Source organism: Thalassotalea atypica (assembly GCF_030295975.1).
GTDB lineage: Bacteria > Pseudomonadota > Gammaproteobacteria > Enterobacterales > Alteromonadaceae > Thalassotalea_F > Thalassotalea_F atypica.
In genome coordinates this window covers 2,306,859-2,364,529 of the sequence record NZ_AP027364.1, presented here as the reverse complement: position 1 = coordinate 2,364,529, position 57,671 = coordinate 2,306,859, and the positions used below count along the sequence as shown (strand labels likewise).

Annotated in this window: 47 protein-coding genes and 1 riboswitch (2 of these 48 cut by a window edge); of the genes, 24 read left to right on the top strand and 23 right to left on the bottom strand. The window is 40.0% G+C overall.

Annotated features, from left to right (window positions below):
* The 6 genes from QUE03_RS10900 to QUE03_RS10875 form a co-directional block, all read left to right on the top strand.
* On the top strand, nt 1-4,675 hold the 3' portion of the coding sequence (locus QUE03_RS10900; protein ID WP_286261342.1) for an NAD-glutamate dehydrogenase. It extends 170 nt beyond the left edge of the window; the window shows 4,675 of its 4,845 coding nt (coding positions 171-4,845); its start codon lies off the left edge, out of view; the stop codon is at nt 4,673-4,675.
* Nucleotides 4,676-4,749: 74 nt separating this feature from the next.
* Complete coding sequence (pyrD, locus tag QUE03_RS10895) at nt 4,750-5,772, top strand: quinone-dependent dihydroorotate dehydrogenase (RefSeq protein ID WP_286261340.1); 1,023 nt, start codon at nt 4,750-4,752, stop codon at nt 5,770-5,772.
* 697 nt (nt 5,773-6,469) lie between these two features.
* A complete protein-coding gene (locus tag QUE03_RS10890) occupies nt 6,470-7,000 on the top strand; it encodes a septation protein IspZ (protein WP_286261338.1) in 531 nt (176 codons plus the stop codon).
* 17 nt (nt 7,001-7,017) lie between these two features.
* Nucleotides 7,018-7,710, top strand: coding sequence for a DUF3667 domain-containing protein (locus tag QUE03_RS10885; RefSeq protein WP_286261333.1), 693 nt, complete (start codon nt 7,018-7,020; stop codon nt 7,708-7,710).
* A 555-nt stretch (nt 7,711-8,265) separates the two neighbouring features.
* On the top strand, nt 8,266-8,682 hold the full coding sequence (locus tag QUE03_RS10880; RefSeq protein WP_286261331.1) for an ester cyclase: 417 nt from the start codon (nt 8,266-8,268) through the stop codon (nt 8,680-8,682).
* 118 nt (nt 8,683-8,800) lie between these two features.
* On the top strand, nt 8,801-10,234 hold the full coding sequence (locus tag QUE03_RS10875) for a hypothetical protein (protein ID WP_286261328.1): 1,434 nt from the start codon (nt 8,801-8,803) through the stop codon (nt 10,232-10,234).
* 188 nt (nt 10,235-10,422) lie between these two features.
* On the opposite strand, the gene QUE03_RS10870 is transcribed toward QUE03_RS10875, so the two are convergent.
* The 4 genes from QUE03_RS10870 to QUE03_RS10855 form a co-directional block, all read right to left on the bottom strand.
* A complete protein-coding gene (locus QUE03_RS10870) occupies nt 10,423-11,220 on the bottom strand; it encodes a coiled-coil domain-containing protein (RefSeq protein ID WP_286261305.1) in 798 nt (265 codons plus the stop codon).
* A 210-nt stretch (nt 11,221-11,430) separates the two neighbouring features.
* Nucleotides 11,431-13,095, bottom strand: coding sequence for an asparagine synthase B (gene asnB / locus QUE03_RS10865; RefSeq protein ID WP_286261304.1), 1,665 nt, complete (start codon nt 13,093-13,095; stop codon nt 11,431-11,433).
* A gap of 373 nt (nt 13,096-13,468) precedes the next feature.
* The gene (locus tag QUE03_RS10860; protein ID WP_286261302.1) at nt 13,469-14,500 is read right to left on the bottom strand and encodes a M14 family metallopeptidase; all 1,032 of its coding nucleotides are present in this window, start codon (nt 14,498-14,500) and stop codon (nt 13,469-13,471) included.
* Nucleotides 14,491-15,966, bottom strand: a complete 1,476-nt coding sequence (locus tag QUE03_RS10855; RefSeq protein WP_286261300.1) for a glutamate-cysteine ligase family protein — start codon at nt 15,964-15,966, stop codon at nt 14,491-14,493. Before QUE03_RS10855 ends, QUE03_RS10860 begins: the two co-directional genes overlap by 10 nt.
* Nucleotides 15,967-16,557: 591 nt before the next feature.
* Here QUE03_RS10855 and QUE03_RS10850 point away from each other — a divergent pair.
* The gene (locus tag QUE03_RS10850; RefSeq protein WP_286261298.1) at nt 16,558-17,286 is read left to right on the top strand and encodes a class I SAM-dependent methyltransferase; all 729 of its coding nucleotides are present in this window, start codon (nt 16,558-16,560) and stop codon (nt 17,284-17,286) included.
* 85 nt (nt 17,287-17,371) lie between these two features.
* Entirely contained in the window at nt 17,372-18,076 is a 705-nt protein-coding gene (locus tag QUE03_RS10845) for an SIR2 family NAD-dependent protein deacylase (RefSeq protein WP_286261296.1), read from the top strand.
* Here QUE03_RS10845 and QUE03_RS10840 read toward each other — a convergent pair.
* The 4 genes from QUE03_RS10840 to QUE03_RS10825 all read right to left on the bottom strand — a co-directional run bounded on the left by QUE03_RS10840 (nt 18,050) and on the right by QUE03_RS10825 (nt 21,126).
* Nucleotides 18,050-18,499 carry a GNAT family N-acetyltransferase gene (locus QUE03_RS10840; RefSeq protein ID WP_286261294.1) on the bottom strand — a complete coding sequence of 150 codons (450 nt, stop codon included), beginning with the start codon at nt 18,497-18,499 and terminating at the stop codon, nt 18,050-18,052. The two genes, QUE03_RS10845 and QUE03_RS10840, sit on opposite strands and share 27 nt — an antisense overlap.
* A complete protein-coding gene (locus QUE03_RS10835; RefSeq protein ID WP_286261292.1) occupies nt 18,496-18,798 on the bottom strand; it encodes a putative signal transducing protein in 303 nt (100 codons plus the stop codon). Before QUE03_RS10835 ends, QUE03_RS10840 begins: the two co-directional genes overlap by 4 nt.
* A gap of 106 nt (nt 18,799-18,904) precedes the next feature.
* Nucleotides 18,905-19,402 (bottom strand): acetolactate synthase small subunit, encoded by a 498-nt coding sequence (gene ilvN / locus QUE03_RS10830; RefSeq protein ID WP_286261290.1) that lies wholly within the window; start codon nt 19,400-19,402, stop codon nt 18,905-18,907.
* A complete protein-coding gene (locus QUE03_RS10825; protein ID WP_286261288.1) occupies nt 19,402-21,126 on the bottom strand; it encodes an acetolactate synthase 3 large subunit in 1,725 nt (574 codons plus the stop codon). Before QUE03_RS10825 ends, ilvN begins: the two co-directional genes overlap by 1 nt.
* Nucleotides 21,127-21,659: 533 nt before the next feature.
* Between QUE03_RS10825 and QUE03_RS10820 the strand changes: the two genes are divergently transcribed.
* Together QUE03_RS10820 and QUE03_RS10815 are read left to right on the top strand one after the other, a co-directional pair.
* Nucleotides 21,660-22,223, top strand: a complete 564-nt coding sequence (locus QUE03_RS10820) for a DUF4136 domain-containing protein (RefSeq protein WP_286261286.1) — start codon at nt 21,660-21,662, stop codon at nt 22,221-22,223.
* Between the two features lie 161 nt (nt 22,224-22,384).
* Complete coding sequence (locus QUE03_RS10815; RefSeq protein WP_286261284.1) at nt 22,385-23,926, top strand: response regulator; 1,542 nt, start codon at nt 22,385-22,387, stop codon at nt 23,924-23,926.
* A 48-nt stretch (nt 23,927-23,974) separates the two neighbouring features.
* On the opposite strand, the gene QUE03_RS10810 is transcribed toward QUE03_RS10815, so the two are convergent.
* The 3 genes from QUE03_RS10810 to QUE03_RS10800 form a co-directional block, all read right to left on the bottom strand.
* The gene (locus tag QUE03_RS10810) at nt 23,975-25,756 is read right to left on the bottom strand and encodes a thiamine pyrophosphate-dependent enzyme (protein WP_286261282.1); all 1,782 of its coding nucleotides are present in this window, start codon (nt 25,754-25,756) and stop codon (nt 23,975-23,977) included.
* Between the two features lie 309 nt (nt 25,757-26,065).
* Nucleotides 26,066-26,674, bottom strand: coding sequence for a 5'-deoxynucleotidase (gene yfbR / locus QUE03_RS10805; protein ID WP_286261280.1), 609 nt, complete (start codon nt 26,672-26,674; stop codon nt 26,066-26,068).
* Between the two features lie 12 nt (nt 26,675-26,686).
* The gene (locus QUE03_RS10800) at nt 26,687-27,901 is read right to left on the bottom strand and encodes a pyridoxal phosphate-dependent aminotransferase (RefSeq protein ID WP_286261277.1); all 1,215 of its coding nucleotides are present in this window, start codon (nt 27,899-27,901) and stop codon (nt 26,687-26,689) included.
* 185 nt (nt 27,902-28,086) lie between these two features.
* Here QUE03_RS10800 and QUE03_RS10795 point away from each other — a divergent pair, with 185 nt between their 5' ends.
* Nucleotides 28,087-28,680 (top strand): hypothetical protein, encoded by a 594-nt coding sequence (locus QUE03_RS10795; RefSeq protein WP_286261274.1) that lies wholly within the window; start codon nt 28,087-28,089, stop codon nt 28,678-28,680.
* A gap of 178 nt (nt 28,681-28,858) precedes the next feature.
* A complete protein-coding gene (locus QUE03_RS10790) occupies nt 28,859-30,127 on the top strand; it encodes a YfiM family lipoprotein (protein ID WP_286261272.1) in 1,269 nt (422 codons plus the stop codon).
* An 82-nt stretch (nt 30,128-30,209) separates the two neighbouring features.
* Here the strand turns inward: QUE03_RS10790 and QUE03_RS10785 are convergent, their stop codons facing one another.
* From QUE03_RS10785 to QUE03_RS10775, 3 genes are all read right to left on the bottom strand, one after another.
* The gene (locus QUE03_RS10785; protein ID WP_286261270.1) at nt 30,210-31,919 is read right to left on the bottom strand and encodes a proline--tRNA ligase; all 1,710 of its coding nucleotides are present in this window, start codon (nt 31,917-31,919) and stop codon (nt 30,210-30,212) included.
* Nucleotides 31,920-32,098: 179 nt separating this feature from the next.
* Nucleotides 32,099-33,229: a Kelch repeat-containing protein gene (locus QUE03_RS10780; RefSeq protein WP_286261268.1), complete on the bottom strand. Its 1,131-nt coding sequence runs from the start codon at nt 33,227-33,229 to the stop codon at nt 32,099-32,101.
* A gap of 9 nt (nt 33,230-33,238) precedes the next feature.
* Complete coding sequence (locus tag QUE03_RS10775) at nt 33,239-34,222, bottom strand: ion channel (protein WP_286261266.1); 984 nt, start codon at nt 34,220-34,222, stop codon at nt 33,239-33,241.
* Between the two features lie 59 nt (nt 34,223-34,281).
* Between QUE03_RS10775 and QUE03_RS10770 the strand changes: the two genes are divergently transcribed.
* Nucleotides 34,282-34,767, top strand: coding sequence for a GNAT family N-acetyltransferase (locus tag QUE03_RS10770; protein ID WP_286261264.1), 486 nt, complete (start codon nt 34,282-34,284; stop codon nt 34,765-34,767).
* A gap of 153 nt (nt 34,768-34,920) precedes the next feature.
* Entirely contained in the window at nt 34,921-35,562 is a 642-nt protein-coding gene (locus QUE03_RS10765) for a chloramphenicol acetyltransferase (RefSeq protein WP_286261262.1), read from the top strand.
* 180 nt (nt 35,563-35,742) lie between these two features.
* Here QUE03_RS10765 and QUE03_RS10760 read toward each other — a convergent pair whose 3' ends face one another.
* Nucleotides 35,743-36,135, bottom strand: coding sequence for an RNA-binding S4 domain-containing protein (locus tag QUE03_RS10760; RefSeq protein WP_286261260.1), 393 nt, complete (start codon nt 36,133-36,135; stop codon nt 35,743-35,745).
* Between the two features lie 170 nt (nt 36,136-36,305).
* Nucleotides 36,306-36,387: riboswitch (cyclic di-GMP riboswitch) on the top strand.
* Nucleotides 36,388-36,457: 70 nt separating this feature from the next.
* On the opposite strand from QUE03_RS10760, the gene QUE03_RS10755 reads away from it, so the two are divergent.
* Entirely contained in the window at nt 36,458-36,802 is a 345-nt protein-coding gene (locus tag QUE03_RS10755; protein ID WP_286261257.1) for a DUF3718 domain-containing protein, read from the top strand.
* Between the two features lie 91 nt (nt 36,803-36,893).
* Here QUE03_RS10755 and QUE03_RS10750 read toward each other — a convergent pair whose 3' ends face one another.
* Nucleotides 36,894-37,328, bottom strand: coding sequence for a MarR family winged helix-turn-helix transcriptional regulator (locus QUE03_RS10750; RefSeq protein ID WP_286261255.1), 435 nt, complete (start codon nt 37,326-37,328; stop codon nt 36,894-36,896).
* Nucleotides 37,325-37,807: a glutathione peroxidase gene (locus QUE03_RS10745; RefSeq protein WP_286261254.1), complete on the bottom strand. Its 483-nt coding sequence runs from the start codon at nt 37,805-37,807 to the stop codon at nt 37,325-37,327. The genes QUE03_RS10750 and QUE03_RS10745 overlap by 4 nt, the downstream gene beginning before the upstream one ends.
* Nucleotides 37,808-37,941: 134 nt before the next feature.
* Between QUE03_RS10745 and QUE03_RS10740 the strand changes: the two genes are divergently transcribed.
* Together QUE03_RS10740 and QUE03_RS10735 are read left to right on the top strand one after the other, a co-directional pair.
* Nucleotides 37,942-38,805: an NAD(P)-dependent oxidoreductase gene (locus QUE03_RS10740; protein ID WP_286261252.1), complete on the top strand. Its 864-nt coding sequence runs from the start codon at nt 37,942-37,944 to the stop codon at nt 38,803-38,805.
* Between the two features lie 332 nt (nt 38,806-39,137).
* Nucleotides 39,138-40,016: a substrate-binding periplasmic protein gene (locus QUE03_RS10735; protein WP_286261248.1), complete on the top strand. Its 879-nt coding sequence runs from the start codon at nt 39,138-39,140 to the stop codon at nt 40,014-40,016.
* 64 nt (nt 40,017-40,080) lie between these two features.
* Here the strand turns inward: QUE03_RS10735 and sbcB are convergent, their stop codons facing one another.
* Together sbcB and QUE03_RS10725 are read right to left on the bottom strand one after the other, a co-directional pair.
* Nucleotides 40,081-41,523 carry an exodeoxyribonuclease I gene (gene sbcB / locus QUE03_RS10730; RefSeq protein ID WP_286261247.1) on the bottom strand — a complete coding sequence of 481 codons (1,443 nt, stop codon included), beginning with the start codon at nt 41,521-41,523 and terminating at the stop codon, nt 40,081-40,083.
* A 228-nt stretch (nt 41,524-41,751) separates the two neighbouring features.
* Nucleotides 41,752-42,672 carry a LysR family transcriptional regulator gene (locus QUE03_RS10725; RefSeq protein ID WP_286261246.1) on the bottom strand — a complete coding sequence of 307 codons (921 nt, stop codon included), beginning with the start codon at nt 42,670-42,672 and terminating at the stop codon, nt 41,752-41,754.
* Nucleotides 42,673-42,801: 129 nt separating this feature from the next.
* Between QUE03_RS10725 and aptA the strand changes: the two genes are divergently transcribed.
* The 5 genes from aptA to QUE03_RS10700 all read left to right on the top strand — a co-directional run bounded on the left by aptA (nt 42,802) and on the right by QUE03_RS10700 (nt 49,487).
* A complete protein-coding gene (gene aptA, locus QUE03_RS10720) occupies nt 42,802-44,148 on the top strand; it encodes an omega-aminotransferase AptA (RefSeq protein WP_286261244.1) in 1,347 nt (448 codons plus the stop codon).
* A gap of 60 nt (nt 44,149-44,208) precedes the next feature.
* Entirely contained in the window at nt 44,209-45,699 is a 1,491-nt protein-coding gene (locus QUE03_RS10715) for a CoA-acylating methylmalonate-semialdehyde dehydrogenase (protein ID WP_286261242.1), read from the top strand.
* Nucleotides 45,700-45,782: 83 nt separating this feature from the next.
* Nucleotides 45,783-46,478 carry a cupin domain-containing protein gene (locus tag QUE03_RS10710; RefSeq protein ID WP_286261240.1) on the top strand — a complete coding sequence of 232 codons (696 nt, stop codon included), beginning with the start codon at nt 45,783-45,785 and terminating at the stop codon, nt 46,476-46,478.
* Nucleotides 46,475-48,019 (top strand): aldehyde dehydrogenase family protein, encoded by a 1,545-nt coding sequence (locus tag QUE03_RS10705; RefSeq protein WP_286261239.1) that lies wholly within the window; start codon nt 46,475-46,477, stop codon nt 48,017-48,019. Before QUE03_RS10710 ends, QUE03_RS10705 begins: the two co-directional genes overlap by 4 nt.
* A 52-nt stretch (nt 48,020-48,071) precedes the next feature.
* Nucleotides 48,072-49,487 carry an NAD(P)/FAD-dependent oxidoreductase gene (locus tag QUE03_RS10700; protein ID WP_286261235.1) on the top strand — a complete coding sequence of 472 codons (1,416 nt, stop codon included), beginning with the start codon at nt 48,072-48,074 and terminating at the stop codon, nt 49,485-49,487.
* A 71-nt stretch (nt 49,488-49,558) separates the two neighbouring features.
* On the opposite strand, the gene QUE03_RS10695 is transcribed toward QUE03_RS10700, so the two are convergent.
* Genes QUE03_RS10695 through QUE03_RS10685 form a run of 3 tightly spaced genes read right to left on the bottom strand, consistent with a single transcriptional unit; the run spans nt 49,559 to nt 52,991 of the window.
* Entirely contained in the window at nt 49,559-50,785 is a 1,227-nt protein-coding gene (locus QUE03_RS10695) for a serine hydrolase domain-containing protein (protein ID WP_286261233.1), read from the bottom strand.
* Nucleotides 50,782-51,663 carry a hypothetical protein gene (locus tag QUE03_RS10690; protein WP_286261232.1) on the bottom strand — a complete coding sequence of 294 codons (882 nt, stop codon included), beginning with the start codon at nt 51,661-51,663 and terminating at the stop codon, nt 50,782-50,784. Before QUE03_RS10690 ends, QUE03_RS10695 begins: the two co-directional genes overlap by 4 nt.
* A gap of 35 nt (nt 51,664-51,698) precedes the next feature.
* Nucleotides 51,699-52,991: an NAD(P)/FAD-dependent oxidoreductase gene (locus QUE03_RS10685; protein WP_286261230.1), complete on the bottom strand. Its 1,293-nt coding sequence runs from the start codon at nt 52,989-52,991 to the stop codon at nt 51,699-51,701.
* Nucleotides 52,992-53,162: 171 nt separating this feature from the next.
* On the opposite strand from QUE03_RS10685, the gene QUE03_RS10680 reads away from it, so the two are divergent.
* Nucleotides 53,163-54,659 carry an aldehyde dehydrogenase gene (locus QUE03_RS10680; protein WP_286261228.1) on the top strand — a complete coding sequence of 499 codons (1,497 nt, stop codon included), beginning with the start codon at nt 53,163-53,165 and terminating at the stop codon, nt 54,657-54,659.
* Nucleotides 54,660-54,976: 317 nt separating this feature from the next.
* Entirely contained in the window at nt 54,977-57,430 is a 2,454-nt protein-coding gene (locus QUE03_RS10675) for a TonB-dependent receptor (RefSeq protein ID WP_286261225.1), read from the top strand.
* A gap of 127 nt (nt 57,431-57,557) precedes the next feature.
* Here the strand turns inward: QUE03_RS10675 and QUE03_RS10670 are convergent, their stop codons facing one another.
* On the bottom strand, nt 57,558-57,671 hold the 3' end of the coding sequence (locus tag QUE03_RS10670) for a cupin domain-containing protein (protein ID WP_286261223.1). The gene runs 435 nt beyond the window's last position; the window shows 114 of its 549 coding nt (coding positions 436-549); its start codon lies off the right edge, out of view; the stop codon is at nt 57,558-57,560.

Here is a 57,671-nt window from a genome sequence, read left to right as displayed (position 1 = left end):
GGCTACATTAAGCCTTTGGAATTCACTTAATGGCCATCAATATGATACGCCGGTGATTAAGGTATTTAATCCTGAAGTTTCTAAACATGGCTGGAAATCAAGTCATACTGTAGTTGAGGTGATTGTTAGAGATATGCCTTTCTTGGTGGACTCGTTAAGAATCGCACTAAATCGTCAAGGGTTATCGCCACACCTAATGCTTAACTGTCCAATGAATATCGTTAGAGACAAAAACAAGCATATATCTAAGCTGTCATCCGCAACAGATAAGTCAATCAAATCCGCAAGCGTTGAAACGGTATTTTTCATTGAGATTGATCGTCAAGACGATGCACAAGTGCTTGAGACCTTGACCAAAGAGCTACATTCAGTTGTGAGCGACATCTCTTTAACCGTGACAGACTGGAAACCTATGCTTGGGAAATTAAACTCGATAATTACCGATTTAAAAAAAGCTAAGGTACCTTGCTCAAAGCAAGACAAAGACGATGCGTTAGAATTCTTACAGTGGGTCGCTGACAACAACTTTACGATTATGGGCTATCGCTCATACGCTGTGGATACCTTAAAAGGTGATATGGCATTGTCTGCTAATGTAGAGTCAAGCTTAGGGTTAATGAAAAACTCTAAAGGAACTAAACAACGCTTGTTATCAACATTAAGTGAATCTGCAAGAGAAGTTGCGTTAGGAAGTAACCTCCTTATTCTAACAAAAACTAACTCCCGTTCTCGCGTACATCGACCAGCTCACTTAGATTATATTGGCGTTAAAACGTTTGATGATGAAGGTAATGTCACCGGTGAAGAGCGTTTTGTGGGTTTATTTGGCTCAGCATACTACACCAATAGTGCTCTTGATCTTCCATTAATTAAATCGAAAGTTTCAGATGTATGTTCGTCTTCTGGTTTTGCCATTGGTAGCCACGCGTATAAAACGCTGATCAACATTTTAGAAACATACCCACGTGACGAAATTTTGCAATCAAGCGTAGAAGAGCTTTTGCAAAATGTAAAAGGCATTTTACAAATGCAAGAGCGTGACTATTCCGGTTTATTTGTACGCCGTGACGCCTTTAATCGTTTCTATTCTTGTATGGTTTATGTTCCCCGTGAACGTTACAACACTAAATTACGTATAGAAACTCAGAATTTACTACAAGAAGCGTTTGGCACGACCAGAGAAGTAGAGTTTACCACTTATTTCTCAGAGTCAGTGCAAGCAAGAACTCATTACATTGTACGTGTCGACAACACCAAAGCGGATATAAACGTGAAAGAAATAGAAAAGAATTTAAATGAAGCCGCTAGAAGTTGGGACGACAAACTTGCCTCGGCATTAAAATCGCACAAAGGTGAATCTCTAGGAAAAGCGCTAGGCCGTAAATATTCAATTTTCCCTCAGTCATATAAAGACGAAGTTTTACCGGGCACTGCAATTGTTGATATAGAAAAACTGGAGGCGCTTGCTGATGACAACCAATTAGAGATGTTGTTTTATCAGCCACAAGAAGAGTCTGCGGACAGTCGATTTGTAAAACTTAAGCTGTTCCATAAAGGCGAACCGCTGCATTTATCAGACGTATTACCCATGCTTGAAAACTTTGGTCTTCGTATCATTGGTGAAAGCCCATATGCAGTGCGAACGGCTGATGGTGAAACATGTTGGATTCTTGATTTCTCGATGTTGCTCACCGGAGATCGTACATTTAATTTGGAAAAAGTGCAGATGTTGTTCCAAGATGCCTTTGCCAAAGTTTGGGCGGGGCATTTAGAAGATGATGGCTTTAACCGTTTGATCTTAGGCGCTGGTTTAGGTGGTCGTGAAGTATCAATATTGCGTGCTTTTGCTAAGTATGAGCGACAAATTGGTGGTACTTTCAGCCAAAGTTATATCGAAGATACGTTTGCTCGCTATCCAAACATCGCTGAATTGTTGATCAAACAATTTAACCTACGATTTGAGCCAGGTAAGAAAGTTGCCGCTAAAACACAAACTAAAGTATTGGAAGATATTGAGGCTTCTCTAGATAGAGTAGCAAACTTAGATGATGACAGAATCATCAGACGTTTCGTTGAGATGATTAGCGCAACCATTAGAACAAACTACTTCCAAGCAAACGCAGCTGGTGAAGAAAAGTCGTACATTTCATTTAAAATATTACCTGAGAATATTTCTGAAATTCCATTACCTATCCCTAAATTTGAGATATTTGTCTATTCACCGCAAGTGGAAGGTGTTCATTTACGTGGCGGAAAAGTAGCGCGTGGTGGTCTACGCTGGTCTGACCGACGAGAAGACTTCCGTACTGAAGTGTTGGGTCTAGTAAAAGCACAGCAAGTTAAAAATACTGTAATTGTTCCGGTTGGTGCGAAAGGTGGCTTTGTTTGTAAGCAATTGCCAGAAGACGGTAGCCGACAAGAAATATTTGAAGCAGGTAAGGAATGTTACCGTACCTTTATTCGAGGCTTGTTAGACATTACTGATAACATTATTAAAGGTGAAGTTGTACCGCCTATTAATGTGGTTCGACACGATGAAGATGATGCCTACTTAGTTGTTGCTGCTGATAAAGGTACAGCGACTTTTTCAGATATCGCAAATGAAATATCAGATGAATACAACCACTGGTTAGGCGACGCATTTGCCTCAGGTGGAAGTGTTGGTTATGACCATAAAGGTATGGGTATCACAGCAAAAGGTGCATGGGAGTCTGTTAAAAGACATTTCCGCGAAATGGATATTGACTGTCAATCAACTGATTTCACCGTAATAGGTATTGGTGATATGGCAGGGGATGTGTTTGGTAATGGCATGTTGTTATCTAAGCACATTCGTTTGCAAGCTGCCTTTAACCATATGCACATCTTTATCGATCCAGAGCCAAACGCGGCGAAAACGTATAAAGAGCGTGAGCGCTTATTTAATCTACCGGGGTGCTCTTGGGAAGATTACAACAAAGATCTAATTTCTGAAGGTGGTGGTTTATTTAGCCGTAGTGCTAAATCAATTAAGCTTACGCCGCAAATCAAGAAAATGATTGGCACGCAGAAGCAATCAATGGCGCCAAATGATTTGATCAAAGCTATTTTAATGATGAAGGTTGATTTGCTTTGGAATGGTGGTATTGGTACTTACGTTAAAGCAACCAAAGAAAGTCATTTGGAAGTGGGCGACAGAGCAAATGACTCGCTACGTATAAACGGTAATGAGCTGCAAGCGAAAGTTATCGGTGAAGGTGGTAACTTAGGTTGTACTCAATTAGGCCGTATCGAATACACAGCTAATGGTGGTCGCATGAATACCGATGCTGTAGATAACGCCGGTGGTGTTGATTGTTCAGATAATGAAGTGAACATCAAAATATTACTTAACGGTTTAGTACAAAGTGGCGATTTAACGGTTAAGCAACGTAACCAATTATTGTACGACATGACCGATGAGGTTTCTGAAATCGTATTAGAAGATTGTTATCGTCAGACGCATTCATTGTCAATTACCACCTTGCGTGGTGCATCTTCATTGAAAGAGCAAACTCGCTTTATTAATGAGTTAGAACGAGCAGGCAAATTAGATCGCGCCTTAGAGTTCATTCCAAATGATGATGAAATCACAGAGCGTTTAGCACAAGGCAAAGGCTTAACGCGACCAGAGCTTGCCGTACTTCTTGCCTACAGCAAAATGGTATTAAAGGAAGATTTGGTTTGTTCTGAAATAACCAGTAACCCTTACCATGATCACTTGTTGATCAGCGCTTTCCCTAAACAATTGCAGGAAAAGTACTCGGCACAAATGCAAGAGCATCCACTTCGCGCGGAAATTATTGCCACTAAACTGGCGAATAAACTTGGCAATGACATGGGTTTTAACTTTGTTAATCGCATGAAGGAAGAAACAGGCGCAGCCGTTCACGAGATAGCTAATTGTTATACGATGGCCAGTGAAGTGTTTGAAATGGAAATGATTTGGCAAGGTATTGAAGCGCTAGATAATAAGATTCAAACGAGCGTTCAAACTGAAATGTTATTCCAGCTACGCCGCAATGTCCGTCGCGCTACTCGTTGGTTCTTGCGCCACCGTAATAAAGCGTTAAGCATTCAAGAAAGCATCGATTTTTACCGTCCAACATTTGATTCTATGTCTAAAAACTTACACAAGTTTATGGTCAAAGAAGAAGTTGATGGCCTTATACGTGTAGAGACAGATTTGGTTAATGCGGGCGTGCCTAAGAAAATAGCAACGCGTATTTCTCAATTAAGCACCTTATTCTCAATTATGGATATCGCTGAGATAGCTGATGCTGACGGTCGTTCTATTGAATTTGTTGCTGAATTGTATTTTGCATTAGGCGAACGTTTGTCATTGCACTGGTTCCTAGATCAGATTACAAAACAACCTGTATCGAACCATTGGCAAGCATTAGCAAGAGCTTCATTTAGAGAAGAGTTAGATTGGCAGCAACGCTCAATCACTATCGTAGCATTGAAAGTCGATGCGAAAAGCAAAGATATTGACCAATTACTTGATACTTGGTTTGAACAAAATGGTCAGCCTTTAGAACGATGGGAACATATCCTTGCTGAATTTAGGACCTCACAAAATCATGAGTTTGCTAAGTTTTCGGTTGCACTTCGAGAGCTAATGTTACTAAGTTTGCATAGTGATCCAATCAAATAAGGGTTAAAATAGTGTAATCGTTAAAAATCCTCGATTTAGTCGGGGATTTTTTATACCACCTTTTTATTAATGACTTGAGGAGTACAGTCTTGTATCCACTTATTCGCAAAGTATTATTTCAATTTGATCCCGAACTAATCCATGACGTGACGATAAAGTCCCTAAAAACTATGGGTGGGGCACCTTTGTCATTAATGTATAAAAATCGAGTGCCGAGCAAACCTGTTGAAATGATGGGTATTACTTTTCCTAATCCTGTTGGGCTTGCCGCCGGTTTGGACAAAAATGGAGAGTGTGTCAATGCGTTTACAGGTATGGGCTTCGGGTTTGTTGAAGTGGGTACCGTAACGCCACGTCCTCAGCCAGGCAATGAAACTCCTCGTTTGTTTCGTTTAAAAGAAGCGAACGGCATAATCAATCGCATGGGCTTTAACAATAAAGGTGTTGACTATCTCGTTGACCAAATTCGAAAAGCGAAGTTTGATGGTGTCGTTGGGATCAATATTGGTAAAAACAAAGACACACCTGAAGAAAACGCCAAAGATGATTACATCACGTGTATGCGTAAAGTGTATAAACATGCAACTTACATTACGATAAACATTTCGTCGCCAAACACGCCGGGGTTGCGCTCTTTACAATATGGTGAAGCGTTGGATGAGTTATTGTCAGCCATTAAAGCTGAGCAAAAGTTACTTGCTGAACAGCACGGAAGTTATGTTCCTGTCGCAGTTAAGATTGCACCGGATCTAACGGAAGAAGAGATTTTGGATATCGCCCAATGCTTAATAAAAAATGAAATAGATGGTGTTATTGCGACAAATACAACCTTGGCTCGTGACAAGGTAGCGCACTTAGAGCATGGCAATGAAATGGGCGGTTTAAGCGGTAAACCATTAACGCAAAAAAGCACTGAGGTGATCAAACTTTTATCCAAAGCACTTGATGGCAAATTACCGATCATGGGCGTTGGAGGTATTCACAGTGTTGAAGACGCGAAAGAGAAATTAGCGGCAGGTGCAACGGTTGTTCAGCTGTATAGTGGCTTCATTTATGAAGGCCCAGACTTAATTCGCGACATTGTAAAGGCGCTGTAATTATAGGCCTGTTGGGGCCGCTATTGAATAAATAAAATCTGTATTGGCTCATATTTGACTGACCGATTTTACCGTCGTAATTAGGTATGGGCTGACAGACAACAGTCAGCAAGTTTCAGATCCAAATATCAAAAATGGTTTGCCAACAAAAGATATAGGAATAGTTATTCTTTCCGGCAACCCGTTTTCATCAGGAACTAAAAACGGACGTACTGTTTATTGTGCAGGGTTAATTTCTTATGGTACCTCAGGGAGTTCAATGTGGCTTTTTAGCGACATAATAAATGGTAAATCCACCCTAAACCTTTTGACTAACAAAGTGGGATAAAAGTCTCCTGACTTTCTGGCTATATTAAATCTAGAAGTTATCAACGGGGGAGTCACGGCCGTTAGATTAGGGGCTGTTGATCTTTGTTTATTAATTCTGCTGAGTAATAAAATCGCTTTAATTAAGGCAGAAACTGTGCCGTTTAGTCATCTAAACCAACAATTTTTAACGAAGAGTAAATCAATTTTAACCTCAGCCCTATAGGCAATGGCTATTTTTATCGCTAGCTACATTAGAATTTACTTATTTGGAATAACCAAATTACCTTCATTCTGCTTTGCTTTCAATAAAAATTGCCTATTGCAGAAATTAAAAACAAAGATCAACAGTCCCTGATAGACGCTTTCAAAATAAAAAGATAAGAAAATTATGCAGGACAAAAACAGTTGGCTTTTTTCTCCTTCTTCGCTTAATTTAAGCCAACTGTTTTTTCTCTTAACGCGGCGTTATATTTTTAAAATAAATTATCAGAGATTTCTCAAATTGTGGGGAATGTATTGGCGTTACTTAGTTTCGCTTGTTGTATTGTTGATTCTATCAGCAACTTTGGATAATCAATTCGGTTTGTTAGATGGTACTGCATATACTAGCTTTAAACCGACAATTGTGTGGGCAAGCATTGCTATTGTTTTGAGTTTGTTCGCGTTAGTCCAAAACAAAGGATTACCTTATGTTTTTTTGGGGTACCGCTTGAGCCTTAATAATAGTGTTTGGATAAAGTTTAATAAAATTTTAATTTCATTCTTTATAACCTTATCACTACTTAATTATGTTGTTTATATGTTCGCAGGATTGGAGTTTTGGAAAGTTTATAAATTATTTGGTCAAACGTCATTATTAATTATATTTCCATTATTTGGTGTTTGGTGGGTTTATTATCCATACAAGCAGACAAAGTGAAGAGACTGTAAACTGATATGCAACTCAACTGTAGAAATTGCCAAACTATTCTCACAGAAAACGCTAAGTATTGTTCAACTTGTGGGCAGAGTACCAAAAGCAATCGCCAACCTTTTATTCCGTTTGTAAAAGAAGCAATGCATGAGCTTTTGGATATTGACGGACGCTTGTCGCTCACTTTAAAAACTCTATTCACCAAACCAGGGCTCGCATCATATGAGTATGATCTTGGGATGCAGACGAAATATACGCCTCCTCTGCGGCTTTATTTGGTGATCAGCGTTATATTTTTTCTACTGTTTTCCAGTTTTCAGCAGGTTTTCACCGGTCAGGAGGGTTATTCAGCATCTTCAATAGATCTTTATTCTAAAGCAATGTTCGTGTTGTTCCCTCTGTTTGCTCTTTATGTAAAGGCAATGTATCCAAGCAGTTACCTGGTATCCAACATCGTTTTTTCCCTGCACATTCATAGTGTCGGCTATTTGGTTTTGATTTTAATTGGCCCGCTGGAGGTATTGGAAAGGCAACACATATTATTTATAGCGCTACAGGCACCACTCTTATTATATTTACTTTGGTATTTTCCAAAGGCGTTTAAAACCATGTATCAGGCGTCTTGGCTTGTCACAGCCTTTAAGTCTCTACTAGTCTATTTGGTTTATATGGCGACCTTAGGGCTGGTATTTGATGTGGTTTTACCGACAAAATAAACAGTTGCTCAAGTAGTTAAAGATGTGTCGAGTTCGTTGTAATCACTAAAATATCTTTATAACAGGTTGTTCTTATAGGTTATTTTTATTCAATATTTAGGCTTACCATATTCATCAACTCTATGAATACTGAAAACTAACTTGACGCCTATTACCTAAATTGTCGGCCAATGGTTTTTATTCTAGGGATATAGACTCCTTATATTTGAAGTTTATTTCAACCTCACTATGACACGCTCGTCAGCTAAAGGTGATGGGTGGGGGGGCATATCATTCGTTAGCCGTTCAAATTGCTTACTTGAACCCTTTCGATACTTTTATTCCTTTGAGTTTACAGTCTGTCATGAAAATTGAATTGGTCACTACACTTGAGCGTTAAGCACAAGAATTTGAGCGGTACTACACTCTTCTATAGAGTCTGTGTTGAATAGGCTTTCACCCAAAATGAATAACGCCAATGTACCAAGTTTTTACCCGTGAGTGGGGTGCTATGTGTTTAAACCCGTACCTTGGACTATAGTAATAAAGCTTAAATTCATTTGATGGAGATATCATGTGAGTACGATCACAAAAATTGGTGAAATGTTTTTTGATGCCTGTGAAACAGGAAAGGGCTGGGTAGCGTGTAAAGAATATTGTCACCCTAGTGCTACCTTTTCAGCACAAGCAGCAGCATTAGCAGATATAAATAGCATCGAAGGTTACACAGAGTGGATGAAAGGACTTTTAACGCCGATCCCTGATGGTCGTTATGAGTTAAAATCTTTTTCAACAGACGAAAAAAGGAATTGTGTAACTGCCTTTGCTGTTTTTCATGGGACTCAAACTGGTTCCGGTGGCCCCTGTGAGCCGACAGGCAAAGTTATCGCTGCTGATTATGTTTATGTAATGCAATTTGAAGGTGAGCTTATTAGTCATATGACAAAAATATGGAATGATTCAATAAGTCTTCAACAGCTTGGCTGGGCATAAAAAATAAAACAACTTTACCTTGGAACAATCGCAAGAGATAGTTGCCAAGCAAAGTTAAATCTCTTATTAGGGAAGATTCGCTTTCCAGTGTGTATTAATAGGATAAGGAAATCATTCAATGAATACCTACGCTGATAAAACACAAGAAAGTAGAAGCCAATCGGTGGCGAATGAAATCTCTCAAAATCAGAGCGATAATAAGCCTAATATTGAGTTTTTAGGTAATCGTGGTGAGACTGCTACGCAATATAAATTACAAGAGGTAGCCAACAACTCTCCTCAAGCAAAACAAGTAGCTCAATTACGCTCAATTGCTAATAGTCATTCTGCTCGTAAACTGTCAGCTATCCAAAAGAAAGTGAAGAATAAAGCCTTACCAGACAAACTAAAATTAGATGTTGACGGCCTTTCTAGTGAATCGCTAGCTGATGTGAACGTACATTACAAAAGGGCTAGGTCTGCACCATTGCATGCGCACACATATGAACACGAGGCTTATATACATAAATCTTCAGAGCAGAAAATACAGCGTCGCTCATTCTCAGACAATTTGCGTGCCGTTCAATTGGTACGAATAAAACTTCGGGACGAAGATAAAAACTTGATGGCTGAGCTTAGACAGGTCCCAGTGAATGAAGAAGGAGATCAAGCGGTTGAAGCGCCTACTAAATTAAGCGATTTTGATGGTCTTGCTGAAATAGGAACTGCCGAGAACATAGTACTTGAAGGGCACGGCAATACCAACGATGAAGGTATTACCCATGGCCAAGGGGGGTGGTCATCTAAATCAGTTGCTTTGTTTGCAAATAAAGTTCCTAAGCCAGAAGACTGGTCAGGTTCGATAATACTCTTAGGTTGTAGTACGGGAGGAATTACAGAAGAAGTATCCAAAGCCTATTACAGGCTAACAAAGAAAGCAGTGACAGTAACCGGGACATTAAAAAATATAAAAGTTGGAAAAAATAGCGAAGGTACTAACTTTGCGGGCACCGATTGGAACCGTTACCCTGAAGAAGAGCGTCCAGAAGATCTGAGCATTATTAGAAAGGTAGAAAAAGGCATAGAAGACTTTCATGATCTTTGTGTTGCGCGGTTATATGAAATAACTCAAGCTATGGGCAAAACTGATGACGGTGTATCGGTAGTCATTCCCTATGATTTTGGCAATTTGGAATTGGACGCATGGAAACTCTTACCTCATGAAGGGAATAACCAAAAATATTTTTGGGTTGAACGTTTGAAAATCAAAATGGATTTTCAAAAATTATTGGACATTGTTAAGGATGATGCAGAGGTGATTGTCAGCAGGATATTGAAAGTAAAAGACAAAAATAGAGGAATAATAGCAATAAGAGGGGATTTGATAGATGCCTTTAAGAAATTCAACGCAGATTACGAGCAGAGATATCTTCCTCTTCTACAACAAGTCAGGGGGCTTGGATTAAAACCCGTTGACCTTTCAAATGTGGGGCATGTGAAACAGAGCAGGATGGAAGAAACAAGTAAATTTGGTGGGGCTTTTGGTGAAAGCTGGAAAGACAGATTGGCATAGTGAGTCAACTTTCTTTTTATGAATAACACAGAGCAGGAGTTAAATTTAGCTATCCATGAATCTACTACTGACATAGACAAGATTGTTAGACTAGATTGAATTTTGGTTTTAATGCTGTCAGGTGAGGATTTGACTTATGCCATTAACAAACAAGCCGACTAAGTGTCGGCTTGTTTGTTAAATTTAGGTTATTGCACGGGGGGGGCTGCGTTAACTGGTTGAGGTGTGCTGCTTTTTGTGGGAGTAGTTTGTAATCTTTCTACCTTGTCGAGCAGGGCATTCACACTCATTTCTAATTGATTTAAGCTTGTCGCCACTTCCAATTGGCTTTTGTCGCGCTGCGATGATTTGCTTTCTAAGGTATTGTATTGAGCCGTAAGATCATCAAACTTACCTTTTAGCTGCTGTAACTGATCTAGCTTTTCCGATAAGGCAGAGACATTGAATTCGGCCAGCGTTTGATTTTCTTGTACTTCCTTAATAAAACCAGAAGCAGCTACAAATGATGCTTTATTTTGGCTGTTTAACGTTGCTTGTTTCTTATTCTGAGCAACCAACGCTTTGATTTCTGACTGGTTTTTGCGCCAAGCGGATGCCCAAAGCTTGTCCATTTCCTTCCACAAAGTATCTGTTTTCTGAATAAGGCCTTCAAGCTTTGCTTTTAACGCAACGGTAGATTCGCCCATTTCCTCGCCTGTTGCCGACAGCTGCTTTTCCAATTCAACAATTCGGCGCTCTGAGGACTGTAATAAAGCTTTGTTTTGCAAGTCTTGTTGATAAAACCAATAGCCAGCGCCACCAACAAGCATATAAATCAAGACAGATGTAAACACTAAAAAGCCTGGCGTTTTAGCTTTAACTGGCGTAGATGGAACTGCCTGTTTTGATGGGGTTGCTGCTTTTTGCTTTTTTGTACTTTTATAAGCTTCAACATCATCGTTATCTAGAACGATATTTGGAATGTTGTCTTCAGATCTGTTATTCAATGGGAAACCTGTTTGTTAAACGGTACTTAGTTGACCGTAGTTAGTCATGTAATGGTTAATACAATAAAGCAAAATGCGCTTTTTTTTAAGGTTTTTGTAGGTTTAATTAACGTTTTATAAATTTGAGACAATTTTTGAACAAATTTACAAAAATGGAACATTAAAAAAGGCGCCAACTAATGGGGTGACGCCTTAGAGTTTAGTAGGATTTTAGTAACTGTCGTTATGTATGTTTTGAACTGCGCGTCCAGAGGGATCTGCCATTTTAGTGAAGCTTTCATCCCATGCTAACGCCTGTGGCGTTGAACAGGCAACAGATTTACCACCCGGTACACATTCAGCAGCGCTTGCTAGTGGAAAATGTTCTTCAAAAATACAGCGGTAGAAATAGGCTTCTTTGGTGTCCGGTGTATTAACAGGGAACTTGTACTCTGCACTTGCCAATTGCTGATCGGTCACTTGTGACTCTACATGTGTTTTTAAGCCATCAATCCATGAGTAACCGACACCATCAGAAAACTGTTCTTTTTGGCGCCACAGTATTTCTTCGGGTAAATATCCTTCAAAAGAAGAACGTAAAATGCCTTTCTCTATTTTGCCGTCACCGCACATTTTATCGTTTGGATTGATGCGCATGGCAACATCCATAAAGTTTTTATCTAAAAATGGTACGCGAGCCTCAATGCCCCAAGCTGACATTGATTTATTGGCGCGAAGACAGTCGAACATATGCAATTTGTCTAGTTTACGGTTAAGTTCTTCGTGAAACTCTTGTGCGTTAGGCGCTTTGTGGAAATATAAGTAACCACCAAATATCTCGTCTGCTCCTTCACCTGACAACACCATTTTTATGCCCATAGCTTTAATTTTACGTGCCATTAAGTACATTGGGGTAGAGGCACGAATTGTCGTGACATCGTAGGTTTCAAGGTGATAAATCACTTCTTTTAGTGCGTCTATGCCTTCTTGCTCAGTAAACAGTACGCTGTGATGAATGGTTCCTATGCTATCGGCAACTTTTTGGGCTGCTTCTAAATCAGGAGAGCCTTCCAAACCACATGCAAAGGAATGGACTTTGGGCCACCATGCTTCAGCTAAGTCATTATCTTCAATACGCCTTGCCGCAAATTTTTGCGTGATCGCTGAAATTAATGAAGAATCTAAGCCGCCCGATAACAACACGCCATAAGGCACATCTGTCATTAAGTGACTTTTTACTGATTCTTCGAGTGCCTCTCGAATTTTTGTTTTGCTGGTAAAGTTATCTTTGATGGCATCAAATTTTTGCCAATTGCGGCGATAATATTTCTCTGGTTTTCCAACTCGACTATCTAATACGTAGCCAGGAGGAAATTCCTCAACGGTTTTACATAGCGGCATTAGTGCTTTCATTTCTGACGCGACATAGAAGTTACCATCGGCATCATAACCGGTATAAAGTGGAATTATGCCAATATGATCTCGAGCGATAAGATAACTGTTGTCTTTTTCGTTGTATAAGCAAAATGCAAACATGCCTTGCAATTTGTCGATAAATTGCACGCCATGTTCTTCATATAACGGCAAGATAACTTCGCAATCTGAGCCTGTTTGAAATTCGTAATCTACAGTAAGTGTTTCTGCAAGTGCTTTGTGATTATATATTTCACCATTGACAGCGAGCACGTGAGTTTTGTCTTGATTGTATAGAGGTTGTGCACCATGTTCAGTATCGACAATAGACAGTCGTTCATGAACTAAAATGGCGTTATCATTTTGATAGATACCTGACCAATCAGGTCCGCGGTGGCGTAATAATCGTGAGCATTCAAGTGCTTTTGGGCGTAATGCCTGAGCACCAGTTTTTATGTCTAATATACCAAAGATCGAACACATTGAAGCGCTACTCCTTTAAGTTGTTTTAATACAATCGTGTAATGTAAATTTGAACGCAGATCATTCGTAGTACTGCGGTTCTATCTACGAAGGGATACTTTTAATGGTGGGACTCATGTAAAAGTTGAACGGTTTTCATACCGACCAGTTCACTTTGCCAGCATCATATTAAAAATCAAGGGTAAATTTAGTTTATTTGCTCTAAATGTGTTTTTTTGTGATATTTATCTGTACAAAGGGTGTTTTTTGAGCAGTATCAGGGTGGTTTGTGCGCTGTTGTTTCGTTTGACTAACATTTCTGTGAGTAACCGATAGTACATACTCAATAAGAAGGCCAACTACATATGTCTTAAGTTGGCCTTAACAATGAGTATTATTCTTTGTTTTCGTTAATAAAATAGAATAGACAGTCATGAACAGCAATCGTCGGGTTTGTTGTTGCCATGAATAATCTTAGATCACATTTTGTGAACATTTGGTTGTCAACAATGTCAAAATAATCATCAACGTTACCGTGAGTTTCTGCATCCTCAATGTTGAAATTAGACAAACCAGCATCATCTACCCAACCAATTGAAGTTCCACTAGGTGTTATGCCACGATTAAGTTCTTCAATGTCAGGCCTAAGTGATACGCCATTATCAGGTAATGTGTTGGTATAGTTCAGCTCAGTTGTTTGATTCAGTTTGAACCTAACCGGTTGATGAAATACGTCGAAGTCTTCATCAATTTCATCGACTAGAATATTCTCCTTAGCACAAAACTGACCTAAGCCTCTTAATGCAGTGTCATGTGCTGTTTGCTCTAAAGCTCCACCACATTCGATAGCAACAATAGAACATGAGAAATTCTGCTCCATTAATGCACCAATATTTAAATCAGTAATAATCACGTTATTGCAAAATAATGTGGCGAGTGCCAAATGCTCTTTATCTTCGTGGCAACTTACACAAAACGAAGCACTTTTACCGGAGGTATTATGCAAGTCGACAACGGCTTCTGGTTTAACCTGCCTAATACAGCTGGCAATAAGCTCTGCACGTAGATAGTAGTCAGCCAGACTTTTAATACCAAAACAGCGGTTAATGTCCTTACCACCAGACAAAAAGCGAGTGCTAAAAGCTGGCTCAAACTTGGCTGCCTCGACTGAGCAAACGATAAAGCGAATATTTACGGCAATATCTTTGAATGCTTCTTGCTTTATCCATTGATATAAGGCGATAAAGCCAGAAGGCTCGTTGCCATGTAACAACGTTGTCACCACGCGCCAACGATCGCAGCCTTCTTTTTTGAAGTCTATGATGGTAGGCGCCGTCAAATCACTTAACCACTTGTGATAGGTGTTTGGGATGTCGTTAGCTGTAAGGTTTTGAAAATAACTGAGTTTAGAGAAATTTATAGCCATGGTTGCTCCCATTGTGAAACTGGTAGACCCATTTGACTGTTAGCCAAATATTTTATTACTAAAGATTGAGCAGCTTTGTCTTTAGTTTGTGTTTTACGATAACTTTCCAATGTCCTTTTTTGCCAAATTGCACCGGTTATTTCGTTATTTAATCTTTGCTCGATAATATTTAGGTAGGTATCGACATCACTGTATTCGATTCCTAAGTCAAGCAAGCCTTTTCTGGCAGTTGGTATTAAGTCATTTAGCACTGTTTTGATTGCAACTTCTGTTGGATGATGTTTGTTTTCTAATGGCCAAAGAATTTTGGCGTGAATGCCGTGTTGAGCGGCCCGGTAAAAATTGTATTCAGCAAACCTAAAAGGAATTACATTGAGGTATTGTTCAATGTTGTCGGCTAAGCCGTTTGCCAGTCCAATAGCAAAGGCGGCATTGGCCACCATGTCGATGTTTGTTGGACCAGCCGGAATGGCTCTAAACTCTATTCGCACATGTCCTTTGCCATGATTGCTATATACAGGGCGATGCCATGGCCAAAGTGTGCCCATGTGGGTTGATAGTTCGGTTAACTTTGGTAAATTACCTTCTGCTGGGCTGTCATCTATCGAAGGTAAAATAATTGGGTATAGTGAAACGGCCTCTGCAAAGAGCTCTAGTGGCCCATTTCTTACCCAACCAAACCCAAAATTAACACGCGTGGGTTGCTGCCAACTCGTTTGCTCTCGAAGCCTGATGTCTAAAGATTGTTTGAACAATGCAATTCGAGTTTCATCCCACAGTTCATTACCTAAAAATACCGGTGAATTTGCGGCAATAGCAGCGACCAAAGGGGCCGTTAACTGTGCCGCATTGAAGACGCTACTAAAACGCTCTGGTTTAGTCATTAAATGCACTTGAAAGGAGGTGTTTGCCCCTTCAGCACAAATATCATTAAAGGTGATGGATAAGGGTTCTTTTCCGTTAATGTTTATCTCAAACGCCTTACCGCGCTTTTCATATAGATGGTTTGCTAAATTGTGGTATCGCGGCACATTAGTCATGTGTGCAATATTTAGATGTTCTTGCGTAAGTGTCGGTAAAATACCAATCGGCACAATCTTGACTTTGTGCTTTTTTGCTACCTTTTTTAGTTTTAGTGTTTTGGAATCGATCTCTTGATGCAGTCTAGAAAAAGGCTTACCTATTGTATCAACAGGGGAGAGATTTAATTCTATATTGTATTGATTAAGCTCGGGCTGAAACTGGTTATCATTCAATGATGTTAACAATGCTAGGTTATTCGAGCTGACAAGCCCCTTATCATCTGTAATGTACATTTCTAACTCAGCCCCCATTTTCAATGGTTCATCGCCAAAGCTGGGTGACTCGATAACATCCTTTAATTGATCCAGTTGTAAGTACAGCTTTTCCTGGAACGCTTGATAGTTTTCTTTCGAAAAAGACCAATGTTGTACTGCTGTGCCCATAATAAGACCAAGTTAATTTAAGTAGTGTAGTTACCATGACATGATTTTTTTTAAAGATATTTGATTGAAGTCAAAGTTTATACGGTATCGAATAATTGAGTTTTATCTTGGTATTAAACCTTGATATAGATTGTGTTTTTTGACTGTAGGTGTGTGTAGTAATCGATTAAAATAGCAATGCAATTTGATTTAGTTTTCATAAGTAATGGTTAAAATATTTCATCTGATGTTACTGCTTTTTTGGATGGCAGTAGCTAATTCATTTTTTTTTGACTTCGCCAATGTGACTTCAGAAACCATGGTTAGCGCAGGCGTTCATCGATATAAATTTTTATGGTTTATCGTAGAGCTTGTCTGGTGTTTATTCGGTTATAAGCTTTATCAAAGAATAAAATATATTTATTGGAATAATGGCAAATTCAATTGACTGGTTATAACACTACGTTATTGCTAGTCATTGAAATACTTTGTAATAAATTGATTGTCTCTGACTTAAAAGTAATGCATTTTGTCGGTTTATTGTACTATTGCAAGAAACGTTGCTCTATACTGTTTTACCAACGATTACGATGATAATTAATAGGGAAATACATGAAAAACCTAGCACTAGTATTAATGTTCTGTTGTTCTTTTGCTTTTTCTTCTTCTGCAGCCGATCTGATATTTAAACCAAACGAGCGGCATGCCAATGACATTCAACGAGACAATTCAAGTAAAGGGGCGGAGGTTGTTGGCCTTGCAGGCATTAAACCTGGCATGAAAGTCTTTGATCTATTGGGCGGCGGAGGCTATTACAGTGAAATTATTAGTGATGTAGTTGGCGCTGAAGGTCGTGTTTATTTACATAATAACCAAGCGTATATGCCGTGGATTGAAAAGGAATTGGTAGCGCGCTTAGCAAACAATCGTTTACCCAATGTTCAACGCTTCGATAAAGAGACTGAAGATTTAGGCCTGAAAAAACAAAGCTTTGATGCGATGTTTTATATACTTGGTTACCATGACATTTATCACCAAGTTGAAGGTTGGAAAATTGATAAAGATAGTTTTTTGCCTCAAATAACCTCTGCAATTAAACCCGGTGGTAAATTAGTAATTGTCGATCACTCGGCAAAACCTGGAAGCGGTATTGAATTTTCACAAGAGCTTCATCGAATTGATGTCGAATACGTTAAAAAAGAAGTTGCTAGTTTGGGGTTTAAGCTGGTGGTTGACTCAAACATATTAGCGAATCCGAGAGATGAACGTACTATTTCTCCATTTAAACCAGAAATGCGACGTAAGACAGATCGCTTTGTTCTTATCTTTGAAAAAGGCTAACCTGATCTGGTGCACATGAATAACGCCACGCTAATATGTTGATGTATATAAAGATTCAGTGAGCTAGCGTAGGAATGACTCAAAAATGAAACGATTGGTTGTATTGTCCGGTGCAGGAATGAGCGCTGAAAGTGGTATTAATACATTTAGGGACGCTGACGGCCTGTGGGAAGGGCACGACGTTATGGACGTTGCATCTCCAGAGGGCTGGCACGCCAATTCACAATTAGTACTCGACTTCTATAATCAACGTAGACGCCAACTTATTCAGGTAAAGCCTAACTTAGGTCACCAAGTATTAAAACAACTTGAGCAGCAGTTTGACGTTACTATTATTACTCAGAACGTCGACGATTTACATGAGCGAGCGGGTAGTTCTACTGTCATTCATTTGCATGGCGAACTGTTAAAAGCACAAAGCACGCGAGATTCGAATTTGGTTTACCCTTGGGTTAAAGATATAAAGTGGGGTGATTGCTGTGAATTGGGCGGACAGTTGCGCCCATTTATCGTTTGGTTTGGTGAACAGGTTCCTATGTTAGACTGCGCCATTGAACTTGTTTCACAAGCCGATATCGTAATAATTATTGGTACATCCATGCAAGTGTACCCGGCAGCAAGTTTAGCGGGATTTGCTTCAAAAGATTGCTCTATCTACTACCTTGATCCAAAACCTGCGGTCAATGACGCGGTCGCACAGTTATCAAATTTGACGATAATTAAGCAAACGGCGGTCAAAGGATTGCCTGTGTTAACTAAAAAATTAAGTGATAATTTTAAAGATAACTAGCGCTTTATTGTATTTCTTGTAGGCGCTGTATCTATGACCTAATTCTTCATTGAGCAGACAGGCATCCACCATAGAAAAGCCACTTTTTGAGTAAAAGTCTGATAGCGACTCGTCTGCAAAGCAAAACAACTCACTGGTTGATTCGCTGTTTGTTTTCTTCATATAAAAAACTGAAAATTCAAGGAGTTGGCTTGCAACGCCTAACCCTTGTTGTTGGTTATGCGTAACCAATCCGTGCAGCAATAACTGATGATTGTGAGGTATGAGTTGGCTGATAATTAAGCAACCAATAATGTCATCATCGATAGTTGCAATAAAACAATAGTCGAGTCCTTTAAAACGTGCATTGTAATTCTGCTGTCGATAAAAACGTTTAATTGATGCTTTGTTGTGTTTAGGAGCTAGCGTAAATTTAATGTTCATGTTTGCTCATGTTGACAACACCAACAGGTTTCAAAATTAGCACCGTTAGGCTCCTTACATTTTGGACAAAACCAATCACAATTAGTCTTTTTTACTTCAGCGTCTTGTATGATTTGTTGAGCTTTTATCACCATATCTTCTGCCACCCATAGTTCAATCCAAGCGTCAAATGCTGACAAATCACCGACTGCGCCATTGGCAAATTCATTCTTTGTGATGACATCAATGCCGCTAAGTTGCAGCAAATTTCTGATGTTGCCGACGAGCATTGAACTTTCATTACTGTATACCAGTTTCATGTCATAGATCTCAACTAGGCTAAATGAAAGTAGAGAGGGTATTGTTCATGTTCATTTCAATGTCAACTAAGGTAACTGATAAAGCTACCTTAGCTGCTTACGCAAATTATACGCGTAGGGCTTTTTCACCTCTTGCAATACCAACACAACCAGAGCGCACTGCTTCAATAATCTCGGTTTCATTCGACATCGCTTCAATAAAGGCATTGAGCTTGTCGGCATCACCTGTTAATTGTACCGTATAAACTTGTTTACCTATGTCAATAATTGAACCTCTGAAAATATCAGTAATGCGCTTAACTTCCGTACGTGATTTGTCATTCATCGCTAATAACTTGATCAACAATAATTCTCGTTCTACGTGTTTACGCTCTGTAATGTCTGATATTTTGATCACATCAATTAGTTTGTTTACCTGCTTAACGATTTGCTCCAGCACTTTGTCGTCACCAACTGTAGCAATGGTGATACGAGATAAACTGGCATCTTCTGTAGGTGCTACTGTTAAACTCTCAATGTTAAAAGCACGTTGAGAAAACAGGCCTACAATACGTGATAAGCTGCCCGGTTCATTTTCTAATAATATCGCTAAAATACGGCGCATTATGCTTTCACTCCTTTTTTGATCCACATTTCATCAACCGCACCATGGCGAATTTGCATCGGATAAACGTGTTCTTTTTCGTCAACTAAAATGTCGACGAACACTAATTTATTCTTGATAGCAAAGGCTTCGTTTAATTTCTCATCTAGCTCGTCTTTGTGATTGATCTGAATACCTACATGGCCATAGCTTTCAGCCAGTTTAACAAAGTCAGGTAAGGACTCCATGTATGAGGAAGAGTGACGGCCACCGTAGATCATGTCTTGCCACTGTCGTACCATGCCTAGCGAGCGATTATTCAACGATACAATGACCACAGGTAAGTTGTATTGTAGACATGTCGATAACTCTTGGATGTTCATTTGAATTGAACCATCACCGGTAATACAAATAACATGGCTATCAGGAAATGCCAATTTCACCCCCATGGCTGCCGGCAAACCAAAGCCCATGGTGCCTAAGCCACCTGAGTTTATCCATTGTCTTGGTTTGGCAAACGGGTAGTATTGTGCAGCAAACATTTGGTGTTGGCCAACATCTGAGCAAACATAGGCTTCACCGTTGGTGATCTGGTACATGGTTTCAACTACTTGTTGTGGCTTGATTTTTTCACCGTCAGTTTGATAGCTGTTGCTTTTAACCGCGCGCCACTCGTTAATTTTAGCCCACCAGTGGTCTAATGCGGTTTGGTTTGGTTCGAACTCACTGCTATCAAGCTCGTCAATAAGTTGTCTCATCACCTTATCGACTAGGCCAACAACAGGGACATGAGCATTAATTGTTTTTGAAATGGATGTCGGGTCTATGTCAACGTGAATGATGGTGGCATCTGGACAGAACTTTTTAACGTTATTTGTCACTCGATCATCAAATCGTGCACCAAGTGCTAAAATAACATCGGCATTTGCCATGGCTTTGTTAGCCTCTAAGCTGCCATGCATGCCTAACATACCAATGAAGTTTTTATGTGTGCCCGAAATACCGCCTAATCCCATTAAGGTGTTAGTGATTGGTGCATTCAGTTTTTCAACTAACTCGGTTAGTAATTCAGACGCATCGGCTAAGATAATGCCGCCTCCGGTATAAACTACGAGCTGTTTTGCTTCCTTAATTGTTTTGACCGCTTTTCTGATCTGTTTTGGGTGCCCTTTAGCTGAAGGGTTGTAAGAGCGCATTTTAACATTGGTGTCTATGCTAAATTTAGCAGTATTTTCAGGGATTAGAATATCTTTAGGTAACTCGATAACGACAGGACCAGGTCGGCCGGTTTTGGCGATATAAAACGCTTTAGCTATTACGTTAGGGATATCTTCAACTCGTCGGCAATTAAAGCTGTGTTTAACTATTGGGCGTGAACATCCGACAATATCCGTTTCCTGAAATGCATCGTCGCCGATTAAACTAGTTGCAACTTGCCCAGACAAAACCACCATCGGAATAGAATCCATGTAGGCCGTGGCAATCCCCGTTACACAGTTAGTGGCACCAGGACCAGAGGTCGCGAGTACAACACCGACTTCGCCTGTAGCTCTTGTGTAACCATCTGCCATATGTGTAGCAGCCTGCTCGTGGCGAACGAGAATATGTTCGACACTGTCTTGTTGAAATATGGCATCGTATATATCCAATACAGATCCACCTGGATAGCCGAAGATGTATTTAACCTCTAGCGCAGCTAAGGCTTTTACCACCATTTGTGCCCCAGTAAATAATTCCGTGGTCATGTGTATACCCTTTATTTGAGTCCAGAAAATAAAAAACCCCCGGTCTAATTGAGCGGGGGTTTAGTGTTTAATCGTTTAATCTAAGTCAACATAAACAGCCCCGCAGTGACTTTACAATCACTACGACTACGAGGACTACGTTGAGAGCTGACTTAGTAAACATGAATTCTTTATTTTAAAAATAACTTATGTCACATTTTTAAGGGGTTTGACTTACTATGTCAACCAATATTTACGAATAAATGGATTTTACAAGCATAGTGAAATTTCGTGATGTTTGACTTTAAGAAAATTAATCAGATTTTGAATTGAATTTGATTTGATATCAAAACCGTTAAGATTTGTAAAAGGCACTATGTTCTTGCGACGAAATAAAATATAGTGAACCTAATTTAATAACTCATTAACATACTTAAGATATTGTTATTCTAAATAAAACTAATATTTGTATTGAAGTCGATTACCAAGGTAAGTGAAATGTACATAGGTTATTGACGGTCTTAATATAAATCACTGGACTCAGGAACGTGGATATGAAAAAAATTAAACTAGTGACCTTAATTGCGTTGTTTACATTCGTGGTTAGTTGTACTACAACCCATCAAGCAAAAGTAGACTTTGATCGCAATGAAAATGTTCAAACAGCAGAGTATAAAACCTTTGCTTGGCTTAAAGACACTAAAATACTAGCGGCACCTGTTGATATGAATCCGGTGATGAAAGCGAGAATTGATGATGCCATTGAAACGGCATTTATAAATAAGGGTTATAGCTTAGTGGCTAATGCTGAAAATGCTGATTTTACTATTTCATACACTTTGGGCAATCGCGATAAGATAAAAGTGGATTCATTTCCCACTACCTATCGCGCCGGTTTTGGTTGGGGTAGAGGATATTATGGCAACATTGGTGTTGGCCATGAAACGCATGTACGTAGTTACTCGGAAGGTAAATTGGCTATTGATGTTTTCGATGTAAAAACCAAAGCGCCTGTGTGGCATGGATGGGCAGTTAAGCGTATTAGCTCTAAAAATAAAGAAAATCCAGGTCGCTCGATTCAACCTGTAGTTGAGCAGGTAGTTAGCCAATTTAATTAAAGTAATTTAGCGATCAAGAAAAAGCACGATTATATCGTGCTTTTTTTTAACCAAATTTATTGATTTTCTATTATTTATATAAATTTCAACGGTTTCTTAGCATAATTCATAAGCTTATATTAGACTTGAACATAGAAGTTGAGCAGAAATAGTGAGCACGGATGAGTAAATTTATATTCAAAGATGAACCAACAGATTCAGGACGTCAACCAGCCAAAAAAGTAGTGAAATACTGGCGGATATTGATCATCGATGATGATGAGTCTGTGCATCAAGTCACTAAACTTGTACTGGCTGACTCTGAAATCGAAGGCCGCAAACTTAAACTTGTTTCCGTGTATTCTAAAAAAGAAGCGATAGAGTTACTTTCAGAGGACCAGGACTTTTGCATGGCGTTTGTTGATGTAGTCATGGAAACCGATCATGCAGGATTAGAGTTGGTCGAGTGGATTAGACAAGAACTCAAAAATCAATCTATTCGATTGGTTTTACGTACAGGTCAAGCAGGCACAGCGCCTGAAGCTAAAGTTATTAAAGAGTTTGATATAAATGACTACAAAGAAAAAACAGATTTTACTTCTGGGAAAATGGTAACAACGGTATATGCGGGCATTCGTGCCTACCGCGATATTATGACTATACAACGTAGTTTAGATGCTTTCAAAAGGCTGATTAATGCCACTCACAATTTATTGCAAGTGAATCAACTTAAACAATTTGGCTCTGCTGCTTTAAATCATTTACTTACCTTGATGGATATTGACAGCTCTGCATTGTATATCGCTAGAAATCAGATCGATTTTAATCAAGAGACTAGCAACATGATTATTGCATGCACGGGTAAGTATGTTTCTGAATCCAATTGTTTAGAAAGCTCTCAAATAGATAATGATGTTAAAAAATTGATCTCCAAAACATTTGAGCGAAAGAGTCATTATTCTGATGAAGGGTGTTTTATTGGCTATTATGAAACAGCTACCAATGCCAGCTCTGTACTTTATATTGAATTTGAAGATGATAATGAGAATTTTAGAACCAATCTAGCTGAGCTCTATGCAACTAATGTAGCACTCATACTTGAAGGTTTGTCTAATAAAAACGAAATAGAGCGTACACAAAAAGAGTTAATAAACATCGTAAGTGAGGCTGTTGAAGCGCGAGGCAAAGAAAATAGCGCTCACGTTCAACGAGTTGCATCAATTTGTGAAATATTCGGTAATAAACTTGAGTTATCTCAACCATTTATTGATGCGTTAAAGTTGGCCGCGCCATTACATGATATTGGGAAAATAGCAATCCCAGAGCATATTTTGCAAAAATCAGGAGAATTAAACGCCGAGGAGTGGCAAATCATGCAAACTCATGCAGAGTCCGGAGCTCATTTACTTTCTAAGTCTACTGCAAGTATTTCAAAGTTAGGTGCAAGATTGGCACATTATCATCATGAAAATTGGGACGGCTCAGGTTACCCTGAAGGTCTTTGTGGGGAAGAAATACCTCTAGAGGCTCGTATTATGGCTATTGCCGACGTTTTTGACACCTTAGGCTCTAAACGGTGCTATCAAGAAATATGGCAAGACGATAATATCAAAGAGTTTATTGCTTCACAGCGCGGTAAGAAATTTGAACCGCGTTTGGTTGATATATTTATTGAGCATTATCATGAGTTTATTAATATACGTGCATTGATGCCCGACGACTAAGCCTTGTAAAAGATTACAATAGGCTTAGTCTTTTCACTTATAAACGAGTTACAGTTTTGCAATCGTGTCCCATTCTCGTATTGCTTCAGTTTGGCCGTTTTTTGCCTTTATATATAGGTTTAACAGTTTGATTTCGTTGCTGCATTTGCTTTCTATTGGGATTGCTAACACCTCAATTAAATTAATGCCTTGCCGATTAAGCGAGGCTTTAAATGCACCGTTGAATTCATCTACTGATGTGACCGTTTCTGAATGGCCTTGATAGGCTTTAATAATATGATGTGCATCGAAATGTTTATCATTACAGTGGTAAATTTCTGAATCCCCGCTTTTCCCTAAGTGAAAAACATTATTTCTCATGTAAATGATGGTGACGTCTGTTCCATCTTTTAAGAAATGAATTAGTTCGTTTAGTTGAAAATGAAAGCCACCATCGCCAGTAATGACAACGGCTCGACAATTCAGTTGCGAATGCTTAATTTCCTGAGCGACAACACGTGCATAGGGGAGTGAGGTCCCCATTGCTCCGTACCAAGGGTTAGTCAGCCAGCTTCTATTTAACTCACTTTTTCGCGTTTTCAGGCTGTAGCTAGCAAAATAGGAATTACCAATTTCTGGTAGATAAATATATGATTTATCATCCAGTTTTTGAAGCTCATTGAGCGTTTGAGCTAAGTTGTTAAAATCAATGTTTTCTGATAACGCAATATGAGTTTTAGTCGATATCGGCGTGAATTCAAAACATTTTTGATGATGTGTAATGAGGCCTTCCATTATTTCGATAACGTCAGACTCAAGCGGCTCTGCGCCTTTTAGCGAAGTTTTATTGGCAAAATTTTCAATTTTGTGTGTCCCGGTCGCAAACGCGGTGTTTGAGTCTTGAGAGTATAGGCTATTGGCGATATCGAGTAAGTAATCCATCTTAGTTTCGATGTACTGTCGCACATCTACGGGACTAAAAATACCATTGTAAGATCCTAGACAGAGTGGGTCATATTCATCAAACAAGCCCTTTGCAAACCATGATGTTGCATACGGTATATTGAATCTATGTGACAGCTCTAAAACTAATTGTTTGAGCTTTGTGTTGTGTTTTAGCCTGTCTCCTATATACAGAACAGGATGCTCACATTCGTTTAATTTTGTTAATACATTATCAAGAATCGCTGGATAGCCAGATATAACACTTTGTCCGCAACAAGTCTGCTCTGGTGATGGTGGTAGCTCAATGGGCTGTGTTTTTCTAGATAGTTGATCTCGAGGGATTTCAATAAATATAGGTTGTTTAGTTTGATAGGCCTCTTTGACAAGCTGATAAAATTGTCTCCCTGCGATATTGGGGTAGCCTTCTGTCCGATCTCCTTGTAAGCGCTCAACCTTCATGCCTAAACCAGAAAAAGCATTTAAGGCATTATCATAATTGGCCTTCCAAGAATTGTTCGGATGAACCGTATGGTGAATGGCAATATCGCCGATTTCAGATTCAGCTGGCGCGCCAGATATAAAAATAACTGGCAGGCTCTCTGTTATGGCCAATGCTGCTGCTGAAGTACAAGGCAAGCTACCCACTGTGTATGTCGTTAAGCAAAAGCCTATGCCATTCATTTCCGCTTGAGCACAAGCAGAAAATCCGGCATGCATCTCATTACTCGAAGGGTAAATATTAAGATCAGTATCAAGTGCGGCTATGATGTTAGCAGCAAAATCACCACCTACACCATATAGCTTTTCTTCGCCAAAAAACTTTATCACTTGAACCATTACTTCACCAAGGGTAGGGAGTGCTTCATTATAGCTACTGCCTAAGTTCATCTCATACGAATGCGTCACGCGTAAGTTACCTGCCAAAATATTTGATGCGGATAAAATATATTGTTCTCATCAAAATAATATGATCAGGATCATATTTGTTTAGACTAGTTCAATGATGGTGTACCGCGACTTGTCAATAAATCTTGCCTTGTGTTGTAAAGCAGCAATGATTGGTTCAACTTCCTTTAGGTTACTTGAGGGCAAAGTAGATGATTTTAGTGCAGTAAAAACTTTAGGATATACGGAAGTTAGAGTTTAGGTGTGTCCACCGATTTTAGCTAACTAAGCATCGGTGGATAGGAATTGAGTAGATAATGGCTATTGAAATTAGTGGTCGCTATTGGCGAGTTTATCAACGCTAACAAAGCAGTGCTCTTTAAAGACATCCATAAAGTAGCTGACCTCCGGCATTGTATTAACGTATTCTGCTAACATTTGCTCTAGGCGCTTTTTAACGTGGCTAAACTCTTGATTACCAAAATTAAGTTCATCACACGCTTTCAAGTAAGCTGAAATTAAGTCAGCAGCCTTAACTATTTTCTTGTATTCAGGTTCGACACAAGACTGAACCAGTAATGGTTTGAATTGCTCTTGTAGCTCTTTGGGTAAGCTGTCTAAACATTCTAGTTCGGCTATCTCTTCTAATTTCTTAAACTCTTTTGTTAGATCAGCATTATGGTACTTAGTGACATGGTTAATGTCTTGAAGCTTAGTTTCCGATACCTCGTGATACAGGGCTATTGTGGCGGCGCGCTCTGCACTTAAGTTGCCGTCAAAGTAATTGTTCTTAATAACTGTTAGAAGGTGAGCTATGACCGCAACCTGATGTGAGTGTTCTGCAATATTTTCCTTTTTAATCGAATGCATTAATGCCCAACGTTTAATTAAGGGCATTCTTAAGATCCAGGCTAAAAACGTACTACGAGGTAATTTCATTTTGTTTCCTAACTACTGACTGTAGGTACTAAAGAATACTTTGAGCTTTTCTAATGCAGGCTTTAGCTCATCTACATGAGGTAAAAATACTAACCTAAAGTAATGGTGTTCATTGATATTGAAGGCACGGCCATGAACCAACAGGATTTTTTCTTGCTTCAGCAAGTCAAGCACCATTTGTTCGTCATTTTTGATGTTAAACTTTTTCTGATCAACTTTGACAAATAGGTATAACGCGCCCATAGCTGGCTCACATGACAGTCCGTCAATATCGTTAATCATTTGATGAGCCATATTTCGTTGCTTGACTAAACGACCTTCGCCATGAATTAGTTCATTAATACTTTGATAGCCGCCTAATGCTGTTTGAATTGCGTGTTGGCAGGGAACGTTGGCGCACAACCTCATGGAAGAAAGCATATTTAAGCCTTCCATGTAGTCTTCTGCTCTTAGTTTGGGCCCAGAAATGACCATCCAACCCGCTCGAAATCCGGCAATACGGTAGTTCTTTGATAATCCGCCCATCGTGATAATTAACACATCTTCCGCTAAACGTGCCGTAGGGATGTGAACGGCCTCATCATATAAAATTTTGTCGTAAATTTCGTCACTAAAGACGATTAGGTTGTGCTTTCTTGCTAGATCTAAAATACCAAGCAATACCTCTTCCGTATAAACAGCACCAGTAGGGTTATTGGGGTTGATCAGTACAATAGCGCGGGTTTTATCAGTGATTTTACTAGTGATATCCTCTAAATTAGGAAACCAGTGGTTTTCTTCTTCACAACGATAGTGAACCGGCTTGCCCCCAGAAAGCGCAACTGATGCGGTCCAAAGCGGATAATCTGGCGCTGGAATAAGCACTTCATCGTCATCTTCTAATAGGCCTTGCATTGCCATCACGATAAGCTCGCTTACGCCATTACCGATATAAATATCATCAACGGAAACACCTAATATTCCTTGTTGCTGAAAATATTGCATCACCGCAACACGGGCAGAGTATATGCCTTTAGATTCACTGTATCCCTGAGAGCTAGGTAGGTTGTGAATAACATCTTTTAAAATATCGTCAGGTGCTTCAAAACCAAAAGGGGCAGGGTTGCCAATATTTAGCTTTAGAATTTTATGCCCCTCATCTTCTAACCTGCGTGCTTCGGCGGCAATTTGCCCTCGAATCTCGTAGCACACATTTTTTAATTTAGAAGATTTTTTAACCGAATTCATTTTATAGACCCTTTGGAAAAGTGTTAATTTAGAAGTAAGCTAGTTATATTAGGCATTGTGCCAGTATTTACCGTGATTGAAACAGTTACTTGCAAGTTTTTTATAGCTATTTTCTCAATCGAGATTAATCTAGTTATTGATAGAGGCTAAAAATGGGCAATTGGTCATCGAATAAGGAATAAATTATGGCATTACCTTTGTTATGGCTTGGTGCAGCGGCGGTTTCAGCGATCGCAGCTAAGACGTTAGCGGACGACAGAAAAGAACAGCAACGACAACGTGGTTTCTCCTACAAACCAACGAAGCTATCTGAATTGCCGGAGCATGACTCTTCTGTCGCTATTTACCCTACCGACGTATTCAAAACCTATCAAAAAACAAAACCTGTATTTGGCTCATTGGTGTGTTGTGGAATTGGTGGGCTATTGGACCACTCTGGTATATGGGTGGGTGAAGACACCATTGTTGAACTTGACGGCAATGGCTTAATTAAACCTTTATCGAGTGAACGTTTTACCCATGAGCGCTCGGGGAAAAATATGTTTATTGCTTGCGACTCAACAGGGGAACCGCTTTCTTTGGAGCTCGCCGGACAACGAGCAATTAAGCAAATATACCAATACCGTGACTACCATTTGTTAGAAAATAATTGTCATCAGTTTATTTGGCAATGTTTTCAACCTAACGATAAACCGTTGACTACCTTCAAGGAGCTTAATCAACGGTTAGCGAGTTTCTTAGATCGAAAAATCTATTGGGATATATGTGATTTAAATTAGCCCAGGCGTGTCATTCACTGTGCATTAGCTCGAGTACAGGCTGGATCTAAGACTGTACTTTTTCAAGGCAGTCTTTAAACTAAAGTTCATTTCACCTAATTCCTTTGCTCAATTGAAAACTTTATTAAAAACACTCGCTATATTATTCATCATAGTCATTTCATTTCTTGCTGTGTTGATGCTGTCATTCTTAAATGATTCAGCAACGACGGCTCAATTCAGTTACTTAGATTCCAAAAGTGCGCGTGACAGTAAAGCGTTGGCTTCTCGCGTATTAAGTACATTAAGAAAGCAAAATGAAATTAGCTATGTAACTATCAATCAAAATGAGGCTGATGGCTTAGCCGCATTAATACACAGAGCCATTCCACAGGTAGTAGCTAATATATTTCTATCGTCTAATGGGGCAAATATCACAGCGAGTATTGAACTTCCTTTGCCAAAGCCGATAAAATTTTTAAATATTGAAGGCACAATTTTACCTTCTGAAGACGGCTTACATATGGGAAAGGTTTCAGTTGGAAGCGTAATATTTGAAGGAGATGCCTTTGTAAATGCGTTAGTGAGCCTTGCCGATTTATATTTAAAGGGTGATGTGGCGAGCAAAATGATTGGTATGATTAAATCAATTCAACTGAAAAATGAAAGTTTGCTGTTACTAGCTAAAATAGATACTAATCTTGTTTCTCCTCATAATAAACAGTCAATATTTACACAGATAAGAGACGATTTATCTCTATTTGGCGAAGTCTCGAATATCGAGCATTACTACTTTTCACTGGTTGAGTTTTCAAGCACATTAAAAGGTAATAAACCACAAAGCCTTTCGTTATACGTAAATCATGTTTTTGATTTGGCAAAACAGCGAACTGGAACTTTCGCCGATGAAGTTGCTGTTACGGCAGTAGATGAGAACCAATCTGCTTTGCTAGCGTTAGCACTGTATTTTGGCTCTGAACGGTTTAAATTGCTTATAGGTGAATTCAAGCCTTTGTCCGCAGGAGATGCTAGGATACAGCACGAAAAAAGGGCAACAGTGACGTTGCGAGAGAGGGTCGATCTTCAAAAACACTTTGTTTATTCCGCGGCGTTAGAGTTGTTTTCCAGCCAATACGCAAGTGATGCATTGGGCGAGTTTAAAGAGTTTTTAGACTCAAACCAAGGCGGGAGTGGTTTTAGTTTTGCTGACTTGCAAGCCGATAGAGCTGGTACTCGATTGGCAATGATAGTTACAGGGTCTGAAACGTCAGCGCAAAAAGCCCAGCAAATTTTATCTTCAATTACTGATGAACAATTGCTGCCAAGCATTAGTGGTCTAAAAGAAGGGTTATCAAAAAGCCGCTTTAAACAAGAATATAAAACCGTTAATTCAGATAGTTATCAGAAAATGCTAGGAGATATTGACGACAGGTTAAAACGTTTACCATTGTATCGTCTTGGCTGGTAAAAAATATTGAGCCAAATACAAAAAAATGCCGAGTATTAGAAACACTCGGCATTTTCAATTTTGATATAGTGATAACAGTTTACTATTTGAATAGGTCCATTACATCGCTAATAGCAACCATAGATTTTTCGCCTGTGATGCGGTTTTTCACTTCAATCTCTTGATTGTCTAAGTTACGTTCACCAATAATCAGTAATAACGGCGTACCAATTAATTCATGATCTGCAAACATTACGCCAGGGCGTTCTTTTCTATCGTCGAACATGACTTCAATGCCAGCCTGTTGTAACTGGGCATAAAGATTTTCTGCTGTTTCTTTAACGCGTGCCGATTTTTGCATGTTCATAGGTACGATTGCGACTTGAAATGGTGCGATCGCCTTTGGCCATTTAATGCCATGTTTGTCATGATTTTGCTCAATAGCAGCCGCAACGATACGTGAAACACCGATCCCATAGCAACCCATGGTTAAGGTTTCATGTTTGCCTGATTCAGTTAATACACCGCAGTTCATCGCATCTGCATATTTTTTACCCAATTGAAAAATATGTCCCACTTCAATCCCACGCTTAATAACTATGCTACCTTGGCCGCACGGACTTGGATCGCCTTCGACCACATTGCGGATATCGTGAATAACAAATTCGCCAAAATCTCTATCCCAGTTTACACCAGTATGGTGGAAGTCGTTTTCGTTAGCGCCACAGACAAAATCCGCAATATGTGCTGCGCTTCTATCGACAATTACAGGAATTGTTAATCCGATCGGGCCAATTGAACCCACATCACAGCCAACTGCACCTTTGATTTCTTCATCTGAAGCAAAGGTTAGTGGGGAAGCGATCTCTGCTAGGTTTTCGGCTTTGACTTCATTTAACTGATGATCTCCGCGAAGAACGAGGGCAATGATTGATGTTTCTTCGCCTTCTGCAGCGGCGCCATGGACAAGCAAGGTTTTGACTGTCTTTGAAGCTTCTACGTTTAAGAAAGTTGCAACTTCTTCAATTGTTTTAACGTTAGGTGTCGCTACTTTGCAAAGTGATTCAGTCCCGACTGGACGATCACCTTGTGGTGCCAGTGCTTCTGCTTTTTCAACGTTAGCGGCAAAGTCGCTCACATCACTAAAGGCGATATCATCTTCACCTGAGTCAGCTAAAACATGGAATTCATGAGAGCCTTCACCACCGATTGAGCCATTGTCAGCAATAACCGGACGGAAATCTAAGCCTAAACGTTCAAAGATTCTACAATAAGCATCAAACATCACTTTGTAAGTTGTTTTTAAGCACTCATCACTGGTGTGGAAAGAGTATGCGTCTTTCATCAAAAATTCACGGCCACGCATCACGCCAAAACGAGGGCGAATTTCATCACGGAATTTTGTTTGAATTTGGAACATATTCAGTGGCAATTGCTTGTAACTCGCAATCTCATTGCTTATTAGTTTTGTGATTACTTCTTCGTGCGTTGGACCTAATACAAATGGGCGATGATGACGGTCATTCAAGCGCAGAAGCTCAGGGCCATAGTCGTCCCAACGGCCAGACTCTTCCCATAAATCAGCTGGTTGCACCATCGGCATTAAGGTTTCGATTGCGCCAGCGCGTTCCATTTCTTCACGGACAATTGTTTCTACTTTTCTAAGGACTTTTAATCCTGTCGGTAGCCAGGTGTATAACCCTGACGCGACATTACGGACTAATCCCGCACGTAGCATTAATTGATGGCTAATGACCTCGGCGTGTGCCGGTGTCTCTTTTTGTGTAGAAAGTAGGTATTGACTAGTTCGCATTGAAAATTTTCCGAAAAAGCGTGATAGTAAAAATTCGATTGCACATTCTAGCAGGGCGCTAGCTGACAACAAAGGGAATAATAGCCTCAATTAGCATATTCTTGTGTTTTTTGTCAGAGACTAATGTTCCTACCAATATCATCGGAGGCTCAGCCAAGGGGTTTGTCTTAACTTGTCCTTTACTTTGATTGTACTAAAGAGCCATGCTGATAGATCTTATCTAATACTTGTTGATTTTTGCCCATGCCACCAACGGTTAGCAGTTTGCCATCGAATACAATAAGGCCGCGGTGATCCATGGTTTGTTGATTACTAGTGGTAACTGACCACTTTTTGTCCATTAAACTATAGCGCCAAATTTGATTATCTGGTTGCGAGGGATTTTGGTTATAACCTATACCGTTGTAATTGTATGGGTTATCACTACCTCCGACGAATATAAATTCTTTCTTTGCTTTATCAGCCCCAGAAGCCATGCGATAACGTGCAATTCCTGTAGGGTGAGGCACTATGCGCCAATCAATTTTGTTGGGGTTGTTGGTATTAATGTCCCCTTGGTAGCACGCAGTCTCAGCGGAATATGAACGACGTTTGTACTGGTGGATTGTGGTTGTAACGCCGTCACAAACTAACATAGTGCTATTGAGTATTGCACCAGCTTGTCCAAATACCGGTTTGCCCGGAAAGGGAGTTGCTTGCGACCAGGTATTATTTCTAATGTCATAAAGCTGTACTAGGTTAACATTGCCATCGTTGTGCCAGCCGCTCACTAAGTAGATATATTGACCTTTGTATGAAAGTGCGATGCTATCGTCAACAGGGACGGGCATTGGCGCCAGCACAATAAATTTGTCGTGTTTAACATCATAACTATAAACATCAGGTACAGATATTTCAGCGTGATCACTGGCGACTGTATAGCCACCAAATACATACGCGAGCTCGCCTACGCCGGTTGCAACGCTGGCAAGTCTGCCTGTGATGTCCTTTTTAGTGCGTTTGTCTACAACGGGGGTCTGCATCGGTATATTACTACCTTGGTGCCACTTATTTCGTGTTACATCATAGACGAATGTCTTGTTAAGAACGTCGGTATAATCTTTCTTTGAGCCTAACCCTGAAAATGACACTATGTAATGATTATTTTTAGTTTGGACCAAGGCAACAGCGTTGTTAGATACGGGCTCTAATAATGGTGCAAATGACTCCGCATTAATTGGCGCTATTGAGAGACTATATCCCAACAAGCCAGCACTAAGGAAAATAAGGCGGCTAGATATTTTTTTAAAAGGATGTGAATTTTGAGTCATTGCGGGAAATTATCGTGTCATTTTTTTCACGAACACTACCACGAAAAGGGCAATAGTAAAACTGCCTGTAAATGCCTCAAAAGCAGCGATTGCTCTGGATATTCCTATAGGAGCAAAATCACCATAGCCTAATGTTGTAAAGGTAACGACCGAGTAATACAAACAGGACCATAATAGATCGATGTTTTGCTCAAGTGCTGCGGATTCGTCAAATACTTTTACTTCACCTTGATAATTTAATCCGGTAAAAGCGTACAAAACCGCACAGCACAATATCATCAAGATGGAGATACCTACGATGCGCAGTGGTGCTTCGCCATAACCGCAAAATAAATCGACAATTTTAGATGTTAATCGATTGAAGCTGTATTTTGGCATCTGCATCCGGCGCATGGTTAATTCTTTTTGGATGAAGTGACCTGACATGGTGAATATACCTTCATGCTCAGCATGTTTACGCAGGTCACGGTATACTTCTTCGGCTTGCTCGTATAGGTCACTGGCGAGCGAGAAATCTCTATTTTTAAAGGCCGCTCTTGCTTCTATTTCTTGCTTTAATTTGCGACCAACTTTCAAATTTTCAATCTTACTGTCAGACCAGCGAATGCCCAATAAATTGGTGTTTTGCACATTAGCACAGTTCAAGTTTGCTCCACGAAGATCGGCTTTCATTAAGCTGGCGTGATTGAGGTTGATATTAAATAAATGCGCACCATTGAGGTTTGCTTTATAAAAATCTGCGTAAGAAAAATCGAAACCTTCTTTTTGATGGTGATTGACTAGATCAATGTTGGACAAATCGGCATGCTTTAATTGAATACCTCTTAACAAGCCACCTGACTTAGCATAGTTCTCTAGCGCTTCTTTAAAACACTCTTCTGCTTTGCTGGTAGTTTTGTCGTGCCAAAAACAATACCCGGAGTTATTCGCGTGTTCATGACAATGGACACCGCTTGGATCAGAATATTGGCATAAGTCGTTATTTTTGCTCATCTATCAAGTATAGTGCTAGAAAATAGAATCGTATTGATATCAATTGAAAGGAAAAATTAATGGATATTAAAATTGTGGCGGCAAATTTTGACGATGAGCAGCATGGGCAGTCAGTTGTTTATTTGCTTAATGAATATGCTCTTGATCCGATGGGAGGAGGCAAACCGCTCACTAATGATGTAAAAGAAAATTTAGCGAAAACGATGTCAAAACTACCCAACGTGTTCAGTGTTTTATGCTTTATTGATGGCGAGCCTGCTGGCTTAATTAACTGCGTAGAAGGGTTTTCAACATTCGCATGTATGCCTCTTGTCAATATACATGATGTGATAGTCGCTAAGAAATTTCGCCGATTAGGGTTAACAGATAAGATGCTAGCTAAAGTAGAGCAAATGGCTCAAGAACGAGGAGCCTGCAAACTAACGTTAGAGGTTTTAGAAGGAAACAACGTTGCACAAAATGCCTATATAAAAGCAGGTTTTGACAGCTATGAACTAGATCCAGCAATGGGCAAAGCAATGTTTTGGCAAAAAACATTGGGTTAATTCTTATCAAGCGAACCTAGGTTTAGCTAAAGTGTACTGAATAAAGGCATGCTTTTAGCTATTAATAATGGTTCACTTTATTGTTAGAAGAATTCATTGAATTGACTTGCAGAGATGCTAGGATCTTTCTAAATTAACACAACGCCACGCGACATGAAAAAAATTAACATCGATACTTGGTACAGAAAGGAACACTTTGATTTTTATACTACGTTCAAACAACCTTTTTTTAACGTCTGTGTGACGATTGATGTCACCAAAACACTTAATCATTGCAAAGAAAACAATCTTTCTTTTTTCATTTGTTCATTGTTTTTGCTTGGATATACGGCTAATCAAATTGAGCCATTTAGGTATAGGATAAATAACAATGAAATTGATGTACATGACGAGTTGGAATTAAGTTGCACTGTGCTCAATAATGATGAGAGTTTTAGCTTTTGTGAGTTTGGCCTTAGCAGTAACTTTGGTTTATTTTATCAACATGCTGTTCAGCAAATGACTAAAATTAAGAATGGCCATAAAACGCTAAAACCAAATATCGCTAAAGGAAATGAAATTTTCTGTTCAGTTCTACCTTGGCTTCATTTTACAAGTATTTCTCACGCTCAAAAACAAAGCAAACAAGACTCAACACCAAGAATAGTGATGGGAAAATATAAAGCTATAAACAACGAAATAGCTATGCCAATATCTGTAGAAGTACATCATGCCTTAGTTGATGGTATACATGTCGGCCAATTTATCGATCAGTTACAACAAAATTTTAACCACTTTTTTAACCAGAAAAATTAATCTAGGCGTTAAAATGCTCTCTGTACTTTTTATCTAGTTAAATCGCAACGCGTTAATAATTATTGTAATGTCTGCATTGTTAGAAAAAGGTCATGGTTCTGTTTACTGAATGTGCTCAAGTCCAACATCCCACTTATTAAGTAGGAACTATGAAGACTTGAATAATGAATTTCCCTTTGCCTAAAAACTGATAGGCTTACGTTTGGTTACGCTTAATTCGTTGCTGCCTGTTTTTAATTTTTGTTTCGCTTTAGGCTTGTTTTCAGCGCTAGGCTTTTTCTGTTTTTGACTTTGAGGCCGTTTTTCTTCGACCGTATTGTTTTTGTCTTGTCGCTCAATGTTCTCGGCCGACTCAACAACTTGTAGCTGAATAATTTCACCATTAAATTCAACGATATCATTGTGGTAAATCTTTTTTCTTTTTTGAAGTTCTACTTCGTGGTTGACACCAACATAGCCTTCACTGATCACCATTTTCGCTTCACCGCCACCACCAACGAGGTTAGCAATTTTAAGTAATTTACATAATTCAATGGGCTGCGTATCAACTTCTACAATAATCATTTGTTGCATAATGGGTGCTGTAAGTGTTCTCAATACCGTGATTTTACCACCGAAACTGAATAACATCCTAGTGTAAATTCGAACTAACTCAGTAGAGATTCTAATGAATCTAAGAAGCCGTTTGTAACCAATAAGTAAAAAGCTTGTCTTGTTTTGTACAATCTGTATAATGCGCAGCCAGCAAGAAACGGCACGATATTTGAAAGGATATCACGCAAAGCTACCGGTCTAAGGGTTAACTATGATGGCGGAGCTACCTAATGCGAGGGTTATACCTTATATGCGCGTTTCAATATTTTGGTTTATTGTTTTGTTATTAAGGATATCTCCGATGAAAAAATTAGTTCTTGTTCCTGCATTAGCTTTAATGTCTCTATCTGTTACTCCTGTTGCTCAAGCATCAAATGTTGCACAAAGCCTATGTGAATATGTCTCTGTAGATGACAAAAAGCGCCTTCGTTCTTTCCTTAAAAGCAATAAACTTAAAATCCGTGCTATTTTTGATGGCGTTCAGTGTAACGGTAAGAATTTACTGGCATTTGCTTCAGACAACAACTCTGTTAAGACCGGTGCCATGATGATTAACAAATTACCTAAAAAGACTGTTAAAACTCATTTAGCAACGATTACTTCTTCGGAATTAGCCGAGGCAGCCAATAAGCGTGTAGCTGGCTAACTAGCTTCGATAGTCAATAAAAAAAGCGAGCTAAATAGCGCGCTTTTTTTATGCCTAAATTTTAAGGGGAATATTCACTCAAAAGGTGCTTTCAAACATGATGCTTTGTTGTTTCTATCAATTTAGCTAATGTTTCTTGCAAAGAGAGCATTTGTTCATGGCTTAAACCTGTTAGCGCAAACATCTGCTCAGGAATCGGTTGCGCTTTGCGCTTCAGTTTATCGCCTTTTGATGTCAACGAAATATAAACTGTTCGTTCATCAGCATCACTTCGAGTGCGATTAATAAGTTCATGCTTTTCCATTCGTTTTAATAACGGTGAAAGAGTACCTGTGTCTAAGTCTAACGCTTTTCCTATCTCTTTAATTGAGCAAGCTTTGTTATTTTCCCATAGTACTAACATGACAAGGTATTGCGGGTAGGTCAGTTCTAGTTCTTTTAAAATAGGTGCATACAGTTTGGTTAAAGACTTGTTCAAACTGTACAGTTTAAAGCAAAGCTGTTTCTCAAGTTTTAAGTTGCTCATAGCTCGTTTTCTATGTCTCTTGTGATAGCAGAAGGTTTGGTGATGGGGGCATAACGAGAAACCACTTCACCGTCTTTATTGATCAGGAACTTTGTGAAATTCCATTTTATTTTCTCTGTACCAAATATACCGGGTGCTTGGGATTTGAGAAATTTATACAAAGGATGCGCATTGTCACCGTTCACGTCGAGTTTCGAAAATAGTGGAAATTTGATATTAAACTGTAAATCACAAAACGATTTTATTTCTTCATTCGTGCCTTTTTCTTGTTCTTTAAACTGATTGCAAGGAAAGGCTAATATTTCAAATCCATCATCGTGGTATTTATCATAAATTGCTTGCAGCCCTTCGTATTGTGGCGTTAAACCACAAGCACTTGCAGTATTGACTATCAAAAGTACCTTACCTTTATAATCGGCTAGATTTACTTGCTCACCTTTGTAATTTTCAGCGCTGAATTGATGAACGGAATTTATCATGGAGTTTCGCCTTACTAAATTATACGAAATTATATTGTGCACAATATAAAATTATTCTTTGAAAAATGCAATTAAATCAGTTTGGCGAGAATAATTTTTGTAGAATAATCAATAAAATTATAAGGAGCTGTTGAATGAAAGTTGCGTTTGTTGGTTTAGGTGTCATGGGCTACCCGATGGCAGGACATTTAGTTAAAGCTGGACATGAAGTCACTGTGTATAACCGAAGTGTTGAAAAGGCTGAAAAGTGGGTAAAAGAATTTGGCGGTCAGTACGCTGTTACGCCAGCACAAGCCTCTAAAGATAGTACTATAGTGTTTTGCTGTGTTGGTAATGATGATGATGTTAAAAGCGTTGTACTTGGCGGCGACGGAATATTAGCCGGGTTGCCAGAAGGAGGATTACTGGTTGATCATACAACAGCGTCTGCTGAACTTGCGAGAGAATTAGCAGAGGTTGCACACAAACAAAATAAAGGCTTTTTAGATGCACCAGTTTCAGGCGGCCAAGCAGGAGCAGAAAATGGTGTACTTACTGTAATGGTAGGTGGTGAAAAAGAATGCTACGACAAGGCACAACCTGTGATGGCAGCATTTGCTCAATTTACTCAATTAATGGGGAAAGCGGGTAGTGGACAATTAGCCAAGATGGTAAACCAAATTTGTATTGCTGGTGTTGTTCAAGGGCTAGCTGAGGGCTTTTCATTTGCAGAAAAAGTAGGCTTGGATCCTGATTTACTCGTTGAAACTATTGCGAAAGGTGCTGCGGGTTCTTGGCAGATGGAAAATAGATACAAAACAATGTTTGCAGGCGAGTATGATTTTGGTTTTGCGGTTGATTGGATGAGAAAAGATTTAGGTATTGCATTTGCCGAGGCTGAAAACCACGACGTGCAATTACCGATGACCAAAATGGTTGACGGGTTCTACTCTGAAGTACAACAAGCAGGTGGTAATCGTTGGGATACCTCGAGCTTAATCTCTCGGTTTAAAGGTTAGGATTTAGTGCTAGTGGCTGATTATCAAAATTTTTCAGCCATAAGCCATAAGACATTATAGAGTGCATATTATTACACTTGATTAGGTCTGTTTTCCTTTACTCAGCATGCTTGCAATTTGAATTGTTGATTTGTTTGATAATGATGAGTTGATATTTTATGTAGTCTGAACGAGTAGACTTAATTGATTACATATCTTACAAGGATACTATTATTCGTGGTAGATATGTTTTCTTTTTCTTAATAGAGATGTGGTCATGTTTTATTGTCACATAATTCCTAAATATGGTGAGTTCACCTATACTTTATAATCAATCAAGTTAGGCGTTAAGTATGATTGAAGCTAAAAGAAAATTCTCGTTTCTTATTTTTATTGCTTTGTTTTTTGTCTCTAAGCAAAGCGAAGCATTTCCAGCTCCAAATAGCGAAGTTGTTATTACGGTTCCAGGACCGCTTGATGGTAACTCTGTAAGAAACCCTTTTGTAGAAGAGCTACTCCACCTAGTATTTAAGAAAAAAAACCGTTCGTTGACGCTTAACTATCACCCTCGAAAGTACACTCAAGGTAGGGCTTTGAGAGAACTAAGTGTCAATTCTGAAATAGATTTGAATTGGTCTACGACATCAATTGAGCGAGAAAAATTACTCAAACCAATAAGAATACCAATATACAGAGGGCTGATCGGCTGGCGTGTGTTATTAATAAAAGGAGGCACGCAAGAACGCTTTGACAAAATAACGTCTATTGAGGACTTACGAGCTTTGGTTGCAGTACAGCGCTTCGATTGGACTGATTATGATATTTTGAAAGAAAACAAATTTCGAGTTGAAGGTAATTTGAGCTTTTTAAAGCACTCAAAAGCAGTTATAGATGGCTTAGCTGATTACTTTCCACGATCCGTACTCGAAGTAGCGAGAGAACTAGACGATGAAAGAAACAAAGGCTTAACGGTTGAATCAACATTATTATTAAAATATCCATCGGCATACTATTTTTTTGTTAATAAATGCAATGTAGCGCTCGCGGATATGATTGAACAAGGACTAGAGCTTGCGTTTGAAGATGGATCTTATGATGAGCTTTTTAAACGTCATTTCGGCGATAAAATAGCAGCGCTCGCATTGGCTGAACGGCGCGTTATTCTATTGACTAACTCATCTCTTCCGCCGCTTATCGATGTGGACAGTAATAAATATTGGTACAAGCTTTAATACAGTAAAAACGCTTATTAAAAGCGCTTTTATTTACTCTTAGTATAACTTTCTTATTTAGGCATTAGCGTTGAACGTATTGATAAAGTGCTTTCAAAATTGATAACTTTTGTGCATCTTGCTCATGTTCATGAACAAGGTTTTCTATTTTTAGCATGAACTCTTCCAAACTTAATAGACCTTTACCGCCATACTGCAATTTATTCTGACAATAGCTTTGCCATTTGCTTTGTTCTTGTACATCTAATGTATAAGGGTAATTTCGAGCTCGATATTTAAATAGCATTGGTGCTAAACGCGGATCCTGAAATGGTAATTCGTGTGTTGCTAATTGCTCCGGATTTAAACCGTGCAAAATATCCATTTGTGCTTTATCTGCATGAGAAAAAAATTCTCCTCCGTATAGTGCATGTTCAGGATCTACATTTTCATCATCGAATGTCTTCGCGCTGTAGACTTCGTTAAGTTTATCAATAATATCTCGATGTTGTTTCAGTTTGGCCAGATTAGCTAAACAAGTCTCCCTTGGTATAGATAATCGCTCAGCGTTTTCCGGTAATAAGGTTTTAGCAGGCGCGATAATAGGACATTTATTCAAATGGATTAGTTTGATAGGTATTGGCAGCTCATCAGGCCCAAGATCGTCGTAGCGTGTATACATGCGCGTATGTATTTGCTCTGCATCTAATTCAAATAATGGTGTTGGGTCTTTCGCTAAATCTATCGCGATTACTGCATTTTTATTTGTAGGGTGATACGTAATTGGCGCGAACCAACTGGTGCAACCGTGCTCGGAAGACACACGACTGGAGGTGTGCACAACAGGGGTCATGTTGTATACATCAATATGTTCAGCAACTTGCTTTTTGTTGCGCATATTGAATATGAATTGATAAAGCTTAGGCTGTTTTTCTTTGATCAATTTTGCCATTGCAATGGTTGCATACACATCGCTCATTGCATCATGTGCTAATTCATGGCTTATTCCATTAGCTGCGGTTAACAGTTCTAACCTAAAGCTCACCACTTCTTCTCCGTTGCGTTCAACGGTTGGCCAATTAATACCGTCTGGACGGAGTGCATAACAGGCACGAACCATATCGATAATGTCCCAACGGCTGTTGCCGTGTTGCCATTCTCTTGCATAGGGATCGTAGAAGTTTCTGTAAAGGAGGTACCTTGTGACTTCATCATCAAAACGAATACTGTTGTAACCAGCCACACAGGTATTTGGCTCTGAAAAAATGTGATGAATCTTTGCCGCAAATTCTGCTTCAGATAGCCCGTCTTGCAATGCTTTTTGTGGCGTGATACCCGTAACTAGTGCAGCCTCTGGATTTGGTAAGTAGTCGGCAGGTGGCTGACAATAAAACATTTCGGGTTCACCAATGATGTTCAAATCATAATCTGTTCGAATACCTGCAAACTGTGAAGGCTTATCGTACTTAGGGCTGATCCCCCATGTTTCATAATCGTGCCAAAGGATGGTGGGTTTATTCTGTTCCAAGTTTGCTTTCCAGTGTACTGCTGCATCTGAGCCTAACTTTATCAGTAATTATTCGGATTTAACACGTTTTCAATCACATCTATGGTGATTGAAAACGTATCTTGTTCAGTTGTTGTATTTTTTTGCTTGATTTCATGATATTGAGATAAAAAATATATATGAGTTGTTCAGTAACGATCGCCAAATTTGTGACAACGATTAATGTTAATAGTATAGACTCATTGAGCATTATTTGATTTTATTTAGTTCTTCTAGGTATGCTTCTAAAATCAAGTTGCTTCGTGCTCCTTTACTTGTAATAGCCATAAACTGCGTATCGAAATAACGCCGATGAGGCTCAATAGATCTAATTGCATCTTGGGCGAGCCAACGATCGGCAAAATGTGTCGGTAAGAAGCCAAGGAAGCGACCTGTTAAAATCAGAAATGCGATACCTTCACGGTCGGTTGACGTCGCTGTAGCTTTAAGTATTTTTTGCTGTTGTTTAATATCTGCGGGCTGTGGATAGTTCGGCACAACCGCATCGTATTGACTCAATGCTTGATCACTTATTTGATCTAAATCCTGATTAAAAAGAGGATGCATTTCACTGCAGTACAGCTGGGATTTTTCTTTATATAGTGCTTGATACTCGAGTCCTGGCAGCGAGCGTAAGTTAGGCACCACACCAAAATGTAATTGATCATCGAGAATTGCTGTTTCGATATCATTAGGCGGCATCATTCTTATGTTAATAATAACGTCTGGCGCCCTATGTTTAAGTGCGCTTAGTGCGCGCGTAATACGCATTTGAGGAATGGTTACTAAATTATCCGTAATACCAATATTAAAATCGCCGACAAGATCGGTGTTTATGGCATTTATTTGAGATCGAAACGTTTCAAGACCGTTAAGTAATTGCAGCGCTGATTGATAAACATGTTGGCCTTGTTCGGTAATTGAAAATCCGGAACGTCCACGATGACATAGTCTCATTTGCAATAATGACTCTAGCTCAGATATGGCAAGACTAATGGCGGGCCGACTAATATTTAATTCGACTTCCGCTGCGGCAAATCCACCCGATTCTATAACGACTTTAAACACCCGCAACAAGCGAATATGTGAATCACCTAATTGTCGTGGTAATAAGTTTTTGTTTTGTTTCACAATGCGTAAATTTTATATTCAACTACATAGTTAAGTATTTACTTAACTTAAGTTTTAAAAGTATTGATTTAATAACCTAACAGTTTGTTGATAATGGAGTCAATCAAACTTAGCCCGAACAGGTGTTAAATGAATACTAATAAAACCAATCAAGCCAATCATGGCTTAACACAGCAACAACTTGATGCTCATTGGATGCCGTTTACTGGTAATCGAGATTTTAAAAAAGATCCTAGAATTATTGTCTCCGCTGAAGGCAACTACTATACCGATACTAACGGTCGAAAAATATTCGACGGATTATCGGGATTGTGGACGTGCGGTGCAGGACACAGTCGCCCAGAAATCACTGAAGCTATTAGCCAGCAGGCAAAGCAACTCGACTATTCGCCGGCTTTTCAATTTGGTCATACAAAATCGTTTGAGCTTGCTCATCGCATCACGGAGCTTATGCCGGATGATTTAAATCGAGTGTTTTTTACTGGCTCAGGTTCAGAGTCGGTTGAAACGGCACTTAAAATCGCTCGAGGCTATTGGAAGAAAAAAGGGCAAGCGAGTAAAACACGCTTTATTGGCCGTGCTAAAGGCTATCATGGCGTTAACTGGGGTGGTATTAGTGTTGGCGGAATCGGTGCCAATCGGGCGTTATATGGTCAAGGTATTGAAGCCGGTCATTTAAGTCACACTATGCTGCCTGAAAACAAGTTTTGTCAGGGCTTACCTGAAACAGGCCTTGAGTTAGCCAATGAGTTAGAAGAAATGATCGCCTTATATGATGCGTCAAACGTCGCAGCAGTGATTGTTGAACCACTTGCTGGCTCAGCAGGTGTTATTCCTCCGCCAAAAGGGTATTTAAAACGACTACGTGACATATGCACTAAGCATAATATCTTATTGATTTTTGATGAAGTGATCACGGCTTTTGGCCGAATGGGCGCAAACACTGGGGCAGAAGAGTTTGGTGTCACGCCCGATATCATGACGGTAGCTAAACAGTTAACCAACGGCGTAATCCCAATGGGCGCAGTTATTTCCAAGCAAGAAATTTACGATACTTTCATGGAAACTGCTGGGCCAGAATACATGCTGGAACTTCCACATGGCTATACCTATTCAGCTCATCCAATTGCCTGTGCGGCGGGTTTGGCGTCTTTGGATATTTTGGCAAAAGAGAATTTAGCTGAGCGCGTAAAAACCATTGCGCCTTACTTCCAAGAGCAGCTGCATAGTTTACAAGTCTGTGATCATGTCGTTGATATTAGGAATTACGGCTTAGCTGGCGGCATTTCTATTGCCCACTTACCTGGTGAGCCCGCTAAGCGGCCATACGATATCGCGATGACAATGTGGCACAAAGGTTTCTATGTCCGTTATGGCGGCGACACCATTCAGTTAGGTTTACCTTTTACTAGTGAACGTAGCGAAATCGACTGCTTGATTAATGCGCTAGGCGAAACAATTAACGAAACCAATTAATTTAATACTAACTACCTAATTTAACGTGCCGGGGAAAATGCCCTGGTTTAAGGAAAAAACATGACTACAGTAGGCCATTTAATTAACGGTGAATTGTGTAACGATAATCACCGTACTCAAGACGTTTATAACCCAGCGACGGGGCAAGCGGAAAAGCAAGTTGCTTTGGCTTCAAAAGCAACAGTAGAACAAGCGATTGCATCGGCTCATGCGGCCTATCCAGCATGGCGCAATACCCCAGCAATTAAGCGTGCACGTGTAATGTTTCGCTTTAAAGAGCTGCTCGAACAGAATGCCGACAAAATTTGCCAATTGATCGGACAAGAACACGGTAAAATTTCACATGATGCTGCTGGTGAGTTACAGCGCGGTATTGAAAATGTTGAGTTTGCTTGTGGCGCTCCAGAGTTACTTAAAGGCGAACATAGCAGAAATGTTGGGCCTAATATAGATTCTTGGAGTGAATTCCAACCATTAGGTGTTGTTGCAGGTATCACGCCGTTTAATTTCCCCGCTATGGTGCCAATGTGGATGTTTCCATTAGCGATTGTATGCGGCAATACTTTTGTACTAAAACCTTCAGAGCGTGATCCAAGTTCAACGTTATTTATTGCACAATTATTAAAAGAAGCAGGATTGCCTGACGGCGTCATGAATGTTGTTAATGGCGATAAAGAAGCTGTAGATGTTTTACTTACTGACCAACGCGTAAAGGCTGTAAGTTTTGTAGGCTCTACACCAATCGCGGAATACATTTATGCTACGGCAAGTGCAAATGGCAAACGTTGTCAGGCATTGGGCGGTGCTAAAAATCACGCTATTGTTATGCCAGATGCAGATATGGATAATGCGGTCAATCAACTATTAGGTGCAGCATTTGGATCATCCGGTGAAAGGTGTATGGCGCTATCTGTTGCTGTAGCGGTGGGAGATGAAGCAGGCGATGCCCTCGTAGAGAAAATGACACAAGGTATGCAAGGTCTTAGTGTTGGCGAACATTCAAACGCAAACAATGATTTTGGACCCGTAATTACTAAAGCGCATCAGGAAAAAGTCAATGGCTTTATCACTAGTGCTGAGCAGCAAGGAGCAACATTGGTTGTTGATGGGCGTAATCCTAAAGTAGCGGGTTATGAAGACGGCTTTTTTGTTGGAGCAACTTTGATTGATCATGTCACCGTTGATATGACCAGTTATCAAGCTGAGATTTTCGGACCAGTCTTGCAAGTTGTTCGCGTTAAAACCATGGAAGAAGCCATGAGTTTGATTAATGACCATGAATACGGCAATGGTACTTGTATATTCACACGAGACGGTGAAGCTGCACGCTATTTTTCTGATCATATTGAAGTTGGTATGGTTGGCATAAATGTACCGTTACCTGTCCCGGTTGCTTACCATAGTTTTGGTGGCTGGAAACGTTCATTATTTGGTGATTTGCATGCCTATGGTCCTGACGGTGTTCGTTTTTACACTAAGCGCAAAACTATCACACAGCGTTGGCCATCAAGTGGTGTACGTGAAGGCGTTTCATTCGCGTTCCCAAGCTAATAGTTAATCCGTCTCTTTACGTGCATACGTAAAGAGACGTCGAATGCGTAGCTAGAAGCTGTTGAATAACCATTGAGTAGAATATGTTAGAAAGCAAAATAATAAAATTAACGACAACGCCGGATGGGTTTGGCATTCAAACTGATGAGCTGACGCAAGATATGTTTGCTTCAGCATTGCCTACGCAACACAGTCACAGCTTTTTTGAAGATGAAGCTCTTGGGTTGTATGTCGGTTTATGGGATACGACCGACATGGTGGAAGCAGCAGGCCCATATCCGTGTGAAGAATACATGGTGGTTCTTGAAGGAGCCGCCGATATTAAAAATGCTCAAAGCCAAAATACTGAAACTGTAGTGGCCAGCGAGTCGTTCGTCATTCCACAGGGTTACAATTGTCAGTGGCATCAGAATGGTTACTTGAAAAAATTCTATGTCATTTACGAAGATTCGCAGATGCAAACAGAGAATAAAAACCATCAATCGATAATAAAAATTAACGATCTACAGGCAACGGAAAACAGGGTGTATTACCGTAATGCGTTGGGCAATTTTATCGTTGGTGCGGCTTTATATCCGTTGACAGATTTTGTTCAACAAATTAGTGAATATCATACATTTATCTATCTACGTAAAGGTCGTATGCTCATTGTTAGTGACGATGGTAATGAGCATTGGATTAACGCCACCGAGGCGGTTTTTATTCCTCAAGGTACGAGTTATCAATGGCGCGCCGAAGAGCCGATTAAACAAGAGTATGTCAAAGTGAGATCCGTATGAAATTGTCAGATTCAAGTTACGTAAAACAATTAAAAATTATTCAGCATTTGAATGAAGGTGGCAAAATGAAAAACAAGCACTTTATTAATGGACAGTGGTTAGCGTCAGCAAACAATGACACCTTTGCGGTGATAAACCCTGCGACCGAACAAGTTATTTCTCATGTCCCTGCAGGCAATAAAGATGATATTAATAAAGCTGTTATGGCCGCGAGACAAGCGTTTGACTGCGGCCCTTGGCCAAAAATGTCAGGTACTGAACGTAGTGCCTATTTAAAGAAAATAGCTAAAATCATTAATCGACGCCTTGACGAAATCACAGAAATCGAAGTGTTGGATAACGGCAAGCCGCACCCAGAAGCAAAATGGGATATTGAAGATACTGCTGGTACGTTTGAGTTTTATGCAAATTTGGCGTGTGAGTTAGATGAACAGCCTGAACAGTCGATTGCTTTATCTGAGCCTGGTTTCAGTTCAAAAGCCGTGAAAGAACCTATTGGCGTGGCGGGCGCTATTATTCCATGGAACTTTCCTCTGTTAATGGCCGCATGGAAAGTGGCGCCAGCATTAGCTGCCGGCTGCACTATGGTGTTAAAACCTTCTGAAGTTACGCCGCTAAGCGCATTATTGCTTGCTGAAGTCATTGAAGAAGCTGGCTTGCCGGAAGGTGTTATAAATATTGTTACTGGATTAGGCGCTTCTGCAGGACAAGCGTTAGCTGAACACCCTGATGTAGATAAGCTGGCCTTTACTGGGTCAGTGCCTACAGGTTCAAAAATAATGTCCATGGCAGCCAATGATGTAAAAAATGTCAGTTTAGAGCTTGGCGGTAAGTCGCCTTTAGTGGTCTTTGAAGACACTGATATTGATAAAGCTGTTGAATGGATCATGTTTGGTATTTTCTGGAACCAAGGGCAGGTGTGTTCGGCAACCTCTCGGGTGCTTGTTGCTGAGTCAATTTACCCTGCGTTGCTAAGCCGATTAGTCGAAGAAGCGAAAAAGATCACTATTGGTGCAGGCGATATTAATGGTGTTTTGTTGGGCCCATTAGTCAACGCGACTCAGTTCGTCAAAGTCAAAGCTGCGATTGACAAGGCAGTTTCAGACGGTGCCACGCTTGTTACGGGGGGAGAGCGTCCTAAGAATTTTGATAAAGGTTACTTTCTACAACCCACGATTTTGACGGATATGACAGAAGACAGCTTTATTTGGCAAGAAGAGATTTTTGGTCCGGTTGTTTGCGTTAAGCCATTTTCAACGGAAGAGCAGGCCATTGAGATGGCCAATAATTCTCGCTTTGGTCTTGCCGCAGCAGTTATGTCAAAAGATCTTACGCGCTGTGATCGCGTTGCCAAAGCGTTTCGTGCTGGTATTGTGTGGGTGAACTGCTCTCAACCAACCTTTGTTGAAGCACCATGGGGCGGTTACAAGCAATCAGGGATTGGTCGAGAGTTGGGCCAGTGGGGACTAAATAACTACTTAGAAACCAAACAAATTACCCGTTATGACAGTGAAGAAGCTTGGGGCTGGTACATTAAGTAACTACGCCTTTTTATAACGATAGTAACACTGAATTGACCGATTAGAGATGACTATGCAACAGCACCTTGAAGCACTAAAAGATTCCAAATTTTGCCCGTTATGGCATGACCAGCCAGACGTTAGGCCTGAAATAGTACCGCCGATTGCTCAAGACGAGCATTGTGACTTATTAATTGTTGGCGGAGGCTTTACGGGCTTATGGGGAGCCCTACAGGCCAAAGAGCGAGATTCAACACTTGATATTGTGTTAATCGAAAAAACCTTTATTGCTGATGGCTCTTCAGGTCGTAATGGTGGATTTCTTCACTCCACTTTGGCTCACGGAGAAAGCAATACCGAACATCATTTCCCAGGCGAAGAAGAAAAGCTACAGCAACTTGGCGAACAAAATATGGCGGAGTTGCTCGATTCATTAAAACGTTACAACATTGATGCCCGATATGAAGAGGTCGGTGAAACAGAAGTTGCAACAAACCCTGGCGCTGTTGCTGCTATGAAAGCAGATTATCAACAGGAAAAAAACAACGGCGAGGATGTGGTATGGTTTGATCAAGCAGCAATGCAAAAGGAGGTGAATTCTCCTGCATTCTTAGCCGGTATACAGCGCCGAAATGGTCTAGATGGTGTGGTTGACCCTGCACGTATATGTTGGGGCCTAAAACGTGTTTTACTTGAGTTAGGTGTGCGTATTTACGAATACTCCCCACTTGAAGCATGTCAACCGCTAGCACAGGATAAAATGTTATCTAAAAGCCTTGGTTTTAGCATTACCAGTAGCAAAGTATTGATGGCGACGAATGCATACAAAAACCCAATATCAAGCGTGAACAGAGCCACTATTCCTGTGTGGGATTACCAAATTGCTACTCAGCCACTTAATCAGCAACAGCTTGATGCCATAGGTTGGCATAAATCTCGTCATGCTTTGGGCAATCACGCCAATATGTTTCACTACTTTAGGTTCACCCAAGATAACCGCATCACATGGGGGGGCGGTGGCGCTGTACGTTATTACTTTAATAAAAACACTGACTTTGAACGTTGTGCCGACATTCCTGAACGGTTTGAACAATTGTCAAAAGAGTTCTTTGAAACGTTCCCACAATTAAAAGACGTTAAATTTACCCATCGATGGAGTGGCATAATTGCAACATCTACACGCTTTTGTATGGTACCTGGGGTCACTTACAATGGCCGATTAGCATGGGCTGTCGGGTATACTGGGCTAGGTGTTGGAGCAACACGGTTTGGCGCGAGAGTCGGTTTGGAGCTGTTAGGTTATCAACCTACTGAGATTCTAAACATGCAATTTATCACTAAAAAGCCAATGCCTTGGGCACCTGAGCCATTTCGTTGGTGGGGTGTAAGGTACACGCAAAATGCTTTGGTCAAAGCGGATCAAAATGATGGTAAACGTGGTTTATGGCTTAAATTACTGGACGCTATGAACTTAGGTTTTACTTGTTAATCACCTATAGTTGTTCGTATTACTCCAGTAGTGTTCGAGTAATACGAACGTTTAAGTAGGAATGTCACTAATTAAAACGGGTCAAGATGTTGTGCAATGCCTTGCCATAGCGTGTTTAAAGCATTCATCATTAGGTCACCATCCTGTGTAGGGTATGAGCCCATGCCGACGATCATGAGTTCTCGCTGTAGATCAAACCACGCAAACTGACCATGAATGCCTAGCATTGTAAATTGCTTTTTGGTTGGATTGAACACCCAAAATTGATTCTTATAAAGCCCATCTTTAAAAACCTTGTCAGGTACAGAAGCCTGATAGGCTTGTTGATAGGCCGTTTCAGACAATACTAAGTTATCAATAAAGCGAGCAGGAACAATTTGCTTTCCTTCACTATTTTTCCCATGATTGATCATCAATGCCGCTATTCTAGCAAAGTCTCTTAATCGTAAATTTAGTTGTCCTTCGGCAATCGGAAAACCAAGCGGATCTGTATTGAAATATGCACATGCTTCAGCGCCAACTTGTTGATAGAGATGTGTTTCAAACACCTGCGCTAAATCTTTTTGATATACACGCTCTAACACCATACCTAAAATATTCGCTAAACAAGAATTGTATACAAAACAGGTACCGGGTTGATGATTTTGAGTATGTAAATTATTAACTGCCCACGCTTTTGCGCCAATTGCTGTTTCACCAGCTTTTGGTGGATAGTAACCTGTGGCGCGGGCATAGCTCCAGTAATCAGCATTAGGATCACGGTAGTCTTCGCTATATTTTATACCCGCTTGCATATCAAGTACGTGTTGCAAGGTAACTACTTGCCATGCTTGGTGTTGTTCAAATTCCGGTAAATAACGAACTAACCTTTCATCTGGATCTAATAAGCCTGCGTCAATTGCGATTGCGATTAGCATGGCACATAAGGATTTTGTGCAAGAGTGAATAACGTGCCTATCGGTGGCTATCATGCCGTTTCTGTATGATTCGTGAACCACGTTTCCTTTATGCATGACAAGTAATGCATCATTAAAAACTCGGCGATTGAGTAGTTGTTCCCCAAACAACAAACGATTGGGCATCAGTGGATCATCAAATACCATCTCATCAATATTAAAATTACTTTGGTCATAAACAAGCGGAGTCATTTTGCTATTGGGCTCCAACGCCACAGTTCTAAATAGCTTATCCATAGATAATTGACCGAGCGCCAAATTTTCTGGTTTATCCCAATTATGCTGTCCGATATTAAATTGCTGGTTAATATGGAAACAGGGGGTGGCGGTAACGGTTTTCATTTGTTGGCCTCCTTCACAGGTGTAACTTTGCTGCTTGCTTTGGCTTGAGTTGTTTCTTCACTCCATTTAAAGATATTCATTTCTATAAACCAAAATGCGACCAACCAAAGAAAGGCATCTCTAAAGTCAAGCAAACCACCTTTAACGCCCCAGTAACCGGCTACTAAAAACAAAACCGCATAAAGTACTGATTTTATCCATTTACTCAACTTGATTTTACGCTCGGTTAACTTGCCTCGTAGCTGCAAAAATACTTCAACCTCAAGGATGAATACGACGAGAAGCCAAGTAATGGAATTGGTTACTTCTACAGTAGACAAACGCTGCGCTTCTATCAGTTGAGGGTGATCCGTGATGATTTGGGTGCCAACAATTTGTAGTAAAGGGATGTTTGCAAATCCTTGGCAGATTTCTTTGGTGATAGGCCAATACTTATCTATTTCTTTGATGTAAGTAAAGTTTGAGCCTATCAGAGAGCAAGTATCTTGGATTAGAAAAGGTGCCGTCGTGTGCAGTAAGTTAAATTTGGCAATAAAGCCGTAAAGAGAATAAACAATAAAGGTATAGCAAAGTGCGCGCAAGGTATTGATGCCTAGTTTTACTTTTCCCTTTATTTGTTCATCTTCTAAGATGTATGTTTCTAATTCAAAAAGTAGCAACAATATTAACCATGCAATAGTATCAATGGTTGCGGTAAAAGCTTCTATTATTTGAATAGGCGAAACGCCACCAGCATAGGTTTGATTACTGGCGGCGTAATCTTCAATGAAAAAGTGATAAATATCGTAAGCAATAAGTAAGTAAATTGTGTATTTAAATACCTGAAAAGCTGTACTTTTACTAATAGAGAAATTCTTAATTTTTATTGTTTTTGACATTGTCTCTAATCCGTTAAATGACTGATATTTAGAATTTACAGACCTAGTTTATCTCGTAATCCGTAGTACCAAGCGCCCATAATAACTGCAGGAACTCTAAAGAGTCGCCCGCCAGGAAAGTTGTAGTGAGGGAGTTGTGCAAAGACATCGAAACGACTACTGTCACCATGTATTGCCTCGGCTAATAATTTGCCAGCCAAATGACTGGTGTTAACACCGTGGCCGCTGTAACCTTGTGTGTAATAGGTGTTTGAACCCATTCTGCCTAATTGCGGTAAACGGTTGAGCGTCAATAAAAAATCACCGCCCCAAGCGTAATCAATGCGGTAATCCTTCATTACAGGAAAAATTTTATCCATGTGCGGTTTAAGAAAACGCTCTATGCTTGCAGGGTCGCCACCACCATAGGTTACACCGCCGCCAAACAACAAACGGTTATCAGCAGTAATTCTGTAATAATCAAGCTTATAGTTAACATCTTCAACACAATACTGCGATGGAATAAGGGATGCAGCAAGTGCCTCAGGTAGCACTTCTGTCGTAACTATTTGTGTGCCACAGGGCATTGATTTTTTAGATAATTTTGGCTCTAAATTACCCATATAGGCGTTACCTGCTAAGACAATAACCTTTGCGGTGACTGAGCCGTGCTCAGTTTCAACTTTTGATGAATTGTTAGGACAGGTTGATAATTCAACTATATTGGTGACTTTCGATTGTTCAAAAACCTTACCGCCTATCGAACATAGTGCTTTGGCCTCTCCCAACGCTAACTTCAGTGGGTGAATATGCCCACAATGCTCGTCCACTAATCCACCAACATAAGCATCGGTGTTAACCACATTTTTAATCGAGCTAGAATCAACCAGTGTTAGCTTGTCATTGCCAAATCGTTGCCATAATTGCTGTTTGCTCGATAGTTCATCCATTTGTTTATCGGTAAAAGCAGCAAAAAAGCCACCTGGTTTGTAGTCGCAATTAATTTGATAACGCTCAATGAGATCTCGTATACAGTCAGCGCCTTCAAAAGCCATTTTCCCTAATGCATTGGCCGTGTCGGTGCCGTAATGTGCTTCTATATGGTCGATATCACGGCTAAAGCTATTAACTAATTGACCACCATTACGCCCTGATGCGCCAAACCCAATTTTTGCGGCTTCTAGCAATACAACATTATAACCTTTCTCTTGCAGTGCTATGGCTGTAGATAAACCACTGTAACCGCCACCAACAACGCAAACATCGGCGGACAGGTCACCAGTTAACTTGGGATAATCTTGGGTACGGTTTGCTGTGGCTGCATAATAAGAATCAGGATAGTTGGACATAAATAAAAGTGTTTTATATATTGAACGTTGAGCATCAGTTTATGGCAAATAAATCCAGTTTTAAAGTCATATATGACCATATTTAATAAATAGTGTAAAAAATATTGAATCGCGCAGTTGTTTTAGTTAACGTACAAAGCAAATAATTTTACCGACTGTTAGGAAAATCCTATGACTGATTACACACTTCATTATTGGCAGCAAAAAGCTGAAAAACTTAGCTTAGAGGGTAGGGCATTTATTGGTGGCTGTTATGTAGATAGTGCAAGTGAAAAGGTATTTTCGTGCAATAGCCCCATTGATAATAGGCAGCTAACAGAGATAAGCCGATGTGACTTAGCTGATGTTGATCAAGCGGTGGCGGTTGCACGAAAATCCTTTGAGTCTGGTGTTTGGTCAAAAGCAGCACCTGTTAAAAGAAAAGCAACTTTACTAAAATTTGCAGACTTAATCGCTCAGCACCAAGAAGAATTAGCGTTATTGGAAACGCTGGACATGGGTAAGCCTATATCGGACTCTATGGCGGTTGACCTACCTGGAACTTTACGGTGCCTGCGCTGGAGCGCTGAGGCTATTGATAAAATATATGATGAAGTGGCACCAACACCGGAAAATGAACTTGGGATGGTAACACACGAGCCGTGTGGCGTCGTCGCGGCCATTGTGCCATGGAACTTCCCACTACAAATGGCTAGTTGGAAAATTGGTCCGGCTTTAGCGGCAGGTAACAGTGTCATATTAAAACCATCAGAAAAATCACCTTTAACAGCGATACGTATCGCGGGCTTAGCAAAAGAAGCAGGTATTCCTGACGGCGTGTTTAATGTGTTACCGGGCTTTGGTCATGAAGTGGGGAAAGCACTCGCTTTACATCACGACGTCGATACCTTGGCATTTACCGGTTCAACCGCGATAGCCAAACAGCTCATGATTTATGCAGGCGAGTCCAATCTGAAACGAGTGTGGAGTGAAGCCGGCGGAAAAAGCCCCAATATAGTTTTTGCCGATGCACCGGACCTATTGGCCGCGGCGCAGGCTGCCGCCGGCGCCTTTTGTTTTAACCAAGGCGAAGTCTGTACAGCTGGCACCCGTTTATTAGTTGAAGAAAGTATTAAAGATGAGTTTATTGAACATCTAATTGCAGCGGTTAAACAGTGGGTGCCAGGCAATCCACTTGATCCCAAAACTAATGTAGGGGCAATAGTGGATGAAACACAACATCAACGAATTCTTGGCTATATAGCGAAAGGAAGTGATCAGGGAGGCAAACTTCAAACAGGTGGTAGTGCGGCGAGTCCCGTTGCTAATGGATTTTATATAGAGCCAACTGTTTTTAGTGACGTTGCGAACGACATGGTGATTGCACAAGATGAAATTTTTGGCTCAGTGCTGTCTGTTATTTCATTTAAAGATGAAACTGAGGCGATTCAAATTGCCAATGATACGCCTTATGGGTTAGCAGCCGGCATTTGGACATCAAACTTTGCCAAAGCACATAAAATGGCAAAAGCGGTACGAGCTGGCTCTGTTTGGGTGAATCAATGGGATGGTGGTGATATGACGGCACCATTTGGTGGTTTTAAACAATCGGGAAATGGCCGGGACAAGTCACTGCATGCGTTTAGTAAGTACACTGAAATCAAAGCAACATGGATGAAACTAGATTAAATACGGTTAAATTGTTGTATATAAAAAACAACACCAATGTTTAACTTACAACATATTGAATAGAGAGTTGTTTAATTTTATTTACATGATATAAAAATGTCACCGCGTTAAATCTTTTATATACAGAGGTTTACGGTGGCATTTTTTATGTTTGATTCATAAGACATTTACTTGTGAGTAATAAAATTTACACAAATCGAACATTACTGTTTGATTTATTTTACGGCGTGTGTATTATCATGAAATAGAGTTAAAAATAACCAACAGCGTTACACGAATAAAAAGAATATAAAAATAACATTTAGGGGAAGGTATCCATGGCGTATCGTAAATCATTACTTGCACTAGCCGTTTCGTCGGTTTTAGGCAGTACAGTATCGGTTGCTGCCGAACAAGCTTCAGCAGAAAATGCCGATCAAAAGGCGAAGAATGACTATGAGGTAATTGTAGTCACTCAAAAAAGGGTACAAACCTTACAAGACGTTCCTGTATCGGTAAGTGCTTTTGGAGAAGAATTTCTCGATGATTTCAATATTGCAAATGCAGTAGACCTTGCCAAATATACTCCAGGTTTAAACGGTGGTAGCGATAATGATAGTTACATCGACTCGATTGGTATTCGTGGTATTACAACCGCTGATTACGGCATAGGTGGTGACGCTTCTATTGGTCTTTACTTAGATGGTGTTTACCAAGGCCGCAGTGGCGGCGCTCTTTCAAGCTTTTTTGATATGTCTCGTGTTGAAGTGGCCAAGGGCCCTCAAGGTACTCTATTTGGCCGAAACGCTGCATCTGGTGCTATTAGTATGTATACCAATGAAGCAGTAGATGCGACAGAAGGTAGCATCGACTTTGGTATTGGTAGTGACAACATGAAAGAAGTGACTGCCGTATATAACACCGCATTGGGCGATGACGCATTCATACGTTTTGCAGGGTATCATCAGTCACAAGACAGCTATATTGATAATAATCTTGGCGGTACACTTCGTGATAAAGAAGTTGACGCCATTCGCGTTAATTTTACTTATGCTGGTTGGCAAAACAGCGAATTAAAAATCAGCATGAACTATGAAGATAGGGATATGGACGGCGGTGTTTGGCGTTCTATCTGGACCGAAGGAGACTTCAACGCGGTTTCAAGTGATTTAGGATCAGAAGGTCACGACATAGCTGAAGTATTTGCCACGACGGTTGACTTTACTCATGATTTTGGTGGCGTGACGTTTTATTCTCAAACGGCGATAAAGAATAACGAATGGCAGTATTTGGAAGATTATGATGGCACGGCGATGCCCTTAGGTAATTACTCTCAGAATGATGACAATGAATACATCAGTCAAGAGTTCAGAATCACATCAAACACTGATTCTGATGTGTTTTGGTTTATCGGTGTCAGTGCTTATGAAGAAAAAGTTAAGGCTAATTTTTATAATGGCTATGATGACGATGCATTTTGTGCTCAATTACCTAATTTGGAAGAATGGGATCAAAGCTTAACATCACATACCAGCCAGCCGGAAAACTACTATGCAGACTGTCATGAATTCATGGTTGACGGTTGGTATGGCTTAGATCCGATAGCTGATGCTGAAGAAATCGCGGCGCTTGTTGATGATGAAGAAATTCCAGGGCCAGGTGAAGGTGTTAATGGCGTACGAGAAGAAGTGTACGCACGCGGCACAAACTCGGGCTACGGTATATACGGTGACATTACTTGGTCAATCACTGAAAAAACAGAACTTACTGTTGGTGGACGCTATTCTTATGACAAAAAGGAGTTTGCGTTAAACTTACCTGAGCCTGATGGTTGGTTAGGTCATTATTGGTTAGTCGGTGGGCATACCGACGGTGAATGGATTGAAGCTGAAAATGATTGGTCAGAATTCACACCGCGTGTTGCACTGAATCATAAGTTAAATGATGACGTGAATATTTATGCTAACTATTCTCGAGGCTATAAAGCGGGTGGTTTTAATACGTTTGCCTTCAACATTGACTATAAAGACTGGACCGGCTGGGACGATGGTGAAGAGTGGTTTGATGAAGAGCCAGATGGTGTCATTGATGAGACAGACGTAGAGTATTGGTCATCAGAATTATACGGCGGTGTTATTCCTGAAGGTTCTGAACTCGCTAGATTTGAACCTGAAATTGTTGATAGCTACGAAATAGGTATGAAAGGTGACTTCCTTAATAGTTCACTTAAAGTTAACGTCGGTGCTTATTTCTACGATTACCAAGACTTCCAAGGGCAGTTCGCACAAAACGGCGGTGCGGTGATCAAAAATATCGGTCAAGCGGAAGGTAAAGGGGTTGAATTTGACGTGACTTATTTGCCAACAGATAGCTTACGTTTATTTGTTGCCACAGCAATTCAAGACTCAGAAGTTAAAGAAGGAGAGGGGCTAGGAGGTGAATCTCTGGTAGGTAAAAAGCTTGATGCCCCCGACGTGACTATTAGCTTCCTTGGCAGTTACTATTGGGGCCTAGACGGTGATATTGATGTGATGGCACAGGTATCATATAACTGGCAAAGTGACACCTCTGGCGATGAGTTCATGAACGGTAACAAGGTTTTTGATCAAGACGCATACGGATTACTTGGTGCACAAATGAGTGTTGAGTCAATGAATTGGAAATTCTCTGCCTACATTGACAACATTACAGATGAAGAATATTACGATGCTGGTGTTGAAGATACTGGATTGAGCTACTTTGGATTAGGTCGTGGTATTAACGGCGGCGTTAATGTGAAGTATACTTTTTAAGTAATGCTTCTATAACATAAAGAAAAAGCCTTTACCGTTGGTAAAGGCTTTTTTTATATTGTATTTAAACTTACAAGTTAGTTTGTTCGCTACTGCACAGCACTTTGATGCGCTAAAAATCGAACTGTTAGAAGTTAGCGGGGGTCGTTGCGCTGATAATCTTGCAAACTTTCTTGTATGGATTTCTAAAACGGTGAGGTTTATTGTTATCAAAATAGTAGCTATCGTTGGCTTTTAATAT

Coding starts and splice junctions, on each gene's coding strand:
- QUE03_RS10890 (WP_286261338.1), top strand. CDS start 6,470: ATGCAGGACAAAAACAGTTGGCTTTTTTCTCCTTCTTCGCTTAATTTA.
- QUE03_RS10885 (WP_286261333.1), top strand. CDS start 7,018: ATGCAACTCAACTGTAGAAATTGCCAAACTATTCTCACAGAAAACGCT.
- QUE03_RS10875 (WP_286261328.1), top strand. CDS start 8,801: ATGAATACCTACGCTGATAAAACACAAGAAAGTAGAAGCCAATCGGTG.
- asnB (WP_286261304.1), bottom strand. CDS start 13,095: ATGTGTTCGATCTTTGGTATATTAGACATAAAAACTGGTGCTCAGGCA.
- QUE03_RS10860 (WP_286261302.1), bottom strand. CDS start 14,500: ATGGCTATAAATTTCTCTAAACTCAGTTATTTTCAAAACCTTACAGCT.
- QUE03_RS10855 (WP_286261300.1), bottom strand. CDS start 15,966: ATGGGCACAGCAGTACAACATTGGTCTTTTTCGAAAGAAAACTATCAA.
- QUE03_RS10850 (WP_286261298.1), top strand. CDS start 16,558: ATGAAAAACCTAGCACTAGTATTAATGTTCTGTTGTTCTTTTGCTTTT.
- QUE03_RS10845 (WP_286261296.1), top strand. CDS start 17,372: ATGAAACGATTGGTTGTATTGTCCGGTGCAGGAATGAGCGCTGAAAGT.
- QUE03_RS10840 (WP_286261294.1), bottom strand. CDS start 18,499: ATGAACATTAAATTTACGCTAGCTCCTAAACACAACAAAGCATCAATT.
- QUE03_RS10835 (WP_286261292.1), bottom strand. CDS start 18,798: ATGAAACTGGTATACAGTAATGAAAGTTCAATGCTCGTCGGCAACATC.
- ilvN (WP_286261290.1), bottom strand. CDS start 19,402: ATGCGCCGTATTTTAGCGATATTATTAGAAAATGAACCGGGCAGCTTA.
- QUE03_RS10825 (WP_286261288.1), bottom strand. CDS start 21,126: ATGACCACGGAATTATTTACTGGGGCACAAATGGTGGTAAAAGCCTTA.
- QUE03_RS10820 (WP_286261286.1), top strand. CDS start 21,660: ATGAAAAAAATTAAACTAGTGACCTTAATTGCGTTGTTTACATTCGTG.
- QUE03_RS10815 (WP_286261284.1), top strand. CDS start 22,385: ATGAGTAAATTTATATTCAAAGATGAACCAACAGATTCAGGACGTCAA.
- yfbR (WP_286261280.1), bottom strand. CDS start 26,674: ATGAAATTACCTCGTAGTACGTTTTTAGCCTGGATCTTAAGAATGCCC.
- QUE03_RS10800 (WP_286261277.1), bottom strand. CDS start 27,901: ATGAATTCGGTTAAAAAATCTTCTAAATTAAAAAATGTGTGCTACGAG.
- QUE03_RS10795 (WP_286261274.1), top strand. CDS start 28,087: ATGGCATTACCTTTGTTATGGCTTGGTGCAGCGGCGGTTTCAGCGATC.
- QUE03_RS10790 (WP_286261272.1), top strand. CDS start 28,859: ATGCTGTCATTCTTAAATGATTCAGCAACGACGGCTCAATTCAGTTAC.
- QUE03_RS10785 (WP_286261270.1), bottom strand. CDS start 31,919: ATGCGAACTAGTCAATACCTACTTTCTACACAAAAAGAGACACCGGCA.
- QUE03_RS10780 (WP_286261268.1), bottom strand. CDS start 33,229: ATGACTCAAAATTCACATCCTTTTAAAAAAATATCTAGCCGCCTTATT.
- QUE03_RS10775 (WP_286261266.1), bottom strand. CDS start 34,222: ATGAGCAAAAATAACGACTTATGCCAATATTCTGATCCAAGCGGTGTC.
- QUE03_RS10770 (WP_286261264.1), top strand. CDS start 34,282: ATGGATATTAAAATTGTGGCGGCAAATTTTGACGATGAGCAGCATGGG.
- QUE03_RS10765 (WP_286261262.1), top strand. CDS start 34,921: ATGAAAAAAATTAACATCGATACTTGGTACAGAAAGGAACACTTTGAT.
- QUE03_RS10760 (WP_286261260.1), bottom strand. CDS start 36,135: ATGCAACAAATGATTATTGTAGAAGTTGATACGCAGCCCATTGAATTA.
- QUE03_RS10755 (WP_286261257.1), top strand. CDS start 36,458: ATGAAAAAATTAGTTCTTGTTCCTGCATTAGCTTTAATGTCTCTATCT.
- QUE03_RS10750 (WP_286261255.1), bottom strand. CDS start 37,328: ATGAGCAACTTAAAACTTGAGAAACAGCTTTGCTTTAAACTGTACAGT.
- QUE03_RS10745 (WP_286261254.1), bottom strand. CDS start 37,807: ATGATAAATTCCGTTCATCAATTCAGCGCTGAAAATTACAAAGGTGAG.
- QUE03_RS10740 (WP_286261252.1), top strand. CDS start 37,942: ATGAAAGTTGCGTTTGTTGGTTTAGGTGTCATGGGCTACCCGATGGCA.
- QUE03_RS10735 (WP_286261248.1), top strand. CDS start 39,138: ATGATTGAAGCTAAAAGAAAATTCTCGTTTCTTATTTTTATTGCTTTG.
- aptA (WP_286261244.1), top strand. CDS start 42,802: ATGAATACTAATAAAACCAATCAAGCCAATCATGGCTTAACACAGCAA.
- QUE03_RS10715 (WP_286261242.1), top strand. CDS start 44,209: ATGACTACAGTAGGCCATTTAATTAACGGTGAATTGTGTAACGATAAT.
- QUE03_RS10710 (WP_286261240.1), top strand. CDS start 45,783: ATGTTAGAAAGCAAAATAATAAAATTAACGACAACGCCGGATGGGTTT.
- QUE03_RS10705 (WP_286261239.1), top strand. CDS start 46,475: ATGAAATTGTCAGATTCAAGTTACGTAAAACAATTAAAAATTATTCAG.
- QUE03_RS10700 (WP_286261235.1), top strand. CDS start 48,072: ATGCAACAGCACCTTGAAGCACTAAAAGATTCCAAATTTTGCCCGTTA.
- QUE03_RS10695 (WP_286261233.1), bottom strand. CDS start 50,785: ATGAAAACCGTTACCGCCACCCCCTGTTTCCATATTAACCAGCAATTT.
- QUE03_RS10690 (WP_286261232.1), bottom strand. CDS start 51,663: ATGTCAAAAACAATAAAAATTAAGAATTTCTCTATTAGTAAAAGTACA.
- QUE03_RS10685 (WP_286261230.1), bottom strand. CDS start 52,991: ATGTCCAACTATCCTGATTCTTATTATGCAGCCACAGCAAACCGTACC.
- QUE03_RS10680 (WP_286261228.1), top strand. CDS start 53,163: ATGACTGATTACACACTTCATTATTGGCAGCAAAAAGCTGAAAAACTT.
- QUE03_RS10675 (WP_286261225.1), top strand. CDS start 54,977: ATGGCGTATCGTAAATCATTACTTGCACTAGCCGTTTCGTCGGTTTTA.